This window comes from Arthrobacter sp. Cza30, assembly GCF_059090765.1.
In genome coordinates this window covers 1-55,931 of record NZ_JBNHGA010000008.1, presented here as the reverse complement: position 1 = coordinate 55,931, position 55,931 = coordinate 1, and the positions used below count along the sequence as shown (strand labels likewise).

Here is a 55,931-nt window from a genome sequence, read left to right as displayed (position 1 = left end):
TCATTTGAGCCGGCCCCGTTGAACGCTGAGGAAGCGGCCAAGGCACTGGAGCTCGAGTGGGCCGCCGATTCCCGCTGGGAGGGCATCACTCGTGACTACACCGCAGCGGATGTCGTCCGCCTCCGCGGCCGGGTCCAGGAAGAGCACACGCTGGCCAAGCGCGGCGCGCAGAAGCTGTGGAAGCAGCTTACCGAGGAAGCCGCCGAGGGCCGCTACACCAACGCGCTCGGCGCGCTGACCGGCAACCAGGCGGTGCAGCAGGTCAAGGCCGGGCTGCGCGCCATCTACCTCTCCGGCTGGCAGGTGGCCGCCGACGCCAACCTCTCCGGCCACACCTACCCGGACCAGTCGCTGTACCCGGCGAACTCGGTGCCGCAGGTGGTCCGCCGGATCAACAACGCGCTGATGCGGGCCGACCAGATCGAATTCTCCGAGGGCATCCAGACCGTTGAGGACTGGTTGGTGCCGATCGTGGCCGACGCCGAGGCCGGCTTCGGCGGGCCGCTGAACGCCTACGAGCTGATGAAGTCCATGATCGCCGCCGGCGCCTCCGGCGTGCACTGGGAGGACCAGCTGGCCTCGGAGAAGAAGTGCGGCCACCTCGGCGGCAAGGTGCTGATCCCCACCGGCCAGCACATCCGCACCCTGAACGCGGCCCGTCTGGCCGCCGACGTCGCCGGCACCCCTTCCGTGATCATCGCCCGGACCGACGCCGAGGCCGCCACGCTGCTCACCTCCGACGTGGACGAGCGCGACGCCGAGTTCATCACCGGCGAGCGCACCCCCGAGGGCTTCTACAAGGTCCGCAACGGGATCGAGCCGTGCATCGCCCGGGCCAAGGCCTACGCCCCGTACTCGGACCTGATCTGGATGGAGACCGGCACCCCGGACCTGGAGCTGGCCCGCCAGTTCGCCGAGGCGGTCAAGGCCGAGTTCCCGGACCAGATGCTCTCCTACAACTGCTCGCCGTCCTTCAACTGGAAGAAGCACCTGGACGACGCGACGATCGCCAAGTTCCAGCGCGAGCTCGGCGCAATGGGCTTCACCTTCCAGTTCATCACCCTGGCCGGCTTCCACGCCCTGAACTACTCGATGTTCGACCTGGCCCACGGCTACGCCCGCAACGGCATGAGCGCCTACGTGGACCTGCAGGAGCGCGAATTCGGCGCCGAAGACCGCGGCTACACCGCAACCAAGCACCAGCGCGAAGTGGGCACCGGCTACTTCGACACCATCTCCACTGCCCTCAACCCCAACGGCAGCACCCTGGCACTGGTCGGCTCCACCGAAGAGGGCCAGTTCCACTAACGACGACGGGGCTCACCACCGGCGCTGCGCCGGGACCCGCCGCGGCACGACCTTCCGACGGCCGCGGGCGGCCTTACGGAAGCTATTAGCCGCTTTCCGGGTCCCGGCTCCGCACCTCATCCGAAGGTCACCTTTGGCACCCAGGCCGGGCGCCGCCGTCGTACTTACAAAAGTTTTCTTGAGGAGTGAATGAGCGATGAACGATCCGATTACCTTGAACGGGATTACGTTGACGGCCCCGCCGGTGCGCCGGCAGGAGGAAGTGCTGACACCGCAGGCGCTGGAGTTCGTGGCCCGGCTGCACCAGGCCACCGCGGCCCGGCGGCGGGAGCTGCTGGTCCAGCGGGAGAACCGGCGCCGGTCGATCGGCCGCGGGCACGACCCGAAGTTCCTGCCCGGCACCCGGCACATCCGCGAGGATTCCTCCTGGAAGGTCGCTCCCCCGGCGCCCGGGCTGGAGGACCGCCGTGTGGAGATCACCGGGCCGGTGGAGAAGAAGATGACCATCAACGCGCTGAACTCCGGCGCGAAGGTGTGGCTGGCGGACATGGAGGACTCCTCCACGCCCAGCTGGTCCAACGTGGTCAACGGGCAGCTGAACCTGACCGACGTGCTGGAGCGGCGGATCGACTTCGTCTCCGACAACGGCAAGGAATACAAGCTGGTTGGCCAGACACTGACCGACCTGCCCACCATCGTGGTCCGGCCGCGCGGCTGGCACCTGCCGGAGAAGCACATGCTGATCGGCGGCGAACCGGTGGCCGGCGGCATTGTGGACTTCGGGCTGTACTTCTTCCACAACGCCCAGCGGCTGATCGCCCAGGGCCGCGGACCGTACTTCTACCTGCCGAAGATCGAGTCGCACCTGGAAGCCCGGCTGTGGAACGACGTGTTCATCCTGGCGCAGGACCTGCTGGGCATCCCGCAGGGCACCATTCGCGCCACCGTGCTGATCGAGACCATCACGGCCGCGTTCGAGATGGAGGAGATCCTGTACGAGCTGCGCGACCACGCCTCCGGGCTGAACGCCGGCCGCTGGGACTACATCTTCTCGGTGATCAAGAACTTCCGCGCACGCGGGCCGCGGTTCGTGCTGCCGGACCGCACCCAGGTGACCATGACGGCGCCGTTCATGCGCTCCTACACCGAGCAGCTGGTCCGCGCCTGCCACCGCCGCGGGGCCATGGCGATCGGCGGGATGGCCGCGTTCATCCCCAGCCGCCGCGACCCGGAGGCCAACGCCATCGCCATGGAGAAGGTGCACGCGGACAAGACCCGCGAGGCCTCCGACGGGTTCGACGGCTCGTGGGTGGCGCACCCGGACCTGGTGCCGGTCTGCCGCGAGGTGTTCGACGGCGTGCTGGGTGACCGGCCGAACCAGCTGGACCGCCAGCGCGAGGACGTCACCCCCGACGACGCCGCCCTGCTGAACGTCGCCGGCACCGAAGGCTCCATCACCGAGAAGGGCATCCGCACCAACCTGGAAGTCGGCATCCAGTACATCGAGTCCTGGCTGCGCGGCAACGGCGCGGTGGCCATCCACAACCTGATGGAGGACGCGGCGACGGCGGAGATCTCCCGCTCGCAGATCTGGCAGTGGATCCACGCCCACGCCGTGACCGACGACGGCGAGATCATCACCCGCGAATGGGTCCGCGAACTGCTGGAGGAAGAGTTCGCCGCCCTGCCGCGGTTCGACGGCGACCGGTTCGACGACGCCCGCGAGATCTTCGAAGAGGTGGCGCTCGGCGAAGAGTTCCCGGCCTTCCTGACGATCCCGGCCTACCAGAACTACCTGCTGGAGAAGCCGTCGTCGGTCAGGGAACCCGCCGCGGCCTGATCTGTCCGGCGGCGGGCCGGGGTCAATAGCCAGCCCCCGGTCCGCCGCCGGCACCAAAACTTTCCGCAGGGCCATCAGGTCCACGCATCTTTCGCCACAAGCAGCCCGATGGTCGGGCGGGCCGGCGGTCCTGCGGAAGCACAGCCACACGAAACGCCGGGTGCGGCTCTACGGACGGAGCCGCACCCGGCGTTTTGCATGTTCTGAGTTGATCGCCCCTAGGTCGCGGTTGATCACGAACCGAGCGAGAAGGACCACCCATCCGAGTCTTAGCTGGCCGGATCGTAGTGGAAGGCCCGCACCTCCTGGGCACAACGGCATGCGGTCGCAATCTTCGCGGCCCACGCCAATGCCGCATCGTACGAGGGCAGTTCCAGCACCGAGTAGCCGCCTTCGAGCTGCGACGTTTGCGGGTAGGTGCCCTCGCTCACGGCCCCTTCGCCGTCGACCATGACGGGAGGGATGCTCTCATCGATGCCGCCGCCGAACACCCAGACGCCGGCGTCCTTCGCCTCCTGAACCACCGCATGCGATGCATCGGAAACGGCCGGCAGCTCCTCCTTTGGGACGGCCATGGCGGCACTCGGAAACGAGATCAGATACTTCGTCATCGCGTCGACTCCTCCTTCGCAGCACGGGATGACCTGCATCCTTGCGGACCCCACCGTTCCGCACAAGGATGGCGGGTGTTCCACGGACGCCGGCGCCCGATTCCAGGTCTGCCGCCGGTCGGACACCGCAACGGGGACCGAAGCATGCACTGACCGAGCGCCCTGACCGGCGGTTCGTCACGACATTTCGTCGGTGAAGCGCTGTCGGTAGGACGTGGGGGTGGTGGCATAGGCGCTGACGAAGTTTTGCCGGAAGCCGACGGCGCTGCCGAAACCGCAGGTGCGGGCAATGCGGGCGATTGGCCAAGTGGTGGTCTCCAGCAGGCGGCGGGCTTCGTCGAGCCGCCGCGAGAGAATCCAGCGGGCCGGTGTGGTGCCGGTGGCTTCGGAGAATCTGCGGGTGAAGTTGCGCCTGCTCATGCCTGCATGAGTGGCCAGGTCATCCACAGTCAGCGGTTGGCCGAGGTGGTTGAGTGCCCAGTCCAGGGTGGCTCCTATGTGGCCGACGCCCCCGGGGTCGGGAACCGGCCGGTCAACGTACTGCGCCTGGTCGCCCTCGCGGTGGGGCGCAACGACGAGGTGACGCGCGACCTTGGCGGCCGCGGACGAACCGAGATGCTTGCGGACGATGTACAGACAGGCATCGATTGCCGACGCGGTACCTGCTGAAGTGAGCACGTCCCCGTGGTCAAGGTAGAGAGCAGAGTCCTTGACCGTCACGGCCGGCCGCCGGAGGGCAAGATGGGGTGCAGATGCCCAGTGGGTAACGGCCGTGCGGCCGTCCAGCACTCCGCTATCGGCAACGGGAAAAGCGCCAAGACAGAGACCAGCCACAGGCGTCCCGCCCGCGTGGGCAGTTCTGATCAGATCGGTGAGGAATTCATCCGCCGGGGGCAGTTCAGCGGGCCAGGCCGGGAACACCAAGAGGTCGGCGCCGGCTACAGCCTCGGGACCGGCCACGTCTTGGAGCGACAGCCCTTCAGCAGTCCGGACGCCGCGGCCGTCTCGGGTCCATACCGTCGTCTCCCACCCCGCCGCCAAATTTAGGCGGGAGACTTCGCCGAAGACCATCAGCAAGGATGCGAGGTGGAACATCGTGATGCCGTCGAAGGCGTGCACGGCGATTTTCATGTTGGCCCGAATCCATCCATAGTCGTCTTTTGCGCCACTCACTCTATCGCGATCGCGGCTGACAAACTCGTAGTCGCCAGCCGTTCGCCTGATAGAGGAGAGACACATGACCGCACCCCGCCGAGCGTTGATCGTCGTGGATGTACAGCAGGAGTATTTCGACGGGATCCTGCAGATCCAGCACCCGCCGCGTGAGGAGTCGCTGGCCAACATTCTGCGCACCCTCGACGCCGCCGAACAGCAGGGCATTCCCGTCGTGGTGGTCCAGCACGAGCTTCCGGAAGGCGCACCCGTCTTTGCGGTCGGTTCTGCCAGCTGGTCCCTGCACCCCGAGATCGAGAAGCGTGCCACCCCGTCCTGGAAGCGGGCGGCCAAGGACAAGGCCAGCGTCTTCGCGGGCACGGACGTTGCCCAGTGGCTGGCCGGCCAGCAGGTCGACACCATCACGATCGTCGGCTACATGACGAACAACTGCGACATCGGGACCGCCGCCGCGGCCGAGGGGCTTGGCCTCGCCGTCGAGATCCTCTCCGACGCCTCCGGCGCCATCCACCTCGCCAACGAAGCGGGCACGGTGTCCGCCGAACAGTTGCATGAGACTTTGCTCGTTTTGCTGCACTGCAACTTCGCCGCAGTGGCCAACACCGAGGCCTGGATCAGCGCGGTCCAGGCCGGCGAGGCGCTGCCGAAGAGCGATCTTGGCTCTTCAGCAATCCAGGGACGGGCGGCGTTTGAAGGCGCTGCATCTTCAGCCACTGCGTAAACCGTTGCTGCCACGGCGTTAAGGGCCAATCGGCGCTGCAATGCCCTGGCACAGGAGCTGTCTGGCCCGCAGGGCCGGGCAGCTCCTCGCTGCACGGGCACCTTCCGGTGGCCCTGCAGAGCGGCACGTAACAACCGCCGGACAGCCGCTTATTCCGGTAATGATCAAGGAGCTTCATGATTCCCCCACGCCCTTCGGGCACCGCCCCGTTTGTCCTTTCAATTCTCAACAACGCCCAGACCAGCGTCGGACAGACTGCCCAGGAAGCGTTCGGCGACATCATCGAACTGGCTCAGCTGGCCGAACGGCGGGGGTATCACCGGTTCTGGATGTCTGAACATCACGCCATGCCCGGTGCTGCGGCTTCTTCGCCGCAGATCATGCTCGCGCGTCTGACCGCGGCAACGCACCGGATCCGGCTCGGTGCCGGCGGGGTGATGTTGCCGAACCACGCTCCGCTGGTCATCGCGGAACAGTTTGGCATGCTGGACGCGCTCGCGCCCGGGCGAATCGACCTCGGGCTGGGTCGCGCGCCCGGCACCGACCTGGCGACAGCTGCAGCATTACGTCGCCATCATGACGCCAACGATGCGTTCCCCCAGCAAGTGCTGGAGCTGCTCGGGTTCCTCAACGACAACTTTCCTGACGGCCATATCTACGGGAATGTCCATGCAGTGCCCGGGCCGTGGCAGGCGGAGCAGAACCGTGTCCCGCGCCCCGAAACGACACCGGAGGCTTGGATTCTCGGCTCATCCCCTTACTCGGCACGCCTCGCGGGCCAGCTCGGTCTGCCCTACGCCTTCGCGTTGCAGTTCGGGGATGCTGACGCTGTCAGCGCAATGAAGCTGTACCGGGAGAGTTTCCAGCCATCCGATGTGCTCGACGAGCCTTATACCCTCCTGAGCGTGGGCGTGGTTGCAGACGACGATCCTCAGGAAGCCCGACGTCAGGCTGCTGTAGCCGCAATGGCCATGCTGCGGATGTTCCAGCGAAAGACTTACAGCCTGCTTCCGCCTGAGGAGGTCGAGGCCTACTCCCCCACCTTCCAGGAGCAGCAAATCCTCGACACCTACACCCGGCGCTTCCTCAACGGCACCGCACCCGAGGTGGCCGCAGCCCTGGAACGCCTGCATGACCAGACCGGGGTCGACGAAGTAATGCTCGTGCTGACCGGACACTCAGGTCGGGCCCAAGCGCGCAGCGTCCAGTTGATAGCCGACCACTACTCGCTCCCCGCGCAGTAAACCTGTATCGCGCGGGATGCCTCTTCAGATCCTTCGTCATCGCGTCGGGAGGAGAACGCCTGCAGATAGACCTTGACCTTGGGACCCGCACCTTCTCGACCTAGATCGTCTGAGGCTAGATCATCCGTAATTGGACTATCTGGTTTCCGTCGATACCATGGGAGCGTGATACCCAACGTTGATCTCGACACGCCTTCATTCAAGCCGTGTGCGACGGTGGACAGCCCTTTCACCAGCGACCTGACTTGGCTGATGCATCGTGCGGTCGGAGTTCTGACCGAGAACTTCGACGCAGCTTGCCGGGACAACGGCTTGCACGACATGCGTGACACGTTGGTGCTTGCGGTGGCCGGAGATGGCACTCCGCGCACTCAGATCGAGATCGCCACCACGCTCGGTCTCGACAAGTCCACGCTGATGTCGATTATCGACCGGCTCGAAAAGCAGGGCTACGTGGTGCGGGACGCCGATCCTACGAATCGTCGCATCCGCATTCCACGCACCACCGACGAAGGCCAGGCTGTGCTGAAACGAGCCCTTGCCGCACGCGACCGAGTAGTCGAGCAGACCCTTGCCGGCTTCGGCAAGGACGACGTCCGGCAACTGCGCACCCTGCTGTGGAAGATCGCCACCACCAAATAACCCGACCCGCTTCTCCCGCCGGCTGCCTCCCGCTGCCCGGCCTGCCCCTTTCCGCGTTCCCGCGCACCCCAAAACGAACCCCTAGTGAGGACTTGCCATGGAAACCCCTGCCAGCGATATCGCCGTCGATGCGCACTACGACCTGATCATCATCGGCACCGGATCCGGAAACTCCATCCCCGGGCCGGAGTTCGAGGACAAATCGATCGCGATCATCGAGAAGGGAACCTTCGGCGGCACCTGCCTCAATGTCGGCTGCATCCCCACGAAGATGTACGTCTATGCAGCCGACGCCGCGTTGGAGACCGCCCAGGCCGGGCGGCTGGGCGTGAATGCCCAGGTCAACTCCGTGGACTGGTCTGGGATGGTCACCCGCATCTTCGAAAACCGCATCGACCCGATCGCCAGCGGGGGTGAAGAGTACCGCCGCGGTCCGCAGACTCCCAACATCGACGTCTACGACCAGCATGCTGTTTTCGTCGGCGAACGCACGCTGCGCACCGGCCAAGGCCAGCAGCAGAAGATCATCTCCGGCGACCAGATCGTCATCGCCGCTGGCTCCCGCCCCTTCATTCCCAACTCCATCGCCGCCTCCGGAGTGCGGTACTACACCAACGAGGACATCATGCGCCTGCCCGAGCAGCCAAAGTCCATGGTGATCATTGGTGGAGGCTACATCGCCATGGAATTCGCCCACGTCTTCGATGCCCTCGGCACCGAGGTAACGATCATCTCTCGCTCTTCGCTGCTGCGTAGCCTGGACACCGAGCTGGGCGATCAGTTCAACGCCATCGCCGCCCAGCGGTACGAGCTCCTGTCCGGCCGATCCGCCGTTGGCGCCGAGGAAACCACCGAGGGAGTGACCGTCAGGCTCGACGACGGCACCTCCGTCACCGCAGAGGTACTGCTGGTGGCCACCGGCCGCGTACCCAACGGTGACCAATTGGACCTGGCCTCTGCCGGGATCGAAATGACCGACGACGGACGTGTCCGCGTCGACGAGTACGGTCGTTCGACCACCGCCAAGGGTGTCTGGGCCCTTGGCGATGTTTCCTCGCCGTACATGCTCAAGCACGTGGCCAACGCGGAGATGCGGGCCGTGCGGCACAACCTGCTCCACCCAGACGATCTGCGGAAGATGCCGCACGACCACGTTCCGGCTGCCACCTTCACGCACCCGCAGGTCGCCACGGTCGGGCTGACCGAGGAGCAGGCCCGAGAACAGGGCCACAACGTGACGGTCAAGGTGCAGAAGTACGGGGATGTCGCCTACGGCTGGGCAATGGAAGACACCACTGGAATCTGCAAACTGATTGCGAATCGCGATACCGGGAAACTGCTCGGTGCGCACTACATGGGCCCGCAAGCCTCCACCCTGATCCAGCAGATGATCACCGTCCTCGCCTTTGACCTAGACATCCGCGAATTCGCGGCCAAGCAGTACTGGATTCACCCGGCACTGCCCGAGGTCACCGAGAACGCGCTACTCGGCCTTGAGTTCAATTAGAACGAGGGAACGCTTTCCTCGTGGGTGCGGCTCTACCTCAAGAGCCGCACCCGGCATTGTTCGTTGCATCTTCTGGGGCCAAACGCCTCGCCGGGACCCGCAGATCGAAATCGACCAGTTCCTGCAGGACAGTTCGAGTTCTGATCCCGAGGTTAACGCGTTCCCTATCCCCCGCCTCTGGCTGGGGATGACGCGGCCATCCCGCCGTGCGGAGCCGTCTCAGGTTGTCGCGGTTCGTGTCGGCATTGAAGCACGGCCTCCTTCCTGATGATGCGAACCATGCAGACAGAGCGCTACTGCACCTTCCCGCAGGGCTGGGCACCGCCGTCGTTATTTCCAGCCCCGAGGGTCAGACCGTTTCGATCCCTTCCAGCACTTCGGTGGCGTAGTCCATGACCGCACGTGCGCGCGCGCTGAGGGCGACGCCGTCGGGCCATACGGCAACGACGGAAGTGATCCCTGCCCTGGGACGTAACGGCCTGGAGACTATAGGCAGCCCCTCTGTAGTCACGGGGATCTGGTTGGGCCGTGACATCAACAAGCTGTAGCCAAGCCCCCGGCCCACCAAGGCGCGGACCAGGTCAATCTGCGGCACGCGCGCCGCATATGTGGGAGTGAGTCCACGTTCGTCGAACATCAGCTGGGTGTAGCCGGTGCTGGGCTGCGATTCAAGCATGATCAGCGGTTCAGGAGCGAGCTCCGCAAGATCGACGTCCGGATTCTCAGCCAGCGGGTGCGACTCGGCGAGTATGGCCATCACTTCTGTCTTGTAGATCTCCTGCCGCTGCAATCTTGCCGGCATTCCGATCTCGTAGACGATGGCCGCATCCAAGGCCCCTGTCTCCAGCTTCGGCAACAGGTCCCTGTGGTCGCCTACCGTGATGCTGATGTCCACGCCAGGGTGCAACTTGCCAAAGCCTTCCATAACCGATGGCAGTACGTTGCTGGCGAGCCCGATGTAGCAGCCCAGTGCAACCGGTCCCCTCAGTTCCCCGCCGACGCCGGCGAGCTCACTGACCAGCCCGTCGGTTTCCTTCACGATGGTGCGGGCCCTGGCGGCAAGATATTGGCCCGCCTGCGTCAACCGCATACCTCGGGCTTTCCTGCGGACACACAGCTGCTCCCCTACTGCCGCCTCCAATTCGCTCAGCGCATGGGAGAGGGCAGACTCGGAAATGTGCAGCGCCGCCGCGGCAGAGCTCAACGTGTCATGGTCCGGAAGGGCAGCGAAGAGTTCAAGCTGCCGCAAGGTGAACTTTGGCATCTAATCCCAAGCAATCGAAGAAGTTATGCGAATATCCACAGTTTACTAGGGGATGTGACACGGGCGACACTAGTCACAAGACGTAGTTCAAACAGGAGGACAGATGTCTACCGCCCTCGAAGGCCGATGCCCCTTTGGCTATGGAACAGATTCCGAAAGCACTCCCGCCTCCGCGCTCCGGGAATCCCCGAATGCCCGAAAGGCTGCCGTTGCAACAACCTCCGTTGCCGGCGCCGTCCCGGACACTTCCTACCCGGTAGCCGAATGGGTTGACCCGGCGAAGATGATGTCCGACCCTTATCCGACCTACGAGCGGTTGCGGCAAGAGTCCCCGGTCGCCTGGGTCCCGGCGATCAAGAAGTTCCTCGTCACCAACTACGAGGGCTGCCACGCCGTCGAGATGGACCAGGAGATCTTCAGCGCCAACGTCAGCGGCGCCGCAATGAACCGGGCGCTGGGCGCGCAGCCGATGCTGCGCAAGGATGACCCGGAGCACGCCGCCGACCGCGCCCCGATTAATCCGGTGCTGCGCCCCAAGAACATCAAGGAAGCATGGGCGCCCGTCTTTGAACGCAATGCGCAGACTTACCTGGACGTGCTGGAGGAAAAGGGCCCGGACAACGCCGACCTCAACCGTGACTACGCGGCACCCGTGGCCTCGCAGAACCTGATCGACTTGTTGGGCCTCAAGGACGTCGCCGTCGAGCAGATGCGCCGCTGGTCCCACGACTTCATTGCCGGTTCCGGAAACGTTCTGGACGACCAGGCCATTTGGGACCGCTGCGATGCATCGCAGGCCGAGCTCGACGCCATCCTCGACGAACTCATCCCGTTCTACCAGCGGCATCCCAACGCGTCGATGACCTCGGCGCTGGCGAACAGCGGGCTGCCGTTTAACAACGTGGCCGCCAACGTTAAACTCACGATTTCCGGCGGAATGAACGAGCCGCAGCACATGGTGACCAACATTGTTTGGGCACTGAGCCGGCACCCCGAACAGCTGGAGAGAGCCCTGAGCGACGATTCTCTTTGGCCAGCAGTGTTCGATGAGACTGTCCGGTGGCGCTCGCCCATCGGCATGTATCCGCGCGAAACCACCCGGGAGACCACACTGTGCGGAGTCCGGCTGCCCGCAGGTGCAGGCCTCGGCGTCGTGGTCGGCTCGGCCAACCGGGACATTGAGCACTTTGGCCCCACGGCCGACGAGTTCAACATCTTCCGGCCCAAGACTTCCCACCTGGCCTTCGGCAGCGGCGTCCACCTGTGCGCCGGCCACTGGGCCGCCAAAACCTCCATCGGCCAGATCGCCGTACCGCTGGTGTACAAACGCTTCCCGGGCCTGCGCACCGACGACACCCGGGCGGAAAGCTGGGACGGCTGGGTCTTCCGCGGCCTCACCAGCCTGCCCGTCACCTGGAACTAGAAAGCAGAAGAACCAATGGCAAAAATCAGTTTCCACCACTCCGATGGCAACGTGGACGTCTTGGACGTCGACCCCGGCACTTCACTGATGCGGGCGGCGGTCACGAACGGCGTGTCCGGGATCGTCGGCGAATGTGGCGGCCAGGCGATGTGCGCCACCTGCCACGTCTACGTCCGGCCCGAATACCTCGTCGGGCTGCCGGAGATCAGCGATGACGAAGACGAAATGCTCGACTGCACCGCCGGCCCCCGAGACGAGTCCCGCAGCCGCCTCGGCTGCCAGATCACGGCCGGCGATGACTTCGAAACCATCGAGGTCGACGTCCCCGAAGACCAGGTCTAGGGCAAGCCATGAGCACGTTCGGGAACATCGTCATTGTTGGCAACGGCCAGGCCGGCATCCAGCTGGTGGATTCGCTGCGCAAGGAAGGCTACGCCGGCGCGATCACGCTGCTCGGCGAGGAACACCACCACCCGTACCAGCGCCCGCCGCTGTCCAAGGACTACTTGACCGCGGGCAAGGACCCAGTTCCGCTGCCGCTGCGCCCGGAAAAGTTCTTCACCAGCAACGACGTCGATGCCCGCTTGGGCGTGCACGTTACCTCCATCGACCGGACCGCCCGGACCGTCGCCCTCGACGACGGCAGCACCCTGGCTTATTCGAAACTGGCGCTGGCCACCGGCGCCGCCAACCGCGAACTCACCGTGCCCGGCTGCGATCTCGTCGGCATCCACGGTCTGCGCACCCTCACTGACGCCCAGACCTTACACGCCCGCCTCGACGCGGCGCGCTCCGTGGTCGTCATCGGCGCCGGCTTCATCGGCCTGGAGTTCGCCGCCGCCGCCCGCGCCCGCGGCTTGGACGTCACCGTGTTGGAATACGCCGACCGGCCGATGGCACGTGCCCTGACCCCGGTGATGAGCGGCTTCTTCGCCGAAGCCCACCGGCGCCTCGGCGTGAGGCTGCGCCTGGGCGAGGGCATCGCCTCCTTCGACGCCGACGGGGCCGGGCACGTCACAGCAGCGGTGTCCACCACCGGGCACCGCTACCCGGCGGACCTGATGCTGGTCGGGGTCGGCGTCACCCCGCGCACCGAACTCGCCGCCGCCGCGGGCCTCGAGGTCGAGAACGGCATCGTCGTGGAAGGCAGCCTGCGCACCTCCGACCCGGATATCTACGCTCTCGGCGACTGCGCGGCCTTCCCGAACACCCACGCCGGCGCCCGGACCCGGCTCGAATCGGTGCAGAACGCCACTGACCAGGCCCGCCACGCCGCCCGTGCGATCCTAGGCAGCGGCTCCGGCTCCGGCGGCGAGCCCGCAGGCTACGCCGACCTGCCCTGGTTCTGGTCCAACCAGGGCCACCTGCGCCTGCAGATCGCCGGCCTGACAGCCCCCGGCGACCAGACCGTGCTACGCGGAAACCCCGCGGAAGAAAAGTTCTCCGTGTTCTGCTTCCGCAACGGACTGCTGGCCGCCGTCGAATCCGTCAACCAGCCCGCGGACCACATGGCCGCCCGCCGCCTCCTCGCCGCCGGCGCCACCCTCACCCCCGAACAAGCCGCCGACCCCGCCTTCGACCTCAAGGCCCACTCCAAACTGCAGCCGGCGGCGCTCTAGCAACACTCACTTTCCGTTTTGCCCAACCCATCATTGTGAATATCGAAGAGGATAATCATGAGCACTGCAGTATCCGGCCAATCCTCCGCCGCGAATCAGCGTCGCGTCGCGTTTGCCACCATCATCGGCACCACCATCGAGTGGTACGACTTCTTCATCTACGCCACCGCCGCTGGCTTGGTCTTCGCGCACCTGTTTTTCGAACCCGCCGGTGAATCCATCGGGCTGCTCCTGGCCTTCGCCTCCGTCGGCATCAGCTTCCTGTTCCGGCCGTTGGGGGCCTTCCTGGCCGGACACTACGGCGACAAGCTCGGCCGCCGGGCGATGCTGGTGATCACTCTGATTTTGATGGGTGCCGCCACCACGCTGATCGGTATGCTGCCGACCTACGAGACCGTCGGGGTGCTGGCCCCGGTGCTGCTGCTCCTGCTGCGCATCCTGCAGGGCATCTCTGCCGGCGGCGAATGGGGCGGAGCCGTCCTGATGGCCGTGGAGCACGCCCCGCGTGACCGCCGCGGCCGTGCAGGCTCGTTCCCCCAGCTGGGTGTTCCGCTCGGCATGCTGCTCGCTTCGGGCGTCATGACTTTGATGACCGGCGTGATCTCCCCCGGCGAGGCCTTCCTTGAGTGGGGCTGGCGCATCCCGTTCCTGCTCAGCATCGTTTTGATTGGGGTCGGCTACATGGTTCGCCGGTCGGTGGACGAGTCCCCGGTGTTCAAGGAGATTGCCGAGAAAAAGCAGCAGCAGAAGGTCCCCATCGTGGAACTGTTCCGTAAGAACTGGCTGCTGGTGATCCTGGCCGCGCTGGTCTTCGCCGGCAACAACGCCGCAGGCTACATGGCCACCGGCGGGTTCATCCCCAGTTACGCCACCTCTGACGCAGTGGGCTTGGAACGAACCGATGTACTGCTGGCCGTCACGTTCGCCTCGGCTATGTGGTTCATTTTCACCGCCTTGGCCGGCGTCCTGGCCGACAAGATCGGCCGCAAGCGCACGTACCTTCTCGGGTTCGGCGCCCAGTTGGTGACCGTATTCCCGCTGTTCTGGCTGATCGACACCGGCTCGCTGGGCATGCTCTACCTGGCTCTCGGCCTGTTCACCATCGGTCTCGGGCTTGGCTACGGGCCCCAGGCTGCCTGGTACAGCGAGATCTTCCCGGCCTCCGTGCGCTACTCGGGTGTCTCCATTGCCTACGCACTGGGCGCGATCCTCGGCGGCGCGTTCGCCCCGACCATCGCCCAGGCACTGATCAATTCCACCGGGACCAGCAGCTCCGTCTCGGCGTACCTGTTCGGCATGACGATCATCTCCATCGTCGCCGTGCTGATCCTGCGCGACCGCCCGGGCATCGACCTCTCGATCAACAACCAGGCCGAGCAGGAAGTCGGCGCCACCGTCTTCGACAAGCGTCGCGGCGTCTCCACGGACGAAGCTGTGAAGGCAAGCGTCTGAGTCAACCCGCGGGTTGTTGCACCTAACTCCATAGGACCTGTTGCGGGTGTCCGGGCGGAATCATCCGGCCGGACACCCGCAACAGCATCTACCTCGTCTTCGTCGGGAGGAGCGGTCTAGATGTCGTCGCCGTGGGCCGATCCGCCTTCGCCTTCCCAGGTTTCCAAACGCGCGACCTTGGAAGCGTTGAACTTTCGACGCACTCCGTAGCCGCCCTGATCGTCGTCCTCGATGAAGACGACGCCGAACTGCTCCAAGGCACGGCGCAATTGCCAGTTCTGCTCCGGAGTCAGCGCCTGGTTGCCCTTCTCGAAATCGCGCACCTGTTTCTTGTCCAGGCCGGCTGCCTTGCCGATCACTTTGGATGAGACCTGGGACAGTGCGCGGGCCGCACGTGCAAGATCTGAAGGAATGATCATCGATGACTTACTCATGGCCTGATCATCCCAGTCTTTGAGAAAAGGTGCAGCCGTCGTTTCGACTTTCTGCCACGCCACCTCCAGCGTCGAGAAAGATACGGGCACGTAAATAGCTTGTTGTCCTCAACCACATCAACCGATGCATGCCCTAGGTTGGAGCCATGATCGCGCTGCAAGCTCCAGATCCGGTCGAGGTCGTGGTCCGCAATGACGCCCCTGATGCCTGGGATGTTCTCGCTTCCCTCGGTCCGCTGGCGATTCTCGTCGCCGCCTTGATAGCCGCCTACATCGGCTGGCGCAGCATGCGGGTTCAGGCCGAGGCAGATCGCCGTGCCCAGTGGTGGGCGCGGGCGGAGTGGGCGTTGGAAGCCTCAATGTCGCCCAGCATGGACCGGAAAGTCGTCGGGCTCGGCGTGTTGGCGCTTCTCGCCGAAAGCCATCTGGCCGGCGAGGAAGAGGCGCGGATTCTTCAGGTCGCCTCGACTGACAATTTGGCTCAACAGGTCACGGCTCTTGAGGATGTGGGGGTCGAGCCGCACTCCCGTATGACAACGGAGAATTCCCGGCAGGACAACGTCAGAGTCCAAGCGGCCAAGCTGCGGGTAGTTACGGACAAAAAGCAAGGACACGAGACACCCGAGTGGATCGTAAAGCTGGCTCAAACTTCGACTTAATCCACCGCCATGGCACAATGACGGCAGACTAAGCCCGGAGGAAAATGCATGACAACCCACGATCAAACCGCGCCAGAAACGCAGCAAAAGCCGAAAAACTACTTGGAGTGGAAGTTTTCCAGCGGCGGCAAAGTCTTCCGCGATCTGCTCGGGATTGGCTTTCTTTTTCTGTTCATCACCCTTTTCAATATTGCGGGGAACGGGTTTTGGATGAACCTTGGCGGTGCCATCCTCATCGGCTTGGCCCTCGATGCCGTTGAGTACCAGCACGAGGTACACCGGCGGCCCGCCGGCCGGAAAACCGTTGTGTTGTGGCAGGTGCTCGCTGCGCTTGCCGTGACCATTCTGTACATCAGCGTGATCCAACTGACCCGCTGACGATTCGCTGCCGGCCCCGGGCTCAACTGAACGGCGGCGCTCGGGCGAGCGCCGCCGTCGTTGTTTTCTAACTCCGGAACAGGCCGCTGTAGGCGTTAAGGGCCGGCTGACCGCCGAGGTGTGCGTAGAGCACGGTGCTCTCGGCCGGGATCTCCTTGCTGCTGACCAAGTCGATTAGGGCGGCCATGGATTTTCCTTCGTAGACCGGGTCCGTGATCATAGCTTCGAGCGAGGCGCTCAGCCGCATGGCTTCCAGCGTGGATTCGACCGGGATGCCGTAGAGGTCGCCGGCCCAGCCCTCCAGCACCGTGATCTCGTCGTCGTGCAGGTCCCGTTCGAGCCCGATCAGCTGCGCCGTGTTGCGGGCGATGCGGCCAACCTGGTCGCGGGTCTTGGACAGGGTAGCGGAGGCGTCGATGCCGAGCACGCGGCGCGGCCGGCCGCCGGCGTCCTGCAGGGCGGCGAACCCGGCGATCATGCCCGCGTGGGTGGAGCCGGTGACGGTGCAGACCACGATGGTGTCGAAGAAGACGCCGAGTTCCTTTTCCTGCTGCTGCACCTCGTAGGCCCAGTTGGCGAATCCCAGCCCGCCGAGCTTGTGCTCGGAGGCGCCGGCCGGGATGGCGTAGGGCTTGCCGCCAGCCGCCTCGACCTCGGCGATGGCGTTCTGCCAGGAGTCGCGGATGCCGATGTCGAAGCCGGCCGGATCGAGCCGCACGTCCGCCCCCATCAGCCGGGAGAGCAGGATGTTGCCGACGCGGTCAGTGAGCGGGTCCGGCCAGTCCACCCAGTTCTCCTGCACCAGCAGCGCCTTGAGGCCGAGGGTCGCGGCCACCGCCGCTACCTGCCGGGTGTGGTTGGACTGGAAGCCGCCGATGGACACGATGGTGTCCGCACCCTCCGCGAGGATGTCCGGAACGATGTACTCGAGCTTGCGCGTCTTGTTGCCGCCATAGGCCAGGCCGGAATTCACGTCCTCCCGCTTGGCCCAGACCTGCGCGCCGCCCAAATGCTTGCTGAGCCGGGGCAGGTGGTGGACCGGGCTGGGTCCGAAGGTGAGCGGGTAGCGGTCGAACTCCGTGATGGCCATGGGTCCTCGTTCTGCCGGGTTACGGCTGCTGCGCCGAGCCGGCGTTTTCCGGGGCGGTGATGTTCACCATCCAGTTCACGCCGAAGCGGTCAGTGAGCTGCCCGAAATAGTCTCCCCACGGTGCCTGCTCGAGCGGCTGGTTGACGGTCGCGCCGTCGCTCAGGCCCTCCCAGTAGTTCCGCAGCTTGGCGTCCTCGCCCGGGTCTTCGCCGCTGGAGCTGAGGCAGATGTAGCCGTTGGGCGATGACTGCATCTCCGGGGGCACGTCCGAGGCCATCAGCAGGAAGCCGCGGTCGACGAACACCGACGAGTGCATGATGTTCGCGCCGGTCTCGGGGTTGTCGTCGCCCATTCCCTCGGCGTAAGTCATCTTGCTCACCTCACCGCCAAACACGGAGTGGTAGAACTCAATCGCCTCCGCGGCGTTGCCGCTGAACTGCAGGTAGGGGTTCAGGTCCAGTGCCATGGGTCTGCCTTCCGTAGTGGATGCGGCGCGGTTCCGTGCCGCGTTCATTCTTGCGCCTTCAACGGCGCGCGGGAAGGGTCGGCGGGCCACGGCTGCACCTGCCCGTGAGGTGGAACGTCCAACCTGGACGTCCCCCGGTGCTTCCGCACCCTGTGCCAAGAAGTGGGGGTCCGTATTACGGGTCAGTAGGCCCGCTCGACGCCGAACTCCAGCGGCGGCAGTGCCGCGCGCCGCCGGACCAGGTCCTGCGCGTGGGCGGCCAACCGCCGGTCTTCTTCGGAACGCAGCACCAGTTGCGGAACCTTGGCGGCGTGCCCGGCGTCGTCCCTGGTGACGAAGATGGTCATGCACTGCGTGGTGTCCCGCCAGTCGCCCCCGCGCGGGTCGCGGGCCCGAACGTGGACGGCGATGTGCATGGAGTGCGGCCCGGTGTGGATCATCCGCGCGGAGAGTTCCACCAGGTCCCCGATGTGGACCGGGTTCAAAAAGTGGATGCCGCCGGAGTAGACCGCCACGGCGTCGGCGCCGCACCAGCCCATGGCGCAGGCCCGGGCCACCTCGTCGATCCAGCGCATCACGATCCCGCCGTGCGCATGGCCGCCCCAGTTCACGTCCGTGGGTGCCGCCAGGAAACGGAAGCGTTCGGAGGGCGTGGTGCCCGCCTCCGTGTAGACCTGGGCGCTCATCACCTCACGGATCTCGCGCCGGGCCTCCAGTCGGCCGGCGACCCCGCGCGCCAGCCGCTCCGACGCCTCGTCGGTCGGCGCCCACGCCGGAACGGGCCGGGGCCGCCGCTGCTCGTCCATGGCGACGAACACCAGGATGCAGTCCATGGCGGGGCGGAACTGCCGCTCGCGGACATCGGCGGCGTCGACGGTGACGACCACCTGCATGCTGGAACGGCCGGTGTGGGCGATGCGGGCGCTGACCTCGATCAGGTCGCCGTTGCGGATCGGCCGGGTGAAGTGCACATTGCCGACGTACGCGGTGACGCAGTAGCCGCCCGAATACCCGACGGCGCACGCGTACGCGGCCTTGTCGATCCATTCGAGGACTCTTCCGGCCTGCACGGTGGTCCCGTCGGCCGCGACGTCCGTGGGCGCGGCGAGGAAGCGCAGCGTGATCGAATCTTCCATGGCGCCCATCGTAGTCGCGCGGTGGCGGGCCGCGGGGCGGAAGGCCGGAGAGCGGGGGCCGCGAGAGCCGAGGGATGGCGGGCTCAGAAAGGACGCCCAACGGAAACGTCCGCTCCCCGGAGACCCCGGGGAGCGGACGTTTCAGTGCAGCCGGCAGCCGGTTCGGCTAGCGCCGGCCGGCCAGAGCGTCCTCGCGCCCGGCGAGGGCCGCCTTTTCCTCGGCGACCTTGGCGTCGTGTGCGGCGCGGATGGCGGTGTGCTCCGGGTTGCGGCGCAGCAGCAGGTAGCCGATGCCGAGCGCGACGAACCAGACCGGGGTGAACAGCAGGGCAGCCAGCGTGTCCGGCTGGGTGGTCAGTGCCCAGAGGATGAAGGCGAAGAAGGCCATGACCACGTAGGGCATGAACGACCCGCCCGGCATCTTGAACTTGCTGGCCTCGTGCAGCTGCGGCCGGCGGCGGCGGTACACGATGTAGCTGACCAGGATGATGGTCCAGACGAACATGAAGCAGAGCGCCGAGACCGTGGTGACCATGGTGAACGCCTCGGAAACGCTGCCCTCCGCGTAGAGCAAGACGACGCCGGCGAGCAGGAACATGCAGGAGAACAGCAGCGCGCTGCGCGGCACGCCGCGGCTCGAGAGCTTGCCGAAGCGCTTCGGGGCATCGCCCTCCAACGAGAGGCCGTAGATCATGCGCGACGTCGAGTAGATCCCCGAGTTCGCCGAGGACGTCGCCGAGGTCAGGACCACGAAGTTCACGACGCCGGCCGCGCCGACGAGGCCGGCGAGCGCGAACATGCCCACGAACGGGGATTCGTCGGCGTTGAACCCGGTCCACGGCTGGACGGCCATCAGGATGATGAGGGCGCCTACGTAGAAAATCAGGATGCGGATCGGAATGGAGTTCACGGCCCGCGGCAGGTTCTTTTCCGGGTCCTTGGTCTCGGCGGCGGTGGTGCCGACCAGCTCGATTCCGACGAACGCGAACACGGCGATCTGGAACCCGGCCACGAAGCCCATGAAGCCGGTGGGGAACATTCCACCGTGCTCCCACAGGTTCCCGAAGGAGGCGCGGACGCCGTCGTGCTCGAAGTTGGTGATGATCATGACCAGCCCGACGACGATCAGGGCCACGATGGCGATGATCTTGATGAGCGCGAACCAGAATTCGGTCTCGCCGAAGGCCCGCACGGTGGGCAGGTTCAGCGCGAGCAGCAGCAGGATGCAGGCGAGCGCCGGGATCCACAGCGGCAGGTCCGGCCACCAGAACGCCACGTAGTGGGCGATGGCGACGACGTCGGCGATGCCGGTGACCACCCAGCAGAACCAATACGTCCAGCCGGTGAAGAACGCCGCCCACGGTCCCAGGATGTCGCCGGCGAAGTCGCCGAAGTTCTTGTACTCGGTGTTGCTCAGCAGCAGCTCACCCATCGCCCGCATGACGAAGAAGAGCATGAAGCCGATGATCATGTAGACGAAGATGACCGACGGGCCGGCGACGGAAATCGTCTTGCCCGAGCCCATGAAAAGCCCGGTGCCGATCGCACCGCCGATGGCGATCAACTGAATGTGGCGGTTGGATAAAGACCGCTGGAGGTGCGGTTCGGTGCTGGTGGCGCTCACTATGTTCCTTACGGGTGGGACTGTGTAGCTGCGGGAGGTTCCGTTCAAACCGGTCCGACGCAGGCTCCATTGCCCGTCCGGCCAGACCGAGAGCAGGCCACCCGCCGCTCAGCCCGGAGGGGCCGACTGGGTGACCTACGCCACGAAAACCTATCCGCCGCGACTCGCGTGGGTCAAATCGAGAACAATCGGGAACATCGTCCCGGCTGGCCCGCGAAGAATCCCGCGGTGAACAAGGGCCGGTATTCCGCTGGCCGGCGGGTGGGCCGCGCTTTGCCGGATATAGTCGGGACGAAATAACGTTTCATCGAGAGAGTCGGTGTCGATTATGAGTGCGAGCGTCGGGGTCTTGAAGGGCGCGCTGGGAGTGGTTGCCGCGCTGGCCATGTTCCTGCCGCAGCAGGTGCCCGCTTGGCAGGTGCCCGTCCCGCAGTCTCCCGCTTCAGGATCCGAAGAGGCCGTGCCGGTGATGCTGATCCTGGACGCTTCCGGCTCCATGCTCAATCCCGACGCCGACGCCAGGGGCACCCTGCGGATGGACGCCGCCAAGGCCGCCGCCACGGAGCTGGTGGAGACCCTGCCGGCGGGATCGCAGCTGGGCCTGATGGTCTACGGCACCAACACGGACAGTTCCCCCGAGGCCCGGGCCGAGGGCTGCAAGGACGTGAGCGTGCTCTCCAAACTGGGCACCGCAGATCCGGGGAAACTTGTGGATCAGATCGACTCGATCAAGGCGTCCGGCTACACCCCGGTGGGCGAGGCGCTGCGCCGGGCCGCAGCGGAGCTTCCCGACGACGGGCCCCGCAGCATCGTGCTGGTGTCCGACGGCATCGACACCTGCTCGCCGCCGCCGCCCTGCGAGGTGGCGAAGGATCTGGCCAAGGACGGCGTGGACCTGGCCATGCACACCATCGGGTTCAAGGTGGACGCGCAGGCGCGCAAGGAGCTCGAATGCATCGCCAAGGCTTCCGGCGGCACTTACGCCGACGCGGACAACGCGGACACGCTGCGCGAGCAGATGGTGATCAAGACCGTGCGCGCCCTTAATCCCTACGACTTCGCCGGCATCCCGGTGACCGGCGGGAAGAGTGCGGCCGGGGCGGCGGACGTGTCCACCGGCCAGTATCTGGACACCTTCGCCACCGGCAGCAAGAGGACTTACGACGGCGGCACGCGCAAGTTCTACAAGGTGCACCTGGATGACGGCGAGCGCCTGCACGTCAGCGCCTCCCTGGTGATGCCGATCCGGGCCGGCAGCATGTCGACGTACAGCAGCCTTGAGCTGGAGGTGCTCGGCCCGGACGGGCAGGAATGCCTGACCCCGGTCCGCGAAGCCCGCGACGAGGCCCGGCTCTCCGACGGCCCGGTCACCGCGGTGCTGTCCACGCCCGCCATGGGCAGCGGCGACAAGGAGTGCCTGGAGCCCGCCGACGGCGGCGACCTGGTGGTCAGCGTGACGCGCAGCGGTCCGGGCTGGCAGGACGACGCGTTACCCATTGAGCTGCTCTTCCTGACCGAGCCAGAGGCCAACACAGCCGGTTTGCCCGAAGCCTACGACTCGGTGACCACGCTCGACCTGCTGAAACCGGGCACCAAGCCGCGGGAGACCACTCCCGGCAACAGCTTCAACTCCGCTCCCGAGCTGGCAGCGGGCAGCTACACTGCCACCCTCATCCCCGGCGAGGTGCACTTCTACAGGGTGCCGGTGGACTACGGGCAGCAGCTGCGCGCCGTCGCAAAACTCGGCGACTACGAGAGGGACATCTACAATCCGTCCTACCTGCAGGTGGGCGTTGCCAATCCGCTGCGCCAGCCGGTGACCATCACCGACGGCACCTCCACCGGCGCCTACGGCATGACCTCCATGGCCGACCCCGGGACCACCGTCGCCGCGAACTTCGCCTCGCCGGTGCGCTACCGCAACGCCGCCGAGGGCACGCACGACGTCCGCACCCTGCACCTAGCCGGTGACTACTACCTCCAGGTGGCAGTGGACCCGCTGTACTTTGAGGACGCCAAGGAAACGGAGATCCCGTACACGCTCACCCTGGATCTGGTCGGCGACGTCGAGCCCGGCCCCGGCACCGCCGAGCCCGATGCTTCGGCCGCGGCCACCGAATCCGCGGTGGCCGAACCGGCGGACCACCAGGCGGGGACGGCAACCATCGTTGCGGTGGCGGACGACGGCGAAGGCCCGGCTTCGGTCCCGGCCCTCGCCTGGGGCATCGGCGCGGCCCTGGTCCTCGCCGCCGGCGCCGCCACCGCCGTCGTGCTCCGCAGGAATCGCGGCGTGAAGTAACGCCGGGCTACCGGCTGTGGCTGTGGTCGGCGGGGTCCGTCTCGTCGGAGGAAAGCGCCTCGAGGCGCCGGAGGTCCTCGGGATGCAGCCCGGGCTGGTCCCGCAGTGCCTCGAGGAGTAATTGCATCTGCCGGTCCAGGGCGGGCGCGTGTTGGGGGTGGCCCTCGGCACGGACGTGAGCGGTGAGCATGCGCAGGACCCGAAGCAGCGCGGCGACCACCTCCGGCTGGTTCAGGCAGGTCTGGCGGAGCTGGTCGAAGGCATGGTTGACGTATTCGCCGTGGTCCAGGTTCCACGGCTGCACGAGGACCCGGCCTGCTCCGTCCCTGAGCGCCTCCGGAGCGAGCGGGGCGGTCAGGACCGCGCGCAGGAGGCTGCCCAGTCGCAGGATGACCTCCACGGCGGTCGTGGGGTCGTTGACGGCCGGGCTCAACGCCCGCAGGCCGATGTCAACGAGCTGCCGGATGGCGAAGTCGACGTCCTGCAGCATGGTCCGCGCGGCGGCCACTTCAATCGCACCGGCCAGCCTTTCCCGGCTGCGTTCCGACGGGGCCGGCCACACGGTGACCAGCGGCTCGCCGGCGTGGATGTAGGCCCCCACGCGGGTCTCCATCCGCACCGTTGTACCGGCAGGGACTGCTGCCAGAAGCTGGCCGCTGTCCACCTGGCTGACCCATCCGCTGGCTTGGCTGGGGACGACGGCGGCATCCTCGGGGACTGGGAAGTCTGCGGCGTCCACGCGCTGCAGGCCGGCGGGCACCCGGTCGCGGGCGGCAACGACGGCTCGGCCCTCGACCGCGATGACCCGGGCGACGTTGCCCACCTGCAGGCCCCGGGCGAGATGGTCCAGGTGGACGATGATCCCCACCACCGTCACCAGCGTGAGGACGACGGCGATCGTCAGGGATACGCGCGGCGCAGGCTCGGTGGGTTCCCCGCTCAGGCTCGGCAGGATGAGGACGCAGTAAAAGAACGTGGCAACCAGCAGGCCGATCACCGCCTGGCTCAGCCGGTCCCGGATGAACGAGCGCATGACGCGGGGGGAGAACTGATCGCTGGCCAATTGCAGGCTGACCACGGTGAGCGAGAAGACGACGCCGACCGTGGTGATCATCGCACCCGCGACGGTGGACAGCAGCCAGGTGGCGGCGTTGCTGCTCATCGCCAGCGTGAGCGGCACGGCAGCGTCGTGACCGAGGGCGTTGTCGACGGCGGTGGCACCGATCGCCAGTGCGATGCCGGCCAGCATCACCACGGCCGGGAAGAGGAAGAGGCTCTCCTTGAAGCGGTAGCGGAAGGCTGCGAGCCGCAGGCCCCAGGCCTGCCCCGGGGCCCGGTTCACCAGGCGGAAGCGAGGATCAGCGGCGACTGGCCCGGCAGCGAGCAGGTCAGGGTCAGGGCACTGCCCGGCCGTTCGCCCGAACCCGGTGCGCGGTAGACGCTCAGTGTCAGCGGGCTGGCGTCGATGGTGGTGACGCTGCCATCGGTGGCGGGCACCGCCGTCGTCGTGGTGGGCACGATGCCGCCGGGGCCGCCGCTGCCGCGCACCGGGAGGGTGCCGGTTGCCGGCTCGAGCTTTCCGTCCACGTCGCGGAACACCTCCGCGCCCGACCCGCCCTGGATGATGACGGTGGCCAGCGCGGTGGCGTACACCGGGTCGGCGCAGGCGTCGTAGATCCAACGGTCGCCGAGCACGGAGTGGTCCATGGTCCCGGCCAGGAACTGGTCGGCTCCCGGCAGCGGTGCGCCCCGGTAAGTCAGCGGGACGTGCAGCACCGGCCCCGTCCCGGCACGGACGAGGTGCGTTTCCATGCCGACCTCTCCGGCCGGATCGTCGAAGCGGAAGGCGCCAAGGTGCTCCAGCTCGGCGGCATCGGCCCCAAGCTGTTGGAACCACGGCTGTTCGGGCAGCCATGCCGCCAGCAGCTCCTGCTTGGTGGGATTCAACACTGCGTCGTAAATGATGGCCATGTTTGTAGCCTACGACGGCAACGCGCAGGATCAACGCCGGGTGCGGCTCCCCTAACGGGAGCCACATCCGGCGTTGATCCGGTGGAACTAGGAGGCGGTGACCTGCCAGAGGTGGTTGTCGGGGTCCGCGAAGACGGCCGAGTAACCCCACGGCTGCCGGCCGGGCTCCATGACGACTTTCGCCCCAGCCTGCCGTGCCGCGTCGGTGGTCGCGTCCACCTCCTCCGGCGAGGCGACCGGCAGGCCCAGCAGGCATTCCGTCTGGTCGCCGGTAGCCATCGGCCGGTTGGCGGTGACCCAGCCGAAGCCCCCGTGCGGTACAAACATCAGCCGCAGGCCCGCGTTGACCTCGAACTGCAGGGGCTCGGGGATGCCGTCGTCGGCGGGTTCGCCGACGGCAGCCAGGCCCAGTGCCCGGTAGAACTCGAACGCTGTGCGGCGGTCCGCCGTCGGCAAAGCCAGGACGGCGGGCTGGCCGGATGGTGCGAGTGGCACGGGTGCTCCTTTCGCTCGCGCTCGCGGGATGCCCGGACTCAGACGGACGCGGGCTCGGCGAGGATGGCGTCGATCTGGCCCATGGCTCCCTGCATGCCCTCGACCATCCCCATCTCGAGCATCTTCTCCAGCTGCTCGGCGGACTCGAACCTGGACTCGGTGGTCATTCGGGTGCGGCCGTCGATGGATTCCAGCGTCACGGTGGCGTAGGTGGTGCCCATGTCCGCCACGGGCTCTCCGTCGTCGTCGGCAAACCCGTCCTCGAAGGCCAGCCGGTGCGGGGCCTCGATGGCGGTGAATTTCCACCAGCCGCCGGCCGTCTCGCCGTCGGGCCCGGTCATGTAGTAACTGGCCCTGCCGCCGGGAGTGAACTCGTGCTTCTCGAAGGTGGCGGGCCACTCGGGCGGTCCCCACCAGCGTTCCAGCTGGCGCGGGTCTTCCCAGAGCTGCCAGACGCGCTCGACGGGTGCGTCGAACTCGGCCACGATGGTGAACTTCAGGCCCTCAAGGTCCTGCTTGGTGTCGGTGATCGGCATGACGGTGTCCTTCCTATCCCTTGGCGAGAATGTCCTGGATCCGGTCAACGCGTTGGCGCCAGAGCATCTCGTATTCGTCGAGCAGGCGACGCGCTCTTCGCACTCCTTCAGGATGAGGCCGCACCATCTGCTCCCTTCCGCGCTTCTCCTTAACCACCAGGGAAGCCCGTTCCAAGACCGCGACGTGTTTCTGTACCGCGGCGAAACTCATCTTGTACCCCGCCGCCAGACCCGACACCGAGAACTCGCCGGTGAGCACCCGGGCGACGATGTCGCGGCGGGTAGCGTCGGCGAGCGCCTGGAAGAGGCGGTCCAACTCGAGGTCACTGACTTGATCTACAACCATTTGGTTGCAGGTTAGTCCCGGAACGGCTGTGGGGTCAAGGGGTGGGGCGTAGAATTGATTGGCCGCATTTTCTACACCGGCCGTCTCCCTCCAGCAAGGTTGTTCTCGATGCCGCAATTCGCGTCCGCGCTCGCGCGTGGCCTGACTGTCCGCCACATCCGTTTCATGGCCCTCGGCTCCGCGATCGGCACCGGCCTGTTCTACGGCTCGGCTGCCGCCATCCAGGCCGCCGGCCCGGCCGTGCTGCTGGCCTACGCCATCGGCGGCGCCGCGGTCTTCCTGGTCATGCGGGCGCTGGGCGAGATGGCGGTGCGGCACCCGGTCTCCGGGTCGTTCGGCCAGTACGCCAGCCGCTACCTGGGGCCGTTCGCAGGGTTCATCACCGGCTGGACGTTCGCGTTCGAGATGGCCATCGTGGCGATCGCGGACGTGACGGCGTTCGGCATCTACATGGGCTTCTGGTTCCCCGAGGTTCCGCGCTGGATCTGGATCCTCGCCGTCGTGTTCTTCATCGCCGCCCTTAACCTGGTCAAGGTCAAGGTGTTCGGCGAGACCGAGTTCTGGCTGTCGCTGGTCAAGGTCGCCGCGATCATCGCCATGATTGTCGGCGGCGCAGCGATCATCGTCTTCGGCTTCGGGCTGCCGGACGGCGCCAACCCGGGCTTGGAAACCATGCTGGGGTCCGGCGGCTTCTTCGCCAACGGATTCTGGGGGCTGCTGGCCTCCTTCTCCATCGTGATGTTTGCGTTCGGCGGCATCGAGACCATCGGCATCACGGCGGGCGAGGCAAAAAACCCGAAGAAGGCGATCCCGGGTGCGATCAATACGGTGCCGGTGCGGATTCTGCTCTTCTACGTCTGCACCCTGGCTGTGCTGATGATGATCTCGCCGTGGGACCGGATCGACGGTTCCACCAGCCCGTTCGTGCAGATCTTCGACATGCTGGGCATCCCGGCGGCCGCGCACATCCTCAACGCCGTGGTGATCACCGCCGCCATTTCCGCCATCAACTCCGACACGTTCGGCGCCGGGCGGATGATGTACGGGCTGGCCGAGCAGGGCCATGCGCCGAAGGCCTTCGCGAAGATTTCCCGGCATGGGGTGCCGTGGATGACGGTGGCGACGATGGCCGCGGTGCTGCTGGCCGGCGTCGTGCTCAATGCGCTCCTGCCGGAGTCGCTGTTCCTGATTGTTGCGTCGATCGCGACGTTCGCCACCGTCTGGGTCTGGCTGATGATCCTGCTCTCCCACATCGCGATGAAGCGGGAGATTGCGCGGAAGGGGCTGCCGGCGTCGGAATTCCCGGTGCCGTTCTGGCCGGTGGCGTCCTACCTGGCGCTGGCGTTCATGGTGTTCATCGTGGTGCTGCTGGGCATCATGCCGGACACGCGGGTGGCGCTGCTGGTGGGCTGTGCGTGGATCGCCCTGCTGTTCGTGGCCTACCGCTTCGGCATCAAGGGCGCCGGGCGGCGCCGCGCGGAGCTGGTGGACGAGACCGGCGTGGACGTGGCCGCGGAACAGTCGCGGACGCCGGCGGAGCAGTAACTCAGGCCCCGATCACCAGGGAGCGTGGGGCGGCCTGCTCGGGGAACAGGTAGGCGCTGATGGCGTGCGCGATCTTGCGGCCGCCCTGTACGGAAGGCTCGATCGGGTTGGCGTAATCGTCGTCTTCGGGGCAGATGAGCCTCAGGTCCACCAGCGCCAGCCCCCGGGCGAAGACGGCCCGGGTGATGTGGTCGTTGAACAGGGCGGCGGCCGACCTGATGATCCGCTGGTCGGGCCCGGAGGGCGGGGTGTCGTAGATGGTGCAGGCCGCCGTCGGCAGCCCTGTCGCCGCGATGGCATCCAGCATCGCGGCATAGCCGGCGCCGAACTTATCCTGGGCATCGGCAAACATGGCCAGGGCCTCGGCCGCCCACACGGCCGGTTCATTGAGCAGGTAGGCGAAGCCCAGGGCGTCGTTCCCGCCGACGCTGATCACCAGGTGCGTGGCGTCCCGCGGGAGGGAACGGAGCTGGCCGGCGACCCCGCTGATGACGGCGCCGTCGAGGGCCAGGAGCGTGGCCTGCCACGCGCGCGGCAGCAGCCCCCGAAGGTGCGTTACGACGTCGGGGCCGCCGGCAACGTAGGCAGCGTTGTCAAACACCGAGTCGCCGAGCAGCACAACGTGGCCGGTGTTACCGGGTGCGTCAGGTGCCATGTCGCCCTCCTAAACCGGGGTCGGTGAGGCTTTTCGGGCCGGCGGGCGGGTACTCGGGCCGGTGAGCACACTTTATCCCCCGCCCGGGACAACCCGGTAGGTTCGCTCCCCGTCCTGGTGGGGCCGCCGGCGGCGGGCAGCGCGGCACAGGCCAGAGGACGAAAGAACCCGGGTGCAGTACTACGCACCCGGGCCCTTTCGCGGACCACTGCACTAGCCGAGGTAGGGCACGTCCTCCAGCGGCTCCCCCGCGGCGATCCGCTTCAGGATCGCCGGCTCGGCATCGTCCGAGGCGATGGCGGAATCGACGACGGCGGCTGCCACCTCGGGCGCCAGCACCACCACTCCGTTCTCATCACCCAAGACAATGTCTCTGGGATTCACGGTGGTGCCGCCGACAGTAACCGCGACACCGAACTGCGACCGGCCGGAACCGTGCCGCTTCGTGGTCAGGCACGTGGTGCCGCGCGCGAACACCGGCAACGCCGCGCCGTCGTTCACCGCCTGCAGATCCGTGAGGTCAGTGACCGGACCGTCCACCAAGATGCCCGCAGCACCGCGGGCACGGGCCGCGGCAGACGTGACCGCACCGACCGGGGCATGGCTCCGGTCCCCGTTCAGGTCCAGAACCAAGACCTCGCCGGGACGAAGCCGGACCAGCGCCTGGTTCACGGCCACCGCGTCTGCGTCGGGAATCAACGCGGTGGCGGCGACCCCCATCATGCGGACGCCCGGCACCATGCTCCGGATGTCCCCGCTGCAGAAGCCGTCCTCAAGGAAGTGGCCCAGGGTGGGGAGACTGACACGGCCGAGCTTCCGCAGCAACTCATCCATGGTCTGCCTCCGGAACCACTCCCACGCACTCGATCTCCAGGGACACGCCCCACAGGCTGACGCACACCGATGTGCGGGCCGGCCGGTGCGGGCCGAAGTACTCGTCGTACACGGCGTTGTATTCCTCGAGCTGGTCCGCACTGGTCAGGTAGGTGTTCACCTTGACCACGTGCTGCAGGCCGCTGCCGGCCTCGACCAGGACCGCTTCCAGGTTCCGGATGGTCTGGCGCACCTGCTCGGAGAAGCTCTCCGGCTGGTCGGCCAGACCGCCCGGCCCCGCCGGGATCTGCCCGGAGGTGAAGACAAAACCGTTTGCCACCACCGCCTGGGAGTAGGGCCCGACCGGCCCCACCGCACCCGGCGCGGCAGTGATTCGGCGAATACTCACGATTCCGCCTTGGCAAATGCCTTCACGGTGTCCGTGTTGTCCACGGCGTCGATGTCGCCGTGGCGGGTCTCCGTCAGGAGGTACAGCGCGATGAGGGAGAGTACCGCCGCGCCCATGATGTACCAGGCGATGGATGTGCTCTGTCCGGTGGCCGCCAGCAACGCCACGGTGATCGCGGGAGTCGCCGCGGAACCCAGCAGGCCGGAGAGCATGTAGGACACGGACAGTCCCGAGTAACGGACCTTGGACCCGAACAGCTCGGCGAGGAAGGTCGCGATCGGTCCGTAGTTGGCGGAGAAGGCGAGCATCATCAGGCCGTAGGCAACGAAGAGCAGCGGCTCAGATCCGGAGTTCAGCAGCCAGAAGAACGGGAAGGCCAGGAGGGCCTCGGCGATGATGCCGGCGAAGATGATGGGCTTACGGCCCACGCGGTCCGAGAGCCGCCCGAAGAAGGGGATGGCGACGAACGCCAGCGCGCAGGCGAACATGACCACCCAGAGCATCTTGTCCTTGGAGTAGCCGAGTTCCGCGGTGCCGTAGTTGACGCCGGAAGCCACCAGAAGGGTGAAGGTGCTGCCCGTGGAGAGGGTGGCGACGCCGCCCAGGATAACCTGCTTCCAGTAGCGCTTCATCAGGTAGGCGAACGGAAGCTTGGCCTTGGCCCCGGTCTCGCGGACCATCTGGAAGGACGGGGTCTCCTCGATGTTGAGGCGGATGTAGATTCCGACCGCAACCAGGACGGCGGAGAGGAGGAACGGGACGCGCCAGCCCCAGCTGAGCAGGGCCTCGTCGCTCATGGTGGAGGCCACGATGAGGAAGGCGACGTTGGCCAGCAGGGTTCCGATCGGAACACCGATCTGCACCATGGAGCCGAAGAAGCCGCGGCGGTTCTCCGGCGCGTGCTCGACGGTCATGAGCACCGCGCCGCCCCATTCGCCGCCGAGCGCCAGCCCCTGGATGAGCCTGAGCAGCAGGAGCAGCAGCGGCGCCGCCACACCGATGGTGTAGTAGTCCGGCACCAGGCCGATGGCAAAGGTCGCCGCGCCCATGGTCATGAGCGAGATCAGCAGCATGGACTTGCGGCCCAGCCGGTCGCCGAAGTGACCGAACAGGATGGCCCCCACCATGCGGGCAAGGTAGGCCGACGCGAAGGTCAGGAACGAGAGGATGGTGCCGACGGCGCCGTCGAGCTCGGGGAAGAAGATCCGGTTGAACACCAGCGCGGACGCGGTGCCGAAAAGAAACAGGTCGTACCACTCGACGGTGGTGCCGATGACGCTTGCCGTGGATATCTTCCGCATCTTCCGGCGGTCCAGGCGGGCCGCGGCCGCGCTGGTGGGTGTCACATGCTGGGACATTGCATCTCCAATAGGGGTGCGAGGTGGGTCGGGCGGCAAAGCCGCGTGCTCGTGCTGAGCGCATTCGAATCGTTTACCCACTATCCCGGCGTGTAGCGTGCCTCACAATCGCTAAGCACACACGTTTCGGGCCCCAAGGCTGGGCATCTGCACACCCGCGCCGGGGCAGCCCCTTCAGGCCCCCGGGATTTGCCTCATGCCCAGGCGACAACCGCGCGGGCCGCCTCCACGGGTTTCATCAGGTCGATCCCGGTCAGGTCCTTGAACCGCTTGAGCCGGTTCAAGATGGTGTTGCGGTGGCAGTAGAGGTGTTCAGCGGTTTCGGTCACGCTCCCGTTCCGCATGAAGCAGAGCACGGTTTCTTCCAGCCGGTCGCGTTCGTCCGGCCGGCAAGCTGCCAGCTGTGCCTCGAGTCCGGCCCTGACATCGATGCCGATTCCTGCCATCCGCAGGCGGGTCAGGCGGGTCCAGTTTTCATCGACGGTCAACGGTTGCCGGTCACTGCTGTTGACCAGATCGCTGAGCACGGCGGCGATCCTCGCCGCCGGCGTCAATTCCCCGAGTCCGAGCACGGGACCGTGCACGCCGCAGGGCACGGACGCCAGCGGGGCGGGGACCCGCACCCCGCCGAGGTCCTGCATCCCCTGCGTTTCGGGCCAGAACACGTACGTGTACTTGTCCGCCTGATGCAGGAATGCCGGCGCCCCGCGGTGTGAGTAGGACGCGAGCTGCCGCAGCGCCGCGGCGGCTTTCCCCTGCGCGGCGGCTATTCCGAAACGGCCATCCGGGTTCACATCAAACGCCGTGGCGAAGCGATTCCGGGTCTCCGGCAGCTGTCCCTCCGGCCCGAACAACGCGGCCACGAACTCGTGCCGCACGTCCGCTTCCTCCCGGGCCATGATTATGCGTTCGGCGAGATAGCTGGAATGGGCGGCGGCGGCGTAGTCGTCAACAACCTTCCAGACGGATTCCACCCGGCTTGTCAGCATGGCGGCGTCCTCGGGGCCCGACAGCGCAAGCAGGCTGCCCCAGATCACCGGAAAGTCGAGGCGCACGGCGGAGATCAGCGCCTCGGGCGGCACACCCTGACGTGCCCGGCGGGCGCCCAGTTCCTCCGCAAACTTCAGCAGGTCGGGATAGGAAGCGGGTTCCTTCAGGCAGTCCAGGATCAGCTCGAGCGACCCCGCCGCCGTCGACTCCAGGTCGTCGGGGCCGACCAGGTCGTGCGCGTAGCCAGGGATGCTCCGCACGCGGTTGACGAAATCCGTCTTCAACGGCCCGGCCTGCTGCCGCAGCCGCGCCACCAGCCCGGCCCAGGCCTGGTCGGACATCTCGTCAAGGGCTGTGTGCATGAGCACAGTCTAAACGCGGCAAAGGGGTTGGCTTCAGCTAGTTACTTCGCATCTGGGGCCTGCCAGCATGGAACGAGACAAAGACCGAAGGAAGGGAACAGCGTGAGCACTACAGCCATGCCAAAGGCCGGCAGGTCCGGCAGCGCAGGCGCGGGCATCAGCGCGGGACATCTGATCGTGGCGCAGCTCGAGGCGGCCGGGGTGAAACGTGTCTACGGCGTCCCGGGCGAGAGCTTCCTCGACGTCTTGGACGGCCTGCACGATTCCCCGATCACCACCGTGGTCACCCGCCACGAGGGAGGCGCCGGGTTCATGGCGTTGGCCGAGGGCCGGCTGACCGACCTTCCCGGCATCGCGATGGTGACGCGCGGGCCCGGCGCGGCGAACGCGTTCATCTCCGTCCACACCGCCTACCAGGACGCCACCCCCCTGGTGCTCTTCGTCGGTCTCATCCCCGTGGCCGATCGCGGGCGTGAATCGTTCCAGGAGTTCGACATCCACGCCTGGTTCGGCAGCACCGCCAAGAAGGTATTGGTCCTCGACCATGCAGCCTCGGCGGCCGCGATGGTGGACGACGCCATCCACACGGCCCTCAGCGGCCGGCCTGGCCCGGTGGTCATCGGCCTCCCCGAGGACGTCCTCACCCACCTGGTCCCGGGCGGGACCCCGGTGGTTCCGCGCGCCCTGGCGCGCACGGCGCCGTCGTCGTCGGCATTGCAGGAGTTCGACACGAGGCTGGCGCAGGCCAGCCGGCCCATGATCGTGGTGGGCGGCGAAAGCTGGACGCAGGAGTCCGGCGAGGCGCTGGCCCGCTGGGCGGCCGGGCGGGGAATACCCGTGGCCGCAGACTTCCGCGCCTATGATGCCGTGCCGCACCGGCTCGACGGCGGCAACAGCTACGTGGGGTCGCTCGGCTACGCCCGCAGTGACGCGCTGGCTGCGCGGTTCGACAAGTCGGACCTGCTGGTGTTCATCGGCTGCCCGCGCGCCGACGTCCTCAGCGACGGGTACACCGCCGGCCTGGACGCCGAGACCGTGGTGGTGATGCCCGGCGACACCCTGGGGCACTTCGGGCGGCTCGACCAGCACATCGTGGCCGATCCGATTGCGTTCACCGAGGCCCTTGCCGGGCTCGCGGCGACCGGGGCCGCCGAGCCGTCCTGGCTGCCCGACGCACGCGCCGAGTACGAGCGCTTCAGCTCCCCGGTGCCGCTCGACGGCGGCCGGGGCGTGGACCTGAACGAGTGCATGGCGGTGCTGCGCGAGGAACTGGACGACGACGCCGTCATCACCTACGGCGCGGGAAACCACGCGCTGTGGCCGGCACGCTACCTGCCGCACTCGGCGGCGGATTCGCTCGTGGCCCCGCGCAACGGCGCGATGGGGGTCGGCATCCCTGCCGCCGTGGCTGCGGGATTGATCTTCCCCGGCCGGCAGGTGGTCTCCGTGGCCGGCGACGGCTGCTTCCTCATGAACGGGCAGGAGTTCGGGACGGCCGCGGCGTACGGCAGCGCACCGGTGGTCATCGTGGTGGACAACGGCTGCTTCGCGACCATTCGCGAGCACCAGGAGCGCAGCTATCCGGGCCGCCCGTCGGGCACGGGGCTCACCAACCCGGACTTCGCGCAGTGGGCCCAGTCCTTCGGCGGCTACGGCGAGCGGGTGGAGCGGACCGCGGATTTCCGCGATGCCTTCCGCCGCGCCGTCGACAGCGGCAAGCCCGCCCTGCTGCACGTGCTGCAGGACCCATCCGTGCGGTCACCCCAGATCGGAGAACAGGAAGACGCGCGATGAGCGAACAAAATTCTCACGAAGACGCACGCTTCTTGCGGGACTTCGAGGTGCTGAGCGGGTTCGGGGCGACGGAGAACGGCGGGGTACACCGAATGGCCGCGTCGGCGGCTGACGGCGAGCAGCGGCGGTGGTTCACCGAACTGCTGGAGGCGGAGGGCTTCCGCGTGGAATTCGACCAGGTAGGCAACCAATTCGGCCTGCTGGAGTTGGTGCCGGACGCGCCGTACGTTGTGGTGGGCTCGCACTTGGACTCCCAGCCGACCGCGGGAAAGTACGACGGCGCCTACGGGGTCCTCGCCGCCGCGCACGCCGCCTTCCGGCTGGCCGCCGAATGGCGCTCCTCCGGCGTCGTGCCGCAGCACAATCTGGCGGTCGTGAACTGGTTCAACGAGGAGGGTGCGCGCTTCAAGCCCTCGATGATGGGCAGCTCGGTCTACACCGGAAAAATGACCGCCGCTGCCGCGTTGGCGGTGGAGGACCCGGCCGGCATTACGGTCGCGGAAGCGCTGCAATCCATCGGGTGCCTCGGGTCCGGCACGGGGCCGGCGGCGGCCTACTGCGCCGAGATCCACATCGAGCAGGGCCGGAGCATGGAGCGCGACGGCGTCACGATCGGCCTGGTGGATTCGAACTGGGCGGCGAACAAATACGAGTTCGTGGTGCACGGCGAGCAGTCGCACACCGGTTCCACGGTGATCGCGGACCGGAAGGACGCCCTGCTGGGGGCCTCGATGCTGGTGGTGGCGGCGCGGGAGATCGCGGACCGGTTCCCCGGCGTCCTGCACACCTCCGTGGGCCAGCTCGACGTGTATCCGAATTCCCCCGTCGTCGTGCCGTCCCGGGTGAACCTGTTGCTTGACCTGCGCTCTGCCGACGAGGCGGTACTGGCCGAGTCCGACCAGATGCTGCACGAGCGGATGCTGCAGATCGAGCGGGCCGCGAACGTGCGGATCGAGAAGGGCGGCTCCCACTGCTGGCCGGTGATGCCCTACCAGCCCGAGGGCGTGGAGCTGGCCGAAAAGGCCGCGGTCGACCTCGGCCTGTCCTATCGGAAGGTGAAGACCCTGGCCGGGCATGACTCGACGAACATGAAGGACATCGTTCCGACGATCATGCTCTTCGTGCCCTCGGTCGAGGGCATCTCGCACAACGAGCACGAGTACACCCGGGACGAGGACATCGTGGCCGGCCTGCACATGCTCACGGACGTGGTCCGGCGTCTGTGCCACGGCGAGCTGGACCGCGCGGAATAGCCGGCCCGCACTCTTTGTTGACGTGTCCATGAAGATTGAGATCTGGTCCGACATTGCCTGCCCCTGGTGCTTCATTGGCAAGCGCCGCTTCGAAACGGCCCTCGAGGGCTTCGAACACAAGGACCAGATCGACGTCGAATGGCGCAGCTACCAGCTGGACCCCACGCTGCCGGAACACTATGACGGCACCGAGACCGAGTACTTGTCCCGGATCAAGGGCATGCCCCAGGACCAGGTCAAGCAGATGTTCGCCCACGTCACGGCGCAGGCCGAAGGCGAAGGCCTGAACTACGACTTCGACTCCGTGGTGGTGGCCAACAGCTTCACCGCCCACCGCTTCCTGCACCTGGCGAAGGAACACGGCGTGATGGACGGGACCAAGGAAGCCCTGCTGTCCGGCCATTTCGAGCAGGGCAAAGACATTGGCGACGCCGAGTACCTGGTGGGCATCGGCGTCGAACTGGGTCTTCCGGAAGCCGAGATCCGCGAAACGCTGGCGGGCGACCGCTTTGCCGCGGAGGTGCGCGCCGACATCGCCGAGGCCCGTGCGCTCGGCGTGAACGGAGTGCCGTTCTTCGTGCTGGACCGCAAGTACGGGATCTCCGGGGCGCAGCCGGCCGAGGCGTTCGCGCAGGCGATCCGGCAGGCGTGGAACGAGCGCAGCCCGCTGACCGTGCTGCCGCAGTCGAAGACCGACGACGGCGCGGTGTGCGGCCCGGACGGCTGCAACTGACCTGACCGACCGGAACCGGCGGGCTGCTTCTCGGAGCGGCTCGCCGGTTTTCTTGTCTCCTGCGACTTTTTCGTTGCCTACGACGCCGGGTTGTCGGGCGGGCCATCGAGCACGGTGGGGACGTACTCGAGCAGCTGGAGCCGGCCGTCGAAGGTCCTGCTGTCCACCATCTCGAGCGAGACGTCCGGGTAGCCGTCGTAAATCCGCTCCCGGCCGGTGCGGCCCGTGATGACCGGGAAGACGACCAGCCGGAACCGGTCCACGAGGCCCGCGGTCAGCAGCGACCGGCACAGGCTGAGGCTGCCGAGGGTGCTGAGCTGCCCGGTCCCGGTGCGTTTCATCTCCGCCACAGCCGCGACGGCGTCCCCGGTGACCAGTTCGGAGTTCGGCCAGGTCAGCGGCGCCTGGAGCGTGGAGGAGAAGACGACCTTGGGCACGGCGGCGAGGCCGGTCAGGCTGGTGCCCTCATCCTCGGAGAATTCCGAGGACCCGGCCGCGGCGTGCTCGGACATGCCGGACATCAGCCGGTAGGTGTTCGCGCCGAGGAGGAAGGTGTAGTCCTTCTCCCCCTCCTGCTCGAGCCAGGCCAGATACTCCGGGCCCTCCAGCCCCCACCAGCCGGGCCAGCCCACGGCCGAGGCATAGCCGTCCAGCGAGATGATCAGGTCCACCATCAGGTTCGCCGATCGCGCCTGCCCAGTTGTCTCGCCCATCGCCTGCTCCTCGCTCTGCTCCCCGGCCCGGGTCCGGTGACTGCTGCTCCCGCCCCGCCCCTGCGGCGGCCGGCCCCCGGCGGCGCTTGGCCGACATGCTACTCCCGAAGTGACAGGTTGTTGAAGGTGCGCTGGACGCCCCTGCCCGGAGTTTCCCGTGTCCAAGCTCATATAGCTGCCCGCCCCGCGAAACAAGGACCCGCAGTAGAGTGAAAAGGCTTGGCACCTCGTCGCCGAGGACTCTGCCACGGACCCTCTTGAACCGCCTGACGGCACACTGCCGCCCCGCGAAGGTCCGCTTCCCTTAACTGTGGCGACCGCCGCCCCCTTGGGCGACCGCGGCGAAGCACCCCGGCTGCACACTGCGGTTCCACCGGCGTGTGCAGGTGCATGTACTGATTGGCTGGCCGACGGTTCGGCCCGATTGAGAGAGGACTGATAGCGGGATGGATCAGCAACCGACGAGGCTTTGGACCAAGAACTTCATTCTGGCCATCGTCGTCAACCTGTTCATCTCCCTGGTCTTCTACATGCTGATGACCACCATGGCGCTCTATGCCGTGGACCGGTTCCAGGCCTCTGACACCGCCGCCGGTTTCACGTCCAGCGCGTTCGTGCTCGGTTCGGTCATCGCACGGATCTTCGCCGGCCGGTTGCTCGACGTCGTGGGCCGCCGGAAGATGATCCTGGTGACCATGGCCGTGTTCGTGGCCGCCTCGCTGCTCTACATTCCCACCGGTTCACTGGCCTGGCTGCTGGTGCTCCGCATCGTGCATGGCATGGCCTTCGGCGCGGGCACCACCGCGGTGGCGGCCTCGGCCCAGACCCTCATCCCCCACACCCGGCGCGGCGAGGGAACCGGGTACTTTGGGCTGTCCACCACGCTCTCGACGGCGGTGGGCCCCTTCGTGGGCGTGCTGCTGGCGGGGCTGGGCAACTACGACGCGATGTTCTACTTCTGCGCCGCCGCCTCCGTGGTTGCGCTGGTGGTGGCCTTGTTCCTGCGGGTGCCGGAACTGCCGGCACCGAAGCGATCGGGCCGGTTCCGGATGAGCCTGAGCGATATTTTCGAGACGGCGGCCCTGCCCATTTCCTGCATCATCCTGCTGGCCGGGGCCTCCTACTCCGGCATCCTGATCTTCCTGACCTCCTACGCGGAGTCGCGGGGCTCCACCTCCGCGGCCAGCGTCTTCTTCCTGGTCTACGCCGGCGCGGTGCTGGTTTCCCGCCTGTTCGCGGGCCGGATCCAGGACCGCCGCGGCGACAACAGCGTCATGTACCCCACCCTGATCTCCTTCGTGCTGGGGTTGGCGCTGCTGATCCCGGACCCCACCTTCCTGACCATCATCGGCTCGGCGATCTTCAGCGGCATCGGCTTCGGTACCGTCATGTCCGGGGCGCAGGCGATTGCGGTGAAGGTGTCGCCGGCCATGCGGATCGGCACGGCCACCTCCACCTTCTTCCTGGCGCTCGACGTCGGCTCCGGGCTCGGCCCCATCCTCCTGGGCACGCTGGTCCCGGTGCTCGACTACCCGGGCATGTACGCCCTGCTGGCCGTGGTGATGGTGCTGACCACCGTGCTCTACTTCTTCGTGCACGGCCGCCGGAAGGGTGCCGCCGGCGCCGTCGGCGCCTAGGGCGCAGCGCGGCGGCGGTACGACGGGCAGTGCGTGCGGCGGGCGGTGCGTGAGGCGGCCGGTGCAGCGCCGCGGGCGGTGCGCCGGGCACCCAGGCCCGGCACCGCCGTCGTGCGTGAAGCGTTACTGTTGCTCCGCCGGTTCGCTGGGGGTGGGCAACAGCCGCGGGCAGCTCAGCGTCCCCGGCGTCTGGTCCACCCGGTTGGCCGGCACGAGTTCCTTGTAGCCGGCGCCGACCACCACGTCCACGCTGTCGTCGCCGCGGTCGTCGGCCACATATTCCGAGTCGGGAATGTTCCGCTGCAGGTTGAAGGCGTTGGCTTCGCCGGCCTTGCCGGATACGACGACGGCGCTCATCCCGTAGACGCTCAAGGTCTTGTTGCCAACGGAACCGATGTCGTAACCGCGGTCGGACAACGCCGCGGCCACCTTGCTGCCCAGGCCCTCCAACTGCGTGCCGTTGTAGACGTTGAGCCGGAACGAACCGTTGTCCGGGTAGTCGTAGGTGCCGGCCGGGCAGGTGACCGCTTCCGGTGGCGGCGGCGGGCCCCAGCCGGGAACCTTCAGGTCGCCGCGGGCGACGGCCAGGGCCGCGAGCGCCGCGGCGATGACCAGGCCGACCAGCAGCACCAACACCACCCCGTGCAGGATCCGCCGCTGGTAACTGTGCGGCTTCTCCACATTGCCGTCCTCGACGAAGACGCGGTCCAGATCCTCTTCGGTGATGACGCGCTGGCCCTGCCAGCTCAGTATCTGCTTGGGCTTGCGTCGGGGTGGCGGCGGGATGCTGGGTTCAGTCATCGACCACCAGGACCCGGGCATGCAGCACGGCCCTCTGGTGAAGCGCCGTGCGGACCGCGCGGTGCAGTCCGTCTTCCAGATAAAGGTTCCCCTGCCACTGCACCACGTGCGGAAACAAATCCCCGAAGAACGTGGAGTCCTCGGCCAGCAGGGCATCGAGGTTGAGCGTCGACTTGGTGGTGATCAGCTCGTCCAGGCGCACTTGGCGCGGCGGCACCTCGGCCCAATCCTTGGGGCTGACGTGGCCATGTTCGGGGTAGGGGCGGCTATCGCCCACGGCTTTGAAGATCACGAACCCAGCCTAAGGAAGTCGGCCCGCGAAGGAAACGCGCGCCCCAGCGTGCCGCGGACCCGTAGCCAAAAGGTTACTGTCCGTGTGCTGCACGCCTTGGGGCTATTGCTGCCTGCTTCAGGCCGCTGTCTCCCGTCTGTCAGGCCGCGGTGATCGGCACTTCGCGGACGCCCACGGTCTCGCCGGTGATCCAGTCCTCCCACTCGACCCGCAGCCGGTACTCCCCCCGCTCCGGCGGATGCAGCATCACGTCGTACCGCTCGGCCGCGCCGAACGCCAGCACATCGGTCATCAGCGGGTATCCGGCCTCCCGGCAGGTCGGTGAAGGCACTCCCGGAACCGAGGTGTCACGGAACGGCCGGCCGTCGTGGGCGATCAGCTCGGCCATCCGCACCGGCTCCCCGTCCACGGCCGTGAAGTACATGCGGTTGGGAAGGTAGTTGGCGTTCAGGATGCGCAGCAGCGTCGGCTTCTTCTCTCCTCCGGCCACGTTGGCCCGCAGCGCCGACAGGCTCCACACCCGGTTGTCGCCGGAGCGCCGCCGAACCAACTCGCCGCCCATCAGGTAGAAATGCCGGGGCTCGAACCGGTTCAGCCCCACGTCCTCGCCGGAGAGCCCGGCCGCATGGTGCATTTCGTGCCAGCGCGGATCCAGCGAATACGGGATCAGAATGGACTCGGTGTCGACGTCGTACTCCGGCCCGTCCACGAACGCCCGCCGCGCTCCCGGCGTCACCGGGTAGTCGGGGTGCACCACCGGATCCACGATCACGGGGCCGAACATCCCCATCTGCGCGTGCAGCACGGTGTTGACGTGGCAGTGGTAGAAGTAGGTGCCGGCCGCGCCGTAGTTGGGATCTCCGGGCCGGCCCGGCTCCGGCGCCCACTGGTACGTGTACGTGCCGCCGATCTCGAACGAGGTGTGGCCGACGCCGTCGTTCCGGGGGTCGGGTTCCAGTCCGTGCCAATGGATGGTGTGCGGCCCCATTGAGGGATGCACGGTGGCGTGGAAGATCTGCCCTTCCAACGGCCGGATCAACGGGCCGGGAAAGCCGCGGCCGGATTCCCGCGAGTCAAAGCTCCACATCTCGAACTGCGCGCCGTCGTCGAACCGCAGGTCCCGGTTGAAGACCTCCAAGTAGACAGACGAATGCGGGGTCTGCCGGAACTCCGTGACCGGGCGGTCCAGATCCAACTGGTCCGAGCTGAAGTCCACCTGGCTGCGGAATCTGTGCCGCGGGCGGTCGTCGTCGCTGGTCGGACTCGGGCTCGGCGTCGGCTGCGCGGTCGGCTGGGTCGGTTCACCGGTGGGGGACGACGTCGGTGCCTCCGAGGGCTCGTTCGTGGGCGTCGGCGTCGGCCCGGCGGTGGGCTGGCCCGTGGGCGAGGTCGTCGGTTCAGCCGTGGGCGCCGCCGTCGCCGTGGGCTTCGGGGTTGCGGTGGGCTTCGCTGTCGCCGTGGGCTTCGGCGTCGCGGTGGGCTTCGGCGTCGCCGTGGGCTTGGCCCTGCCCCCGCCCTTGCGGTCGTCGTCGTCCTTCTTCTTGCCCTTTGTCCGGTCCTCCTCGCGCCGACGGGCAGCTTCATCCCGCTTCCGCTCGGCCTCGGCCTGCTTGCGTTGCTCTTCGGCCCGTTGCGCGGCCTTGCGATTGTCGGAGCGCAGGGGCACTCTCGGGTTGCTCATCGTCCCTCCCCGGGAAGCGGCGCCTTCAGGTTCCAGTGAGCCACCAGCCCGCCCGGATACAGGCCGCCGGCGGCGGTTTGCGACGGTTCGGCGTGGCAGTGCATCGGGTACTCCCAGTCCGTGGTCCGTGCGTACCAGACCGGGTCCAGGGCATCCGGCGGCCGCTTGACCGGGATGATGCAGTCCTTCCGGTCCATCGGCTGCAGCTCCACCACGTCCTCCCACTGCTGCAGCACCACGTGGCCCTGCTTGTCCACGTACCCGTCACGCCGCGGCCAGTGGTAGTTGTTCCGCCGCACGGTCCACAAGTGGTTCCCGTGGAAGTGGATCTGGTGGTAAACGATGCCGGGGTTGATCAGCCGCACCAGCTGGCCGCCGCGGAGGGTGCCGGCGGTGGTGCCTTCGCCGAACTGGCGCACATCGAGCTGCCGCGGATACCCGGAGACCAGGGTCTCCTCGTCGCTGGCAAGGTTGAGCGCCTCGTTCCGGGTCATCGCCAGCGACTCGTAGCCGCTGCGCCCGTTGAGCGTGAAGTACCGCGGCACCGCCTTGGTCCGCCGCGGGTCAACGGTGCCGCCGGCGGCCTCGATGGCGGCCCAGTTCGACTCCACCGCGTGGCAGATCCACACCCACTGCCGTTCGAAGCTGGCCCTGCCGGGCGTGATGTCCCACTGGTGCACCGGGTCCATCACCACCAGCGCGCCGAACAGCCCGAGGGTCCGCTCGACCGGCGCGTTGGTCGGATCGCTGTAGATGTACGTGCCGGCCGGCGGGCACGGCAGCTCCAGCAGTGCGCTCCCGCCCGGCGCAATCGGACCGGTGCGGGCGTCCGCGTGGTCGGGTCCGACGTCGTGCAGGAGGAACTCATGGTCCTTGGCCAGCCGGTTGTGCACCCGGAAGCGCAGCGTCGAACCGACCTCGGCGATGATGGTGCGCGCCGGGAAGTAGCTGGCCCAGTAGTTGCGGCGGATGAAGTACTGCCCGGGGTTCGCGGGGTCGGGGCCGTATGGCTGCGGGGTGCCGCGCGGCGGGAGCGCCGCCCCCAGCGGATAGCTCCGCGACTCCACCAGCCGCCCGTCGGCGGTGAACACCTTGGGCGCTACGGCCAGGCTCGGCGAGGAATCGCGCAGGCCGGTGGGCCGGTCGCCGAAACCGCGGTGGTAAACCAGCGAGTCGTCCACCATCTTCAGGTAGCCCTCGTTGATGTAGAGGTCCAGCACGCCCGGGACGGGCACGACGGCGGAGGGCCGGGTTTGCGCGCGCCGCACACCTGCCACCGACGCAGCCGCTGCTGCCGGTACCGCGGCGGCCGGTGCTGCCGGTACCGCGGCGGCCCGTGCCGCCGCCGCTGCCGGTGCCGCGGCGGCACTGCCCGTCCCGCCGAGGGCAAGCGCGCCCAGCCCGGCGGCGGCCCCGTACTTCAGAAAATCCCATCGCCCCACATGGGCTGTCTCCGGGGAGTCCTTTGGCAGCTTGAGCTCCGCACCTTCAGCGCCGGTCCTCGAGGCAGCGCTACCCGAGGCGGCGCTATTCGAGGCGGTACTAAACGTGCGGCCATGGTCCCGCTCCGGTACGTGCTCAGCCATGATGCCCTCCCTCGTCGAGCCAGCCGGGCCTGAGCGCCACCCGCGGCAGTTCGAGCCACAACGGCGCCGCGTGCAGCCAGGGATCCGTGAACTCTGCGGAGAAGCGCTGCGCGTCCGCCGGCACCAGGAAGCTGATCCAGAAGCGCTCGGTACTCCAAGCTGCCAGCGCCACGGCCTCCCCCGAGTCGCGGTTGGTCACCGTCGTACCGCCCTCGCCGACCCTCAGCCGCAACTGCCCGGGGGCGAACAGCACCTCGTCCTCCGAAGCGTTCTGCACCTCCAGCTCCACCAGCACGTGGTCGCCCCACGTCATGTTCGCCGGCTGCGGTGCCGCCGCCATGATGGGGCCATGGCCGGCGTGCTCGGATCCACCCCCGGCAGTCCCCCTGCCCGCAGCGCCGCCAGCCGGCCCCGCCGCAGCGGAGGTCGCCGTGCCCAAGGCGGGAACACCGCCGTCGTACGCCAACCGATGCTGGCGCTCCGCGGACACCAGCCGCACGCTCCCGAAGGAGGTTTCCACGCCTCCCGGGCTTAGGTTGCCGGCCCGCAGGTGGCTGGCCGTGAGCAGGCCAGCGCCCCCCGTCACGCCGGCGATGCCGGCCCCAACAAGTACTCCAAATACACGCCGCGAGAGACCGGACGGCAGGCTCGCGCTGCTGTCCGGCCCCGGCACGACCGCGCTATCCCCATAGAGCGTCGTCATTGCTTTACCGCTTTCCCATCCCCCAAACCTGTAGGCACCCATCCTTGCCGGGCGGGCTTGGGAAAAACTGGTGGGATGCGAACGGCCGTGCCGCCCCGTCATACTGGGACCATGAGCCTCACAGCCGGTCTCCCTGCCCGCCCGGACCAGCCGCCCATCGGCCTGCTGCTGGACGTCGACGGCCCGGTTTCCTCGCCGGTGACCCGCACGGTGCCGTCGGAGATCATCCACTCGCTGCTGGTGATGGCCAAACGCGGCTGGCCGATTGTGTTCAACACCGGACGGTCGGACCAGTTCATCCGGGAGCAGGTGATGGAGCCGATGCTCGCCGCCGGGATGGCGCCGGGGGTGCGCTGCTACGCGGTGTGCGAAAAGGGCGCCGTCTGGTTCAGCTTCACCGCCGCCGGCCCGGGCACCGTCCATGTGGACCATGCGCTGGCCCCGCCGCAGGAGTTCGCCGCGGAGGTGCGCAAGTTGGTGAGCTCCGGCTACTCCAGCCACATGTTCTTCGACGAAACCAAACGGGCCATGGTCTCCGTGGAGCAGGTGGTGGGAACCGAAAACCGGGAGTACCGCCAGGTGCAGGAAAAGTTCGACGCCGAGGTCCTGGCCCTGATGTCCAGGTTCGGCATGGGTGCCACGCGCCTGGATCAGCACCTGCCGGACAGCGACGACCGGATTGACTACCGGGTGGACCCGAACATCATCGCCACCGACATCGAGTCGGTGCAGCTGGGCAAGGACCTGGGCGCCGAGCGGGCACTGGAAATGCTGGCCGCGGACGGCGTGGTGCCGCACGCCTGGCGGACGATGGGCGATTCGCGCACCGACTACGCGATGTCCGACCTGCTGCACCACAATGGGCACGCGGTGCTGCACGTGGATGTCCGCCCCGACGACGGCGTCCCGCAGAAGCCCTACCCGGTGCTGACCGCGGCCCACTTGGGCTTCCCGAAGGCCGTGCACGAAGAGGCCGGCGCGGCGTTCCTGCGGACGTGGGCTGCGATCGCCCAGACGTTGTAGAAGCTTCCCGAGCCGGCCGCGCCACCGTCGGGCCGTAACACGGCGAAATAGGGGGCGCATTCCACGCCGATTCCGGCCGCGAGTCAAGCGAAACCAGGCCGCCGCAGCAAAACGTAACGTCCGTAACAATTGACTCCGGGCCCGATGCTAGTCTGCCTTCCATGAACGCACTTCAGGGGAGCATTCCAGTACTCGACATGAGCACCGCCCGGTTGGCGGACGGCAGCTTCAACCCGGACTTCATCGACCAGCTGCGCGACGCCGCGCACCGGGTCGGGTTCTTCCAGATCACCGGCTACGGCGCTGCCGAGGGCCAGGTGGCGGAGCTCTTCGACGCGATCAAGCGCTTCTTCGAGCTGCCGCTGGAAGAGCGGCTGAAGCTGGACAACCGCAACTCCCCGCATTTCCGCGGCTACACCCGCATGGGCACCGAGCGGACCCAGGGCCGCGCCGACGCCCGCGAGCAGCTGGACTACTCGCCGGAGAGCGAGCCCGTGGCCGACTACCCGGAGGACCAGAAGTACTGGCTGCTCCGCGGCCCGAACCAGTGGCCGGATGCCGTGCAGCCGGACCTGCGCGAGAAGGCCATGGCCTGGGCCGAGCTGATGTCCACGGTGGGCCAGGACCTGCTCTCGGCCATCGGCGTCGGGCTGGGCCTGCCGGAAGACTACTTCGACGAGCCGTTCGCCGGCACCCCGCACTGGATGGGCAAGCTGGTGCACTACGTGGGCGGCGTGGTGGAGGAAGCCGGCGACCAGGGCGTGGGCGTGCACGCCGACTACGGCTTCGTTACCCTGCTGCTGCAGGACATGGTCGGCGGGCTTGAGGTGCGGCCGCCGGAGTCCGACGAGTGGCTGCCGGTCGAACCGATCGAGGGCGCCCTGGTGGTGAATCTGGGCGAAATGCTGGAGGTGGCCACCGACGGCTACATCACCGCCACCGTCCACCGCGTGCAGGCTCCGCCGCCCGGCGTGGACCGCTACTCCGTGCCGTTCTTCTGGTCGCCGCGACTGGATGCCGTGATCGACCCGGTGCCGCTGCCGGAGGAGCTCAAGGCCAGCTCTCGCGGCCGCACCGACGACCCCACCAACCCGATGCTCTCCAGCTTCGGCGCCAACATGCTCAAGGGGCGGCTGCGCGCCCACCCGGACGTGACCGAGAAGTTCTACCCGGAGCTGCTCGCCAAGAAGTAGGCGCGGCAGCTCGCCGGGGGCCGGGCTTCCAGGGTTGGGCCTTGGAAGCCCTCCTGCCCACCCGGTGCGCGGCCGTTCCCGCTCGCCCATAATGGGCTGTGTGGGCAACATCCTGACCCGCTGGCGAGACGAGCTGCGGGGCACGTTTTCCGGGCAGAGCGACACGATCCCGCAGTGGGAGCTGGACCTGGAGAATGGCGACGACGCGGGCTACTTCGCGCCCGATTCGGCTGTCTGGGCGGTTCACGGCTCGATGCCCACCCTGGTGGCCGGCATCCGTTCGCTGCTCACGCAAACGCTGCATCCCGGCGCGCTGGCCGGCGTGCATGACTTCTCCGCCTACCGCGATGATCCGCTGGGGCGCCTGGCCAACACCATTCGGTGGATATTCACTGTTACATACGGCGACACCGCGGCGGCGCGCTTAGCCTGCGACCTGGTCCTGCGCCTGCATGAACGCGTCCGCGGAACCTACACGGACTCTGCCGGCGGGCAGCAGCCGTACTATGCCAACGATCCCCATCTGCTGCGCTGGGTGCATCTGACCTTCACCGACGCCTTCGTCACCGCGCACCTCGCCTACGGCCGACGGCTGCCGCGTGGTCCGGACCGCTATGTGGCCGAATGGGCGAACGCCGGTGAGCTCATGCATATCTCGGACCCGCCCCGCACTTACGCGGAACTGCGCGCCCAACTGGCCGACTTCGAGCCGGAGCTCGCAGCGTCGCCCGCCATGGAGGAGACGGTCGCGTTTGTCAGGCGGCCCCCGCTGCCCCGCTCGCAACGGCTGGGGTACCGCATCCTGTTCGCCGCCGCCGTCGAAACGCTTCCCGAGGAGCACCGCCGCCTGCTGGGACTGCGCGCGACCACTCCCCTGCCGCTGCGCATCCTCATCAAGCCCGCCACCCAGATCGTCCTAGGCGTCGTCCGGCTCGGCCTGTCCAAGACCGGGCCCAGCGAAGCCGCCGCGCGCCGCCGCCTTGCCCGGCTCGCGCAGCAGGCCTGACGGCGCGGCCCACGGGACGCAACTGTCCACGTTTAAAACGGCCTCGAAACATACCCGCAGGTCAGGGGCTTTTCGTTCTCCAAAACGTGGACAGTTAGGGCTCAACATGGGCAGAAGCTGACCGATCCGCGGCTGACTCTCGGGCACGACCCCTTCGGCCGACCGCGCGCTGTGCATGAGCGACCGGCCCTGCCATGACCTGCGCAGCAACGACTGGCGTTCGATTTAACGCCAGCGGCCCCGGTCTGCATTGCAGATCGGGGCCGCTGGGTCTGGCGGAGGATGGGGGATTTGAACCCCCGAGGGCGTGAACCCAACACGCGTTCCAGGCGTGCGCCATAGGCCGCTAGGCGAATCCTCCAGATGCTTGCTCACAAGAGCAGATACCAGAGTACCCGAAAGCGGCCCCATGTGCCGAATCGGGCAGGAGTGTAGGGAGCTGGGCAAGGGAGTCCAGAAAGCTGAGCCGAGGAGTCCAAGAGCCCTAGTCCCCGGCCTCCCGGGGGCTGGGATGAGAGAGGCCAGGAGCCGGGGCGCGGAAGTTCAGGGAGCCCGGCGCGGAAGTTCAGGAGCTCCGTCGCAGGCGCCCAAGGGGCTGAGACGCGGGCCTCCCGGGGGCTGACGCGCGGACCTCCCGGGGCTGAGGTTGGGCGAACTGGGCCCGTCCGGAGACGGCCGCCACCCAGTCTGGACGGGCTCAATAATCGAATCCACGACCGTGCGGGTACGACCGCCCTTTGGCTCTGGAAGGCTGCGACCGGCAGTGGCAAACTTACGCCATGGGTGAGGTGAGGGGCTGGAGGCAGCCCCTTTTCTAAGGGGACTAAACAACATGGCCACCGGTACAGAGTCAGCGGTAGGCAGCGTGCCACCGGCACGCATCTTGGACTGGCTGCTGGCCGGGGATCCGTCAATCCGGTTCCAGACCCTGCGTGATCTCTGCGACGCGCCCGAAGGCGAAGTGGCGGCCGCGCAAGCCCAAATCGCCGACTCCGGCTGGGGTGCCCTGCTGCTCGAGGCGCAGGATCCGGACGGCAGCTGGGGCGGCGGCCTCTACAACCCCAAGTGGACCTCCACCATGTTCACCTTGCTGCTGCTGCACTGGCTCGGGCTGGCGCCAGGGCATCCGCAGGCCGTGGCCGGCTGCCGGAGGCTGCTGGACGGGGCAGAGTACTTCGACGGCGGGCTGACCTACGGCCGGCATCAGGACCGGGCCGAGAACTGCGTCACGGCAATGGCCGTGCTGGTCGGCTCCGAGCTGGGCCAGCGGCTCGGCGGCGATCCACGGATCGACAAGGCAGTGTCGTGGATGCTGGCCGAGGAACTGGACGACGGCGGCTGGAACTGCGAGGCCCACAGCTCACCGACCAAGCACGCCTCCTTCCACACCACCATCAGCACGCTGGAGGCGCTGGCTGCCTACCGGCACAGCGGCGGCCCAATCAAGGTGGACGTCGCCGAGGCACGCGGCCGCGAGTTCCTGCTGATGCATTCGCTCTACCGGTCGCACCGGACCGGGGCGGTGGCGCATCCTTCGTTGTCACAGTTCCGGTTCCCGCCGCAGTGGCACTACGACATCCTGCGCGGCCTCGAGTACTTTCGCGCCGAGGGCTGCCCGCACGATGACCGGATGTCGCCCGCCATTAAAGTAGTGGCCCACGGGCGGCGCAGCCCGGGCAACTGGGGCGGGTACCGCCCGTATCCGGGGCGGATGTGGTTCCGCTGGACCGCAGAGGACATCGGCCGCTGGGCCACGTTGCGGTGCTCCCGCGTGCTGCGCTGGTGGGATGCTCCCGACGCCGTTCCCGACGCCGCCGCCGGTGCCCCGACGATCCCCGGCGGTTGATCGGCGGTTGATTTCGGGCCGCCCTCAGACGTCAGGTAGACTGTTCGTCGGCCCCTCATGCGGTGTCATCCTGTGAACTCCCCCAGGACCGGAAGGTAGCAAGGGTAAGCGGGCTCTGTCAGGTGCATGAGGGGTCTTTACTTACCCCCATGCTGCCTATCCCCAGCCCGGCCGCTTCGGCGTGCACCGGCCCAGTTTCAACCGATAGGGTTTGATCGTGAGTACAGCCCTTTACCGTCGCTACCGCCCGGACACATTCGCGGACGTTATCGGGCAGGAACACGTCACCCATCCGCTGATGGCGGCGCTGCAGAAGAACCGCGTCAACCACGCGTACCTGTTCTCGGGCCCGCGCGGCTGCGGCAAGACCACCTCGGCCCGTATCCTGGCCCGCTGCCTGAACTGCGCGGAAGGCCCCACCCCCATGCCCTGCGGCACCTGCGACTCCTGCGTCGAACTCGGCCGCGGCGGCCCCGGCAGCCTCGACGTCATCGAGATCGACGCCGCCTCCCACGGCGGCGTGGACGACGCCCGCGACCTGCGCGAGCGGGCCACCTTCGCCCCGGTGCGCGACCGGTACAAGATCTTCATCATCGACGAGGCCCACATGGTCACGTCGGCCGGCTTCAACGCCCTGCTCAAGATCGTCGAAGAGCCGCCGGAACACATCAAGTTCATCTTCGCCACCACGGAGCCGGACAAGGTCATCGGCACCATCCGCTCCCGGACCCACCACTATCCTTTCCGGCTGGTCCCGCCGGAACCGCTGATGCAGTACCTGGAATTGCTGTGCCGGCAGGAGAACGTTCCGGTGGCCCCGGGCGTCCTCTCGCTGGTGATCCGGGCCGGCGGCGGCTCGGTCCGCGACTCGCTCTCCGTGCTGGACCAGCTGATGGCCGGCGCCGGACCCGACGGGCTGGACTACGAACTGGCCGTTTCCCTGCTCGGCTACACCCATGCCTCCCTGCTGGACGACGTCGTCGACGCCTTCGCCGCGGGCGACGCGTCCACCGTGTTCAGCGCGGTGGACCGCGTGGTGCAGACCGGCCACGATCCGCGCCGCTTCGTCGAGGACCTGCTCGAGCGCTTCCGCGACCTGATCATCGTGCGCGCCATGCCGGAAAGCGCCCACGCGATCCTGCGCGGCGTCCCGGAAGACCAGATCGCCCGGATGCAGACCCAGGCCAACCAGCTGGGCGCGTCCGAGCTTTCCCGCGCCGCGGACATCACCAACCAGGCGCTGACCGAGATGACGGGCGCCACCTCCCCGCGCCTGCACCTTGAGCTGCTGTGCGCGCGGATCCTGCTGCCCGCCGCCGACCAGGGCGAGCAGGGCGTCGCGGCTCGGGTGGACCGGATCGAGCGCCGGCTCAGCTACGGCGGTGCCCCGGTTTCCGCACCGGCAGCCGGCCAGCCGCAGGCACCTGCCGCGCATGCCGCCTCGGAGCCCCCGCTCTCCGGGCCCGAAGCCGCGCGCGCCGCGCTCCGGGGAGCCAACGCGCAGAAGGCCGAGCCCGCCCGCCCGGACGCCGAGCGCCTCACTCCCCCGCGGGTGAGCACCACCGACTGGCCCCGCGAAGACCAGCAGGGTCCCACCGCGCCCGCCGCCAACAACTCCCGGCCCGCAGGCCAGCCTGCCCAACAGCACGACGGCGGAGCTCCCGCTGCTTCCGCGGGTACGGCACCTGCGACGGCGGAAACCTCCGGATCTCCGGCCGCGGCCGGCACCGCGGCCGCAGCCGAGGCCCAGGCGTCTTCCGCCCAGCCGCCTTCCGCTCCGGCATCTGCCATCGATTCCAGCCGTCCGACTGTCCCGTCGTCGGTGTTCGGGAACCCGCGGGACGGCGGCAGGCAGGACTCCGGCGTGCAGGTCCCGTCCGACGCGGCCGGCCAGCAGAACGCTGCTGCCGGCTCCTCCGGCGAAAGCGCGGCCGACTGGGGCGGCACCTGGGGCGCCATGCCGGAGCCGGCTCCGGCAACCGAAGCACCGCGCCCCGCTCAGCCGGCCGGAGACCAGGCCCGTGGATCGGGTCAGTCGGCTCAATCTCCCCGGAACACTGCGGCGCCGGTAGCGGCAGCCAACGAGCGGCCGCAGGCACAGGGCCAGCCCCCGGCGCAGCAGCTCGCACCGCAGCGGCAGGCGCAGGCTCCGGCGCGCCCGGAACAGGTTGCCCCGCAGGCCCCGGCACGCCCGGATCCAGTTGCACCACAGGCGCAGGCCCCTGCCCCCGCCCAAGCGCCGGCACGCCCGGAACCGGTTGCACCGCAGGCGCAGGCTTCGGCACAACAGTCTCCCGCGCGCCCGGAACAGGCCGCGCCACCGGCGCAGGCTCCGCGCCAGGGCCAACCCGGCCCGCAGGCGTCCGGGCAGATCGAGATGATCCGCCGCGCCTGGCCGGAGATCCTGAATACGCTCAGCGGCATCCGCAAGGTGACGTGGATGAACGTCAGCACCAATGCCTCGCCGCTAAGCCTCGACGGCACCGCACTGACGCTCGGTTTCAAGAACCAGGGTTCCGCCACCAACTTCAACAACGGCGACCACGCGGACAACGTGCGCAAGGCCATCCAGCAGGTGCTCGGCATCGACGTGCAGATTCAAACCGTCGAAGACGCGTCGGTGACAGCGGGTGAGTCAAACCCAAAAGTACCTACTAGCCGGCCGCAGCCGGCAGACGGAGGTTGGTCCGCCAACACCGCTACGGTAGGTGCGCCCGCGCCGGTTCCGGGACCGGTTGGGCAAGCTGAGCCTCGGCAGCCGGCACCAGCCGCTGCCGAGGTGGCCGGCTTCATGGCCGGCTCGGGCTCGGTGCCCTCTCCGTCTTCTGCTGAACCGATGCCGGCTGGCACGGCCGAACCGGCCGGGTCGGCGACGTCGACTGGCTTCGCAACGTCCGGCTTCTCCGGTGGTCCTGCGATGTCGGGGGGATCCGGCGTAGCCCCTGCCTCGGCTGTTTCCGGTCCGTCTGCCCCCAGCGGGGTCTCCGCGCCTATGGGCCTTTCAGCCGCAAGCGGGATGTCGGCGTCTACCGCCGCTTCAGCCCCCAGCGGCATGTCCGCGGGCTCAAGCTTGTCGGCACCCACCGCCGCCTCGGTCCCCAGCGCTGCCTCCGCCGCGTCAGGGGCATCAGCACCCAGCGGCTTCTCCGGGTCCACCGCGGCGTCAGCGCCGTCGGCCGAATCACCGAACAGCGCCCCCGGCAATGGCCAGCGACCGCCCGCCCTGCCAGGGGAAAAGCCGGTGTTTGCGAAGCTGGCCGAGCGGATGGCGGCCCCGGGGGCTCCCACCGCTGTCCCCGTGGCAGCCGGTGCGCCATCGGCCTCGAACCACTCCGGCTCGGCGCTGGCCGGCTTCCCCGCCCCCGCAGCCCCCGCAGCTCCCACAGGTCTAGCGGCTCCTGCCTCTCCAGCAGCGGCGGTGCCCGGGGCTGCCGACCAATTGAACAGCCAGCCCACCGGCGCCCTGTCGGCAGCACCACCAAGCACGTCCGCCCCTTCCGCCCCGGCACAGGCTTCTCCGTACGACGACATCCCGTTCGCGAACGACGAACCGCCCGCCGAGGAATGGGAAACGACGCCGGACCGGCAGATGCCCGGGCAAAAGCGCAGCCGCTACCAGCAGTTGCTGGACCAAGCCAAGGCCACGCGGGCGACATCGGCCGCCGCGGCGCCGTCCCCGGCAGCCCGTGACCTAAACTTGAAGTACGTCGAGGACATCCCCAGCGAAGACGACGAGGCCATCGAAGATTCCGGACTGGTGGGCCGCGCTGCCATTGAAAGGCTCCTCGGCGGACGCCTGATCGAAGAACGAAGCCTCGACGGTTCCTAACCGCCCGCGGAGATTGAAGGTTCAGTGTACGAAGGTGCTGTCCAGGAGCTGATCGACGAGCTCGGCCGCTTGCCTGGAATCGGCCCGAAGTCCGCCCAGCGCATCGCGTTCCACATTTTGGAGTCCGATCCGGCCGACATGAAGCGGCTCGTTGACGCCGTCACCCACGTCAAGGAGCGGGTGAAGTTCTGCTCCATCTGCGGGAACGTCTCCGAACAGGACACCTGCAACATCTGCCGCGACCCGCGCCGGGATCCGACAGCCATCTGCGTGGTGGAAGAGTCCAAGGACGTCATCGCGATCGAGCGCACCCGGTCGTTCAAGGGCCGCTATCACGTGCTCGGCGGCGCCATCAATCCGATCGGCGGCGTCGGTCCGGAGCAACTGCGCATCCGCGAGCTGCTCGGCCGCCTCTCCGACGGACAGATCGAGGAAATCATCATCGCCACCGATCCGAACCTCGAAGGCGAGGCGACGGCGACCTATCTGGGCCGGATGCTCAAATCCATCGGCATCCCCGTCAGCCGCCTGGCGTCCGGCCTGCCGGTCGGAGGCGACCTCGAATACGCGGACGAGGTCACGCTGGGCCGCGCCTTCGAAGGCCGCCGCATGCTCACGTAACAACCCGGCGGCGTCTGGAGCCTCTCAGGCGGTGCCCGCCGGCACTGCGGCGCGGGCACCGGCGTCGTTATTACCCTGGCCGGTCATACTGGCCGGCCGCATTCTCCGCCCTACCCTTGGCGGCGCTAGAATTGCCCTTGCCGCGCCGTGTCCGCAGCCGGGATGCGCGGCAGCAAATCCATGAGCCCGGCGGCGCGCCCTGCGCGGCCGCGGTCCGGGCCCCAACCCAGGAGTTGTTTAGAGAACACATGAGCCTGATAGTGCAGAAGTTTGGCGGTTCCTCAGTATCGGACGCGGAGGGGATTAAACGCGTGGCACAACGCGTGGTCGACACCCAGGCCGCCGGCAACCAGGTTGTCGTCGTCGTGTCCGCCATGGGAGACACCACCGACGAACTGCTGGATCTGGCCAACCAGGTCTCCTCCAGCAGCAGCAGCGCCCGTGAAATGGACATGCTGCTGTCCGCCGGCGAACGCATCTCGATGTCGCTGCTGGCCATGGCCATCCAGGAATTCGGCTCCAAGGCCCAGTCCTTCACCGGCAGCCAGGCCGGCATGGTCACCGACGCCATCCACGGCAGGGCGCGGATTATCGACGTCTCGCCGCACCGGGTGATGACGACCATCGAAAAGGGCGAGATTGCCATCGTCGCCGGCTTCCAGGGCATCAGCCGGGAAAGCAACGACATCACCACGCTGGGCCGCGGCGGATCCGACACGACGGCGGTGGCGCTGGCGGCGGCCCTGGGCGCCGACGTCTGCGAAATCTACACGGACGTGGACGGCATCTACACCGCCGATCCGCGGGTGGTGCACAGCGCCCGTAAGATCGACACCATCTCCAGCGAGGAGATGCTGGAAATGGCGGCCTCCGGCTCCAAGATCCTGCACCTGCGCTGCGTCGAGTACGCCCGCCGCTTCGGCGTGAAGCTGCACGTGCGCTCGTCCTTCAGCACGAACGAGGGAACCTGGGTACTGCCCAACCCCCACGACAAGATCAAGATTCAAGAGGGAGAACCCTTGGAACAGCCCATCATTTCCGGCGTTGCCCACGACCGCTCCGAAGCCAAGGTCACCATCCTGGGCGTGCCCGACATCCCCGGCAAGGCCGCGGAGATCTTCGGCATCGTCGCCGGCGCCCACTCGAACATCGACATGATCGTGCAGAACATCTCCACCCGCGGGACCGGCAAGACGGACATCTCCTTCACGCTGCCCATGGTGGAGGGCAAGGAAGCCCTGGAGGCACTCAACGCGGCCCAGGACGTGGTGGGCTTCGAGGGCATCCTCTACAACGAAAACGTCGGCAAGCTCTCGCTGATCGGGGCGGGCATGCGCTCCAACCCCGGCGTCTCCTACAAGTTCTTCGAAGCCCTGCATAAGGCCGGCGTGAACGTGGACATGATCTCCACCTCCGAGATCCGCATCTCGATTGTCACGCACGCCGATCTGCTGGACACCGCGGTCCGCGCGGTCCACGCGGCATTCGACCTGGACACCGACGAGGAAGCCACGGTATACGGCGGCACCGGCCGCTGACGCCGTACGGGCGGAATCGGGAAGGGGCCGTCGGCATCAGCCGACGGCCCCTGCTTCCGGTGGCTGAGCCCGGCGTGGTCGGACCTGAAATCGGGGCGGGGATCAGGACTTGCGCGGCCGGCGGTAGGCATAGGCGTGGCCGGGTCCGCGCTCCACTTCGATCTCGGCCAGTTGTTCCTCGGACGCCTTCTCCGCTGCGTCGTGCCTGTGCACCACGGGAGAGTCAGCCTCGATCCGATCGGCAGGACCCCAGACCTTCGCCGCCTTTTCCGTGGCGCGCATAAAGCGGTCCATGAAACGCCCATTTCCAGCCATCTGAATCACCTTCTTGCTCAGAAGAATCCGTGGCATCAGTTTAACGAGGAGCGGTACGGAAGGACAGAGCGGGGCTGGCTAGGCCGGCTTCTTCGGCACGATGTACGTGCTGCCGTCCGCCCGGGTGACCGTTTCCCACTGCGACGCTTCGGCCTCGCGCTGCTTGAGCAGCGCCTTGTTCTCCTCGGTCATGGGATGGTCGACGCCGCTTTTCTGGGCCGGGCCGAAGACAATGCGGAACTTGCCGGTCGCCCGCATGAACGCGTTGACGCGGGACTTCTTCTCGGTCATGTGCGTGATCCTTCTTCCGGGGCCCGGTGGACTCCGCGGGCATTCAACACCATAATAGGGCACGAACAATTAGTGCACGAACTGATGGAGGGTGATGGCCGTGACAGCCACAGCGGGGACGACGGACGACCTGCTGCTGGAGCACCAGCTGTGCTTCGCCCTGTCGGTGGCCTCGCGCAGCGTGGTGGCCTCCTACAAGCCGGTGCTGGAGAAGCTGGGCCTCACGCATCCGCAATACCTGATGATGCTCGCCCTCTGGGAGCAGAGCCCGCGGATGGTCAAGGACCTGTCCGAGGCGCTGCAGCAGGAACCCGCCACCCTGTCCCCCATGCTCAAACGGCTGGAGCAGGCCGGCCTGGTGACCCGGGAGCGGGTGGAAGGCAACGAGCGGGCGCTGGCCGTGGGACTGACCGATGCCGGCCAGGCGCTGCGGGAGCAGGCACTGGCCGTGCCCGGAACCATGCTGGCGCGTTTGGGGCTTGAACGCGAGCAGTTGCGCGAGCTGAACGCCTCGATGCATGCGCTGATCAAGGCCGCGCGGGAAGCCAAGGACTAGCGCCGGGGCGCGGAGCTTCCGGAAGATGCGGCGGGAGGGGGTGGCGGTGGGTTTTGACCCCCGCCCCCAGCCCCCGATTTAGAGGTGTTTCTCGGCGCCCCCCGCCCCCACCCAGAATCTCCCGGGCCGAGGACCGGCGGCGCCGGGGGC

General features: G+C 67.6%; 52 protein-coding genes, 1 tRNA gene and 1 other RNA gene (1 of these 54 running past the window's edge). 27 read left to right on the top strand and 27 right to left on the bottom strand.

The window, feature by feature from the left end; all coding sequences use genetic code 11:
* Positions 1-1,308, top strand: partial view of an isocitrate lyase gene (gene aceA / locus AC5RVZ_RS25075; RefSeq protein ID WP_494068344.1) — the 3' portion only. Its footprint begins 9 nt before the window's first position; only the last 1,308 of its 1,317 coding nucleotides appear in the window; its start codon lies off the left edge, out of view; it ends in the stop codon at positions 1,306-1,308.
* Positions 1,309-1,504: 196 nt separating this feature from the next.
* Positions 1,505-3,148 carry a malate synthase A gene (aceB, locus tag AC5RVZ_RS25070; protein WP_494068343.1) on the top strand — a complete coding sequence of 548 codons (1,644 nt, stop codon included), beginning with the start codon at positions 1,505-1,507 and terminating at the stop codon, positions 3,146-3,148.
* A 269-nt stretch (positions 3,149-3,417) separates the two neighbouring features.
* Here the strand turns inward: aceB and AC5RVZ_RS25065 are convergent, their stop codons facing one another.
* Together AC5RVZ_RS25065 and AC5RVZ_RS25060 are read right to left on the bottom strand one after the other, a co-directional pair.
* A complete protein-coding gene (locus AC5RVZ_RS25065) occupies positions 3,418-3,759 on the bottom strand; it encodes a YciI family protein (protein WP_494068342.1) in 342 nt (113 codons plus the stop codon).
* A 177-nt stretch (positions 3,760-3,936) separates the two neighbouring features.
* On the bottom strand, positions 3,937-4,890 hold the full coding sequence (locus tag AC5RVZ_RS25060) for a GlxA family transcriptional regulator (RefSeq protein ID WP_494068341.1): 954 nt from the start codon (positions 4,888-4,890) through the stop codon (positions 3,937-3,939).
* 106 nt (positions 4,891-4,996) lie between these two features.
* Here AC5RVZ_RS25060 and AC5RVZ_RS25055 point away from each other — a divergent pair, with 106 nt between their 5' ends.
* From AC5RVZ_RS25055 to mtr, 4 genes are all read left to right on the top strand, one after another.
* Positions 4,997-5,653: an isochorismatase family protein gene (locus tag AC5RVZ_RS25055; protein ID WP_494068340.1), complete on the top strand. Its 657-nt coding sequence runs from the start codon at positions 4,997-4,999 to the stop codon at positions 5,651-5,653.
* 176 nt (positions 5,654-5,829) lie between these two features.
* A complete protein-coding gene (locus AC5RVZ_RS25050; RefSeq protein ID WP_494068339.1) occupies positions 5,830-6,897 on the top strand; it encodes an LLM class flavin-dependent oxidoreductase in 1,068 nt (355 codons plus the stop codon).
* Between the two features lie 165 nt (positions 6,898-7,062).
* Entirely contained in the window at positions 7,063-7,539 is a 477-nt protein-coding gene (locus AC5RVZ_RS25045) for a MarR family winged helix-turn-helix transcriptional regulator (RefSeq protein WP_494068338.1), read from the top strand.
* A gap of 97 nt (positions 7,540-7,636) precedes the next feature.
* Positions 7,637-9,046, top strand: a complete 1,410-nt coding sequence (mtr, locus tag AC5RVZ_RS25040; protein WP_494068337.1) for a mycothione reductase — start codon at positions 7,637-7,639, stop codon at positions 9,044-9,046.
* A 349-nt stretch (positions 9,047-9,395) separates the two neighbouring features.
* On the opposite strand, the gene AC5RVZ_RS25035 is transcribed toward mtr, so the two are convergent.
* Positions 9,396-10,310, bottom strand: a complete 915-nt coding sequence (locus AC5RVZ_RS25035) for a LysR substrate-binding domain-containing protein (RefSeq protein WP_494068336.1) — start codon at positions 10,308-10,310, stop codon at positions 9,396-9,398.
* Positions 10,311-10,710: 400 nt separating this feature from the next.
* Here AC5RVZ_RS25035 and AC5RVZ_RS25030 point away from each other — a divergent pair, with 400 nt between their 5' ends.
* Genes AC5RVZ_RS25030 through AC5RVZ_RS25015 form a run of 4 tightly spaced genes read left to right on the top strand, consistent with a single transcriptional unit; the run spans position 10,711 to position 14,804 of the window.
* The gene (locus tag AC5RVZ_RS25030) at positions 10,711-11,733 is read left to right on the top strand and encodes a cytochrome P450 (RefSeq protein WP_494068335.1); all 1,023 of its coding nucleotides are present in this window, start codon (positions 10,711-10,713) and stop codon (positions 11,731-11,733) included.
* Between the two features lie 15 nt (positions 11,734-11,748).
* Entirely contained in the window at positions 11,749-12,075 is a 327-nt protein-coding gene (locus tag AC5RVZ_RS25025) for a 2Fe-2S iron-sulfur cluster-binding protein (protein WP_494068334.1), read from the top strand.
* 8 nt (positions 12,076-12,083) lie between these two features.
* Positions 12,084-13,352, top strand: a complete 1,269-nt coding sequence (locus AC5RVZ_RS25020; RefSeq protein WP_494068333.1) for an NAD(P)/FAD-dependent oxidoreductase — start codon at positions 12,084-12,086, stop codon at positions 13,350-13,352.
* A 57-nt stretch (positions 13,353-13,409) separates the two neighbouring features.
* Entirely contained in the window at positions 13,410-14,804 is a 1,395-nt protein-coding gene (locus tag AC5RVZ_RS25015) for an MFS transporter (protein ID WP_494068332.1), read from the top strand.
* Between the two features lie 116 nt (positions 14,805-14,920).
* On the opposite strand, the gene AC5RVZ_RS25010 is transcribed toward AC5RVZ_RS25015, so the two are convergent.
* Positions 14,921-15,328 (bottom strand): XRE family transcriptional regulator, encoded by a 408-nt coding sequence (locus AC5RVZ_RS25010; protein ID WP_494068331.1) that lies wholly within the window; start codon positions 15,326-15,328, stop codon positions 14,921-14,923.
* 56 nt (positions 15,329-15,384) lie between these two features.
* Here AC5RVZ_RS25010 and AC5RVZ_RS25005 point away from each other — a divergent pair, with 56 nt between their 5' ends.
* Together AC5RVZ_RS25005 and AC5RVZ_RS25000 are read left to right on the top strand one after the other, a co-directional pair.
* Positions 15,385-15,897 carry a hypothetical protein gene (locus AC5RVZ_RS25005; protein WP_494068330.1) on the top strand — a complete coding sequence of 171 codons (513 nt, stop codon included), beginning with the start codon at positions 15,385-15,387 and terminating at the stop codon, positions 15,895-15,897.
* Between the two features lie 48 nt (positions 15,898-15,945).
* Entirely contained in the window at positions 15,946-16,275 is a 330-nt protein-coding gene (locus AC5RVZ_RS25000) for a hypothetical protein (protein WP_494068329.1), read from the top strand.
* A 67-nt stretch (positions 16,276-16,342) separates the two neighbouring features.
* Here the strand turns inward: AC5RVZ_RS25000 and AC5RVZ_RS24995 are convergent, their stop codons facing one another.
* The 4 genes from AC5RVZ_RS24995 to cycA form a co-directional block, all read right to left on the bottom strand.
* Complete coding sequence (locus tag AC5RVZ_RS24995) at positions 16,343-17,365, bottom strand: 1-aminocyclopropane-1-carboxylate deaminase (RefSeq protein WP_494068328.1); 1,023 nt, start codon at positions 17,363-17,365, stop codon at positions 16,343-16,345.
* Positions 17,366-17,384: 19 nt separating this feature from the next.
* Complete coding sequence (locus AC5RVZ_RS24990; RefSeq protein WP_494068327.1) at positions 17,385-17,831, bottom strand: VOC family protein; 447 nt, start codon at positions 17,829-17,831, stop codon at positions 17,385-17,387.
* A gap of 182 nt (positions 17,832-18,013) precedes the next feature.
* Positions 18,014-18,967 (bottom strand): acyl-CoA thioesterase, encoded by a 954-nt coding sequence (locus tag AC5RVZ_RS24985; RefSeq protein WP_494068326.1) that lies wholly within the window; start codon positions 18,965-18,967, stop codon positions 18,014-18,016.
* 166 nt (positions 18,968-19,133) lie between these two features.
* The gene (gene cycA / locus AC5RVZ_RS24980) at positions 19,134-20,591 is read right to left on the bottom strand and encodes a D-serine/D-alanine/glycine transporter (protein WP_494068325.1); all 1,458 of its coding nucleotides are present in this window, start codon (positions 20,589-20,591) and stop codon (positions 19,134-19,136) included.
* A 328-nt stretch (positions 20,592-20,919) separates the two neighbouring features.
* On the opposite strand from cycA, the gene AC5RVZ_RS24975 reads away from it, so the two are divergent.
* Positions 20,920-22,890: a vWA domain-containing protein gene (locus AC5RVZ_RS24975; RefSeq protein ID WP_494068324.1), complete on the top strand. Its 1,971-nt coding sequence runs from the start codon at positions 20,920-20,922 to the stop codon at positions 22,888-22,890.
* A 7-nt stretch (positions 22,891-22,897) separates the two neighbouring features.
* On the opposite strand, the gene AC5RVZ_RS24970 is transcribed toward AC5RVZ_RS24975, so the two are convergent.
* The 5 genes from AC5RVZ_RS24970 to AC5RVZ_RS24950 form a co-directional block, all read right to left on the bottom strand.
* Positions 22,898-24,232 carry a DUF2254 domain-containing protein gene (locus AC5RVZ_RS24970; protein WP_494068323.1) on the bottom strand — a complete coding sequence of 445 codons (1,335 nt, stop codon included), beginning with the start codon at positions 24,230-24,232 and terminating at the stop codon, positions 22,898-22,900.
* Complete coding sequence (locus tag AC5RVZ_RS24965) at positions 24,229-24,861, bottom strand: CG0192-related protein (RefSeq protein WP_494068322.1); 633 nt, start codon at positions 24,859-24,861, stop codon at positions 24,229-24,231. Before AC5RVZ_RS24965 ends, AC5RVZ_RS24970 begins: the two co-directional genes overlap by 4 nt.
* A gap of 87 nt (positions 24,862-24,948) precedes the next feature.
* A complete protein-coding gene (locus AC5RVZ_RS24960; protein WP_494068321.1) occupies positions 24,949-25,356 on the bottom strand; it encodes a VOC family protein in 408 nt (135 codons plus the stop codon).
* A 38-nt stretch (positions 25,357-25,394) separates the two neighbouring features.
* Positions 25,395-25,892, bottom strand: a complete 498-nt coding sequence (locus tag AC5RVZ_RS24955) for an SRPBCC family protein (protein WP_494068320.1) — start codon at positions 25,890-25,892, stop codon at positions 25,395-25,397.
* A 13-nt stretch (positions 25,893-25,905) separates the two neighbouring features.
* A complete protein-coding gene (locus AC5RVZ_RS24950) occupies positions 25,906-26,238 on the bottom strand; it encodes an ArsR/SmtB family transcription factor (RefSeq protein ID WP_493977146.1) in 333 nt (110 codons plus the stop codon).
* A 108-nt stretch (positions 26,239-26,346) separates the two neighbouring features.
* Between AC5RVZ_RS24950 and AC5RVZ_RS24945 the strand changes: the two genes are divergently transcribed.
* Positions 26,347-27,783, top strand: coding sequence for an amino acid permease (locus tag AC5RVZ_RS24945; protein WP_494068319.1), 1,437 nt, complete (start codon positions 26,347-26,349; stop codon positions 27,781-27,783).
* A gap of 1 nt (position 27,784) precedes the next feature.
* Here AC5RVZ_RS24945 and AC5RVZ_RS24940 read toward each other — a convergent pair whose 3' ends face one another.
* From AC5RVZ_RS24940 to AC5RVZ_RS24920, 5 genes are all read right to left on the bottom strand, one after another.
* Entirely contained in the window at positions 27,785-28,438 is a 654-nt protein-coding gene (locus AC5RVZ_RS24940; protein ID WP_494068318.1) for a GDSL-type esterase/lipase family protein, read from the bottom strand.
* A gap of 213 nt (positions 28,439-28,651) precedes the next feature.
* A complete protein-coding gene (locus AC5RVZ_RS24935; RefSeq protein WP_494068317.1) occupies positions 28,652-29,272 on the bottom strand; it encodes an RraA family protein in 621 nt (206 codons plus the stop codon).
* Entirely contained in the window at positions 29,265-29,660 is a 396-nt protein-coding gene (locus AC5RVZ_RS24930) for a RidA family protein (protein ID WP_494068316.1), read from the bottom strand. The genes AC5RVZ_RS24935 and AC5RVZ_RS24930 overlap by 8 nt, the downstream gene beginning before the upstream one ends.
* Complete coding sequence (locus tag AC5RVZ_RS24925) at positions 29,657-31,018, bottom strand: MFS transporter (RefSeq protein ID WP_494013251.1); 1,362 nt, start codon at positions 31,016-31,018, stop codon at positions 29,657-29,659. The genes AC5RVZ_RS24930 and AC5RVZ_RS24925 overlap by 4 nt, the downstream gene beginning before the upstream one ends.
* A 194-nt stretch (positions 31,019-31,212) precedes the next feature.
* Positions 31,213-32,370 carry an RsbRD N-terminal domain-containing protein gene (locus AC5RVZ_RS24920; RefSeq protein ID WP_494068315.1) on the bottom strand — a complete coding sequence of 386 codons (1,158 nt, stop codon included), beginning with the start codon at positions 32,368-32,370 and terminating at the stop codon, positions 31,213-31,215.
* Between the two features lie 117 nt (positions 32,371-32,487).
* On the opposite strand from AC5RVZ_RS24920, the gene AC5RVZ_RS24915 reads away from it, so the two are divergent.
* From AC5RVZ_RS24915 to AC5RVZ_RS24905, 3 genes are read left to right on the top strand one after another with little or no spacing between them, the layout of a single operon-like run.
* Positions 32,488-34,164, top strand: a complete 1,677-nt coding sequence (locus AC5RVZ_RS24915) for a thiamine pyrophosphate-dependent enzyme (protein WP_494068594.1) — start codon at positions 32,488-32,490, stop codon at positions 34,162-34,164.
* Positions 34,161-35,417 (top strand): M20 family metallo-hydrolase, encoded by a 1,257-nt coding sequence (locus AC5RVZ_RS24910; protein ID WP_494068314.1) that lies wholly within the window; start codon positions 34,161-34,163, stop codon positions 35,415-35,417. The genes AC5RVZ_RS24915 and AC5RVZ_RS24910 overlap by 4 nt, the downstream gene beginning before the upstream one ends.
* Before the next feature lie 28 nt (positions 35,418-35,445).
* Entirely contained in the window at positions 35,446-36,150 is a 705-nt protein-coding gene (locus tag AC5RVZ_RS24905; protein ID WP_494068593.1) for a DsbA family oxidoreductase, read from the top strand.
* Positions 36,151-36,227: 77 nt separating this feature from the next.
* On the opposite strand, the gene AC5RVZ_RS24900 is transcribed toward AC5RVZ_RS24905, so the two are convergent.
* The gene (locus AC5RVZ_RS24900; RefSeq protein WP_494068313.1) at positions 36,228-36,863 is read right to left on the bottom strand and encodes a dihydrofolate reductase family protein; all 636 of its coding nucleotides are present in this window, start codon (positions 36,861-36,863) and stop codon (positions 36,228-36,230) included.
* A gap of 446 nt (positions 36,864-37,309) precedes the next feature.
* Between AC5RVZ_RS24900 and AC5RVZ_RS24895 the strand changes: the two genes are divergently transcribed.
* Positions 37,310-38,500 (top strand): MFS transporter, encoded by a 1,191-nt coding sequence (locus AC5RVZ_RS24895; RefSeq protein WP_494068312.1) that lies wholly within the window; start codon positions 37,310-37,312, stop codon positions 38,498-38,500.
* Between the two features lie 123 nt (positions 38,501-38,623).
* Here AC5RVZ_RS24895 and AC5RVZ_RS24890 read toward each other — a convergent pair whose 3' ends face one another.
* The 5 genes from AC5RVZ_RS24890 to AC5RVZ_RS24870 all read right to left on the bottom strand — a co-directional run bounded on the left by AC5RVZ_RS24890 (position 38,624) and on the right by AC5RVZ_RS24870 (position 43,380).
* Positions 38,624-39,301 carry a LytR C-terminal domain-containing protein gene (locus AC5RVZ_RS24890; RefSeq protein WP_494068311.1) on the bottom strand — a complete coding sequence of 226 codons (678 nt, stop codon included), beginning with the start codon at positions 39,299-39,301 and terminating at the stop codon, positions 38,624-38,626.
* Complete coding sequence (locus AC5RVZ_RS24885; RefSeq protein WP_493977152.1) at positions 39,294-39,593, bottom strand: type II toxin-antitoxin system VapB family antitoxin; 300 nt, start codon at positions 39,591-39,593, stop codon at positions 39,294-39,296. The genes AC5RVZ_RS24890 and AC5RVZ_RS24885 overlap by 8 nt, the downstream gene beginning before the upstream one ends.
* Positions 39,594-39,732: 139 nt before the next feature.
* Positions 39,733-41,274 (bottom strand): multicopper oxidase domain-containing protein, encoded by a 1,542-nt coding sequence (locus AC5RVZ_RS24880; protein WP_494068310.1) that lies wholly within the window; start codon positions 41,272-41,274, stop codon positions 39,733-39,735.
* The gene (locus AC5RVZ_RS24875; protein WP_494068309.1) at positions 41,271-42,716 is read right to left on the bottom strand and encodes a multicopper oxidase domain-containing protein; all 1,446 of its coding nucleotides are present in this window, start codon (positions 42,714-42,716) and stop codon (positions 41,271-41,273) included. Before AC5RVZ_RS24875 ends, AC5RVZ_RS24880 begins: the two co-directional genes overlap by 4 nt.
* Positions 42,717-42,852: 136 nt before the next feature.
* On the bottom strand, positions 42,853-43,380 hold the full coding sequence (locus AC5RVZ_RS24870; protein ID WP_494068308.1) for a DUF4352 domain-containing protein: 528 nt from the start codon (positions 43,378-43,380) through the stop codon (positions 42,853-42,855).
* A 294-nt stretch (positions 43,381-43,674) separates the two neighbouring features.
* Here AC5RVZ_RS24870 and AC5RVZ_RS24865 point away from each other — a divergent pair, with 294 nt between their 5' ends.
* From AC5RVZ_RS24865 to AC5RVZ_RS24855, 3 genes are all read left to right on the top strand, one after another.
* Positions 43,675-44,586: a hypothetical protein gene (locus AC5RVZ_RS24865; protein ID WP_494068307.1), complete on the top strand. Its 912-nt coding sequence runs from the start codon at positions 43,675-43,677 to the stop codon at positions 44,584-44,586.
* 161 nt (positions 44,587-44,747) lie between these two features.
* A complete protein-coding gene (locus AC5RVZ_RS24860) occupies positions 44,748-45,779 on the top strand; it encodes an isopenicillin N synthase family dioxygenase (RefSeq protein ID WP_494068306.1) in 1,032 nt (343 codons plus the stop codon).
* Positions 45,780-45,870: 91 nt separating this feature from the next.
* A complete protein-coding gene (locus tag AC5RVZ_RS24855; RefSeq protein WP_494068305.1) occupies positions 45,871-46,785 on the top strand; it encodes an oxygenase MpaB family protein in 915 nt (304 codons plus the stop codon).
* Between the two features lie 273 nt (positions 46,786-47,058).
* Here the strand turns inward: AC5RVZ_RS24855 and AC5RVZ_RS24850 are convergent.
* A tRNA-Ser gene (locus tag AC5RVZ_RS24850) sits at positions 47,059-47,146 on the bottom strand.
* 504 nt (positions 47,147-47,650) lie between these two features.
* On the opposite strand from AC5RVZ_RS24850, the gene AC5RVZ_RS24845 reads away from it, so the two are divergent.
* From AC5RVZ_RS24845 to AC5RVZ_RS24825, 5 genes are all read left to right on the top strand, one after another.
* Positions 47,651-48,631 carry a prenyltransferase/squalene oxidase repeat-containing protein gene (locus tag AC5RVZ_RS24845; RefSeq protein ID WP_494068304.1) on the top strand — a complete coding sequence of 327 codons (981 nt, stop codon included), beginning with the start codon at positions 47,651-47,653 and terminating at the stop codon, positions 48,629-48,631.
* Between the two features lie 46 nt (positions 48,632-48,677).
* An RNA gene (ffs, locus tag AC5RVZ_RS24840) (signal recognition particle sRNA small type) lies at positions 48,678-48,773 on the top strand.
* 75 nt (positions 48,774-48,848) lie between these two features.
* Positions 48,849-52,460 (top strand): DNA polymerase III subunit gamma and tau, encoded by a 3,612-nt coding sequence (locus AC5RVZ_RS24835; RefSeq protein WP_494068303.1) that lies wholly within the window; start codon positions 48,849-48,851, stop codon positions 52,458-52,460.
* Positions 52,461-52,484: 24 nt separating this feature from the next.
* On the top strand, positions 52,485-53,081 hold the full coding sequence (gene recR / locus AC5RVZ_RS24830; RefSeq protein WP_494068302.1) for a recombination mediator RecR: 597 nt from the start codon (positions 52,485-52,487) through the stop codon (positions 53,079-53,081).
* Positions 53,082-53,329: 248 nt separating this feature from the next.
* Positions 53,330-54,619: an aspartate kinase gene (locus AC5RVZ_RS24825; protein ID WP_494068301.1), complete on the top strand. Its 1,290-nt coding sequence runs from the start codon at positions 53,330-53,332 to the stop codon at positions 54,617-54,619.
* 102 nt (positions 54,620-54,721) lie between these two features.
* Here AC5RVZ_RS24825 and AC5RVZ_RS24820 read toward each other — a convergent pair whose 3' ends face one another.
* Both AC5RVZ_RS24820 and AC5RVZ_RS24815 read right to left on the bottom strand, forming a co-directional pair.
* Positions 54,722-54,901, bottom strand: a complete 180-nt coding sequence (locus AC5RVZ_RS24820; RefSeq protein ID WP_494068300.1) for a hypothetical protein — start codon at positions 54,899-54,901, stop codon at positions 54,722-54,724.
* Positions 54,902-55,012: 111 nt separating this feature from the next.
* Positions 55,013-55,225 (bottom strand): hypothetical protein, encoded by a 213-nt coding sequence (locus AC5RVZ_RS24815; RefSeq protein WP_493977167.1) that lies wholly within the window; start codon positions 55,223-55,225, stop codon positions 55,013-55,015.
* A gap of 94 nt (positions 55,226-55,319) precedes the next feature.
* On the opposite strand from AC5RVZ_RS24815, the gene AC5RVZ_RS24810 reads away from it, so the two are divergent.
* The gene (locus AC5RVZ_RS24810; RefSeq protein ID WP_494068299.1) at positions 55,320-55,781 is read left to right on the top strand and encodes a MarR family winged helix-turn-helix transcriptional regulator; all 462 of its coding nucleotides are present in this window, start codon (positions 55,320-55,322) and stop codon (positions 55,779-55,781) included.
* Positions 55,782-55,931: the final 150 nt, after the last annotated feature.

Bases quoted from the DNA above. Each gene is read 5' to 3' on its own strand.
- AC5RVZ_RS24920 (WP_494068315.1), bottom strand. From the start codon at position 32,370: ATGCACACAGCCCTTGACGAGATGTCCGACCAGGCCTGGGCCGGGCTG.
- AC5RVZ_RS24810 (WP_494068299.1), top strand. From the start codon at position 55,320: ATGGCCGTGACAGCCACAGCGGGGACGACGGACGACCTGCTGCTGGAG.
- AC5RVZ_RS25005 (WP_494068330.1), top strand. From the start codon at position 15,385: ATGATCGCGCTGCAAGCTCCAGATCCGGTCGAGGTCGTGGTCCGCAAT.
- AC5RVZ_RS24955 (WP_494068320.1), bottom strand. From the start codon at position 25,892: ATGCCGATCACCGACACCAAGCAGGACCTTGAGGGCCTGAAGTTCACC.
- AC5RVZ_RS24945 (WP_494068319.1), top strand. From the start codon at position 26,347: ATGCCGCAATTCGCGTCCGCGCTCGCGCGTGGCCTGACTGTCCGCCAC.
- AC5RVZ_RS24935 (WP_494068317.1), bottom strand. From the start codon at position 29,272: ATGGATGAGTTGCTGCGGAAGCTCGGCCGTGTCAGTCTCCCCACCCTG.
- AC5RVZ_RS24855 (WP_494068305.1), top strand. From the start codon at position 45,871: ATGGGCTGTGTGGGCAACATCCTGACCCGCTGGCGAGACGAGCTGCGG.
- AC5RVZ_RS25035 (WP_494068336.1), bottom strand. From the start codon at position 10,310: ATGCCAAAGTTCACCTTGCGGCAGCTTGAACTCTTCGCTGCCCTTCCG.
- AC5RVZ_RS24820 (WP_494068300.1), bottom strand. From the start codon at position 54,901: ATGCGCGCCACGGAAAAGGCGGCGAAGGTCTGGGGTCCTGCCGATCGG.
- AC5RVZ_RS25020 (WP_494068333.1), top strand. From the start codon at position 12,084: ATGAGCACGTTCGGGAACATCGTCATTGTTGGCAACGGCCAGGCCGGC.
- mtr (WP_494068337.1), top strand. From the start codon at position 7,637: ATGGAAACCCCTGCCAGCGATATCGCCGTCGATGCGCACTACGACCTG.
- AC5RVZ_RS25055 (WP_494068340.1), top strand. From the start codon at position 4,997: ATGACCGCACCCCGCCGAGCGTTGATCGTCGTGGATGTACAGCAGGAG.
- AC5RVZ_RS24865 (WP_494068307.1), top strand. From the start codon at position 43,675: ATGAGCCTCACAGCCGGTCTCCCTGCCCGCCCGGACCAGCCGCCCATC.
- AC5RVZ_RS24995 (WP_494068328.1), bottom strand. From the start codon at position 17,365: ATGGCCATCACGGAGTTCGACCGCTACCCGCTCACCTTCGGACCCAGC.
- AC5RVZ_RS25065 (WP_494068342.1), bottom strand. From the start codon at position 3,759: ATGACGAAGTATCTGATCTCGTTTCCGAGTGCCGCCATGGCCGTCCCA.
- AC5RVZ_RS25030 (WP_494068335.1), top strand. From the start codon at position 10,711: ATGGACCAGGAGATCTTCAGCGCCAACGTCAGCGGCGCCGCAATGAAC.
- AC5RVZ_RS24975 (WP_494068324.1), top strand. From the start codon at position 20,920: ATGAGTGCGAGCGTCGGGGTCTTGAAGGGCGCGCTGGGAGTGGTTGCC.
- aceB (WP_494068343.1), top strand. From the start codon at position 1,505: ATGAACGATCCGATTACCTTGAACGGGATTACGTTGACGGCCCCGCCG.
- AC5RVZ_RS24900 (WP_494068313.1), bottom strand. From the start codon at position 36,863: ATGGGCGAGACAACTGGGCAGGCGCGATCGGCGAACCTGATGGTGGAC.
- AC5RVZ_RS24860 (WP_494068306.1), top strand. From the start codon at position 44,748: ATGAACGCACTTCAGGGGAGCATTCCAGTACTCGACATGAGCACCGCC.
- AC5RVZ_RS24965 (WP_494068322.1), bottom strand. From the start codon at position 24,861: ATGGCCATCATTTACGACGCAGTGTTGAATCCCACCAAGCAGGAGCTG.
- AC5RVZ_RS24815 (WP_493977167.1), bottom strand. From the start codon at position 55,225: ATGACCGAGAAGAAGTCCCGCGTCAACGCGTTCATGCGGGCGACCGGC.
- AC5RVZ_RS24940 (WP_494068318.1), bottom strand. From the start codon at position 28,438: ATGGCACCTGACGCACCCGGTAACACCGGCCACGTTGTGCTGCTCGGC.
- AC5RVZ_RS25050 (WP_494068339.1), top strand. From the start codon at position 5,830: ATGATTCCCCCACGCCCTTCGGGCACCGCCCCGTTTGTCCTTTCAATT.
- AC5RVZ_RS24825 (WP_494068301.1), top strand. From the start codon at position 53,330: ATGAGCCTGATAGTGCAGAAGTTTGGCGGTTCCTCAGTATCGGACGCG.
- AC5RVZ_RS24950 (WP_493977146.1), bottom strand. From the start codon at position 26,238: ATGGTTGTAGATCAAGTCAGTGACCTCGAGTTGGACCGCCTCTTCCAG.
- AC5RVZ_RS24915 (WP_494068594.1), top strand. From the start codon at position 32,488: ATGCCAAAGGCCGGCAGGTCCGGCAGCGCAGGCGCGGGCATCAGCGCG.
- AC5RVZ_RS24905 (WP_494068593.1), top strand. From the start codon at position 35,446: ATGAAGATTGAGATCTGGTCCGACATTGCCTGCCCCTGGTGCTTCATT.
- AC5RVZ_RS24895 (WP_494068312.1), top strand. From the start codon at position 37,310: ATGGATCAGCAACCGACGAGGCTTTGGACCAAGAACTTCATTCTGGCC.
- AC5RVZ_RS25000 (WP_494068329.1), top strand. From the start codon at position 15,946: ATGACAACCCACGATCAAACCGCGCCAGAAACGCAGCAAAAGCCGAAA.
- AC5RVZ_RS24880 (WP_494068310.1), bottom strand. From the start codon at position 41,274: ATGAGCAACCCGAGAGTGCCCCTGCGCTCCGACAATCGCAAGGCCGCG.
- AC5RVZ_RS24985 (WP_494068326.1), bottom strand. From the start codon at position 18,967: ATGGAAGATTCGATCACGCTGCGCTTCCTCGCCGCGCCCACGGACGTC.
- AC5RVZ_RS25025 (WP_494068334.1), top strand. From the start codon at position 11,749: ATGGCAAAAATCAGTTTCCACCACTCCGATGGCAACGTGGACGTCTTG.
- AC5RVZ_RS24990 (WP_494068327.1), bottom strand. From the start codon at position 17,831: ATGGCACTGGACCTGAACCCCTACCTGCAGTTCAGCGGCAACGCCGCG.
- AC5RVZ_RS24925 (WP_494013251.1), bottom strand. From the start codon at position 31,018: ATGTCCCAGCATGTGACACCCACCAGCGCGGCCGCGGCCCGCCTGGAC.
- AC5RVZ_RS24890 (WP_494068311.1), bottom strand. From the start codon at position 39,301: ATGACTGAACCCAGCATCCCGCCGCCACCCCGACGCAAGCCCAAGCAG.
- AC5RVZ_RS25060 (WP_494068341.1), bottom strand. From the start codon at position 4,890: ATGAAAATCGCCGTGCACGCCTTCGACGGCATCACGATGTTCCACCTC.
- AC5RVZ_RS24910 (WP_494068314.1), top strand. From the start codon at position 34,161: ATGAGCGAACAAAATTCTCACGAAGACGCACGCTTCTTGCGGGACTTC.
- AC5RVZ_RS25015 (WP_494068332.1), top strand. From the start codon at position 13,410: ATGAGCACTGCAGTATCCGGCCAATCCTCCGCCGCGAATCAGCGTCGC.